Below are 55,562 nucleotides of genomic sequence, written 5' to 3'. Positions count from 1 at the left end.
GAGACGCTGACCGACCGTGAGCGCGAGGTGCTCCGGCACGGCGCGGAGCTGCTGTCGACCGAGGAGATCGCCGAGGCGATGTATCTGTCGGTCAACACGGTCAAGACGCATCTGCGGAGCATCTACCGCAAGCTCACGGTCTCCCGCCGCGCCGACGCCGTACGGCGTGCGCGTGAGCTCCGTCTGCTGTGACCCGACGACGGCCGGATGTCACCTGGTCCGGGTGATGCGGCCGCGCCCGGTGGCCGTCGAGCATCGAAGGGACCGACCGCACCGACGCCGGGGAGGCGCTCGCTCATGCGATACGAGTTCCGCGTGACCGGCCGCATCTCGACGGTGATGGCGGAGGCGTTTCCCGAGCTGGACGGAGCGCTCGCGCCGCAGCAGACGGTCCTCGTCGGCCAGATCACCGACGAGGCCCATCTCTACGGGCTCCTCACCCGCTTCCAGGATCTGGGCCTGCGGGTCCTGGAGATGCGTCAACTGCCGGAACCATGACAGCCCCCGAACCGAACGTCCCCCCGACACCGCAGGAGCGGGCCGCCCTCGGCAAGGCGGCGCGCGCCCGTATGCCGCGCTCCGGCCACGCCGGGTTCGATCCCCCGCCGCGGCGGCCCGACCCGGTCGAGCAGCTGGAGCGCCAGGCCGCCGGGCGCGTGGCGGAACTCGTACCGCTTCGCTACGGCCGCATGCTGGAGTCGCCGTTCCGCTTCTACCGTGGTGCGGCCACGGTCATGGCGAGCGATCTGGGGACGTCCCCGGACACGGGGATCTCGGTGCAGCTGTGCGGGGACGCACACCCGTTGAACTTCGGGCTGTTCGCCTCCCCCGAGCGGCATCTGCTCTTCGACATCAACGACTTCGACGAGACGCTGCCGGGCCCGTGGGAGTGGGACGTCAAGCGCCTCGCCGCCGGATTCGCGGTCGCCGGCCGCAACAACGGCTTCACCGCCAAGGAGCGCGGCGCGGTGGTGCGCGAAACCGTCCGGGCCTACCGCGAGGCGATGCGCCGCTTCGCGCGGATGCGCAATCTCGACGTCTGGTACGCCCAGGCCGATGCGGACCGGCTCCGCGAGCTGATCTCCGGCCGGATGGACCGCGAAGCGCGGGAGAAGGTCGACCGCGCGCTGGCCAAGGCACGCGGCCGCGACAGTCTCCAGGCCTCCGCCAAGCTCACCCGGATCGTCGGCGGAGTCCGGCGGATCGCCGCCGACCCGCCGCTGCTCGTTCCGCTGGGCGACCTCCTTCCCCAGGCCGAGCGCGCCGCGCTCGAACGTCGGCTGCGCACCCTCGTCGAGGGCTACCGCCGCAGCCTGCAACCCGACCGCAGACATCTCCTCGACCAGTTCCGGCTGGCCGACATCGCGCGCAAGGTCGTCGGCGTCGGCAGCGTGGGCACCCGCTGCTGGATCCTGCTCATGCTCGGCAGGGACGACGAGGATCCTCTGCTGCTGCAGGCCAAAGAGGCCGGCGAGTCCGTGCTGGCCCCGTACGCCGGAGCGAGCGCGTACGACAACCAGGGAGAGCGGGTGGTGTGCGGCCAGCGGCTGATGCAGGCCGCCAGCGACATCTTCCTCGGCTGGGAGCGGGCCGTGGGCATCGACGGCAGACAGCGCGACTTCTACGTCCGCCAACTGCGCGACTGGAAGGGCGCCCCGCAGCCGGAATCCCTGGACCCGGACGGCATGGAGCTGCTGGGGGACCTGTGCGGTGCCGCGCTCGCCCGCGCCCATGCGCGCTCCGGCGACCGGATCGCCATCGCCTCCTATCTGGGCCAGGCCGACACCTTCGACCGGGCGCTGGTGGACTTCGCCGAGGCCTACGCCGACCAGAACGAGCGCGACCACCAGGCCCTGGCCGATGCCGTACGCACGGGGCGCGTCACGGCCCGGGCCGGATGACCGCGCAGGGCCGCCCGTCACGGGTGATGTGGTCCGGCCCGGGGCGGGTGACGGTGGTTCGAGGATCTGCGCGAAGGAGCACGCGATGGACTCGTCATCCGCGGCCGCCCCCACCCCCGAAGGCCCCCAGGGGCCCCTGAGCGCCGCCGAGCGGGTGGAGTACACGCGTCTGCGCCGCGCCGCCGACATGCGGCACCGCCGGCTGCGCTACGTCGTCACCTGTCTGCTGCTGGCGCTGTCCTTCGTCCTCGCCCCACTCGGCGTCGTGGCCGCCTGGGTGGACTCCCAGATGTCCGACACCGACCGGTACGTCCAGACCGTCGCGCCCCTCGCCAAGGACCCGGCGGTCCAGAGCGCGGTGACCAACCGGGTGACGAACAAGATCGTCAGCTATCTCAACACCGAGGAGCTCACCGCCGCGCTCACCCGTGCCCTGCAGAAGACCGGCGCCCCGCCGATCGTGGTCGACAAGGCGGATGTGCTGGCCGGCGCGCTGAAGTCCGGCGCCACCAGCGCGGTGCGCGCGGTGGTGAACAAGGTGGTGACCAGCGACCAGTTCGCGGACGTCTGGGACGCCGCCAACCGCAGGGCCCACATGGCCATGGTCAACGTCCTCACCGGGCAGGGCGGCAGCGCCGTGGAGGCCAAGGGGAACACCATCAGCCTCGACATCGGCACCGTGATCAGCCAGGTGCAGAAGAAGCTGGTCGACGAGGGATTCAAGAACGCCGACAAGATCCCCGACATCGACAAGTCCGTCGTGCTGGTGAAGACCGACCAGCTGAGCAAGGCCCAGAACGCCATGCGCCTGCTCAACATCGTCGGCGGCTGGCTCCCCGTGCTGGTCATCGTGCTGGCGGCACTGGCCGTGTGGTCGGGGCCCGCACACCGGGTGGCCATGATGAGCGCGTCCGTGGGCATCGGCGTGATGATGGTCGTCCTGCTCGTCGGGCTCGCCTTCGCCCGGGGGAAGTACCTGGACTCCGTGGAGCCCAAGGTCCAGTCGCCGCAGGCGGCTGCCGCCGTCTACGACGACCTGGTGCGGTTCCTTCAGCAGAGCACCCACACCGTGCTCGTCATCGCGGTGATCGTCCTGATCGCCGGCTATCTCTACGGCCCCGGACGCGGCGCCCGCTGGATACGCTCCGCCGCCGTCCGCGGCACCGACTCCGCCGGACGGGGCCTGGCCCGAGCAGGTCTGCGCACGGGCGGCGCGGGCCGCTGGCTCGACGGCCACCGCGGCTGGACGACCGGAATCGTCATCGGTGCCGGAGTGCTGACGCTGTTCCTCTGGAACTTCCCGACCCCGGGCGCGGTGGCCCTGGTCCTCGGGATCGTGGTGCTGGTCCTGGTGCTCCTCGGCATCCTCGCCGCCGCGCGAACGGCGCCCGCGTCACCGGGGCCCGGCACCGGACGCACCGGGGACGATGGCTGACCGCCCTGCGCACCGCGCCGACTCCGGGGATCCTGGAGCGGTGGGAGGTCACGAGCCCGAACGCGCCGAGCGGCGGGAGCCGGCCGCGGGCCGCAGGGTCGACTACGCCGGCGCCGTCTACGGATCGCTGCTCGCCGCTTCGGTGGTGGCCGGGGCGGGCACCCTCGGTTCCTTCCCGCGGCTCAAGCTGGTGCTGCTGCTCCTGTGCACCGGTGTGGTGTTCTGGGCCGCGCACGTCTACGCCCGTATCGTCGGGGACCGGCTGGTCCACGAGTCCCTGAGCCGGCAGGAGATCCGCCGGGTCTGTGTGGACGAGTGGCCGATCGTCCAGGCGGCCGTCCCGCCGGCCGCCGCCGTGGCGGTCAGTCCGCTGCTGGGGCTCGGTCCGGACGGTGCGGCATGGCTGGGGCTCGCCGTGGCCGCGGCCGAGCAGGTGGGGTGGGCGAGTGTCGCGGTCGTCCGGGCCGGTGCGCCGCGCCGCCTGGTGCTGTTCGCCGGGGCGGTCAATCTCCTCCTCGGGCTGACGATCGTGGCCCTGAAGGCCGCGCTGCACTGACCGCCGCCCATCGGCTCCGGCCGCCCGGCCAGTCGAGGGACATACCGCGTTATAGCCCAATAAACGCCGCCCAACCCTGCCTATGCTGGCCGCCGTGGCGGCCGATCACACCGTGCGGCGCGTCGGAACCTGTGGAGGTGCATGCGGTGGGGCGCTGGCGGCCGCTGGCCATCCTCGGCACGGCTCAGTTTCTGATGGTGCTGGACACCTCGGTGATGAACGTGTCGATCAGTCAGCTGGTCGAGGACTTCGACACCGAGGTCACCGCGATCCAGGCCGTCATCACCCTCTACACACTGGTCATGGCCGCGTTCATGATCACGGGAGGCAAGCTCGGCGACATGTTCGGCCGCCGGCGGATGTTCGCCGTCGGCCTGGCGGTGTACGGCGCGGGGTCCGCACTCACCTCCGTGGCGCCCACCCTGGGGGTGCTCGCACTCGGCTGGTCGGTGATCGAGGGACTCGGCGCGACACTGGTCCTCCCGGCCCTGGTCGCGCTCGTGGCCGGCGCCTACACCGGCCGGGACCGGGCCGTGGCCTACGGGGTCATCGGCGGGCTGGCAGGTGCGGGCATCGCGGTGGGCCCGCTGCTCGGCGGCTGGGTGACGACCTATCTGACCTGGCGGCTGGTCTTCGCCGGCGAAGTCGTCCTGGTGGTGGCCATGCTCTGCCTCATCCAGTGGGTCGAGGACCACCCAGTGCCCGAGCCGCGGCCCCGGCTCGACCTCACGGGCGCCGCGCTCTCCGCCATCGGCCTGGCCATCGTGGTCCTGGGCGTCCTGCAGAGCAGTTCCTGGGGCTGGCTGAAACCCCGGAACTCCCCCGTCACCGTCTTCGGCTTCTCCCTCACGCTCTTCTTCATCGCGGCGGGCGCCGTCGTCCTGTGGCTGTTCCGCGTATGGGAGCGACGGCAGGAGAGCCACGGGCGGGACCCGCTGGTGCGGTTCTCGCTGTTCACGCGACCGCCACTGCGGTCCGGCCTGAGCATGCTCCTCAGCCAGAACCTCATCCTGCTCGGCCTGTTCTTCGTCATCCCGCTCTACCTGCAGGTGGTGCAGGGCTTCAGCGCGTTCCAGACCGGTCTGCGGCTGCTGCCGGTGTCGATCACCATGCTGGTGTCCGCCATGAGCGGCCCCCTCCTGGGCCGGTTCGCCGGTCCGCGCGCGATCGTACGCACCGGCCTGCTGGTGCTGCTCATCGCCATCGTGTGGCTGCTGGCCACGATCCAACCCCGTATCGACGACCTGAACTTCGCCCTGTCGATGGCCCTGCTGGGACTCGGCATGGGACTGCTCGCCTCGCAACTGGGCAATGTCACGCAGTCCAGCGTCGGGGAGTCCGAACGCAGCGAGGTGGGCGGCCTGCAGTACACCGCCCAGAACCTGGGGTCCTCCCTCGGCACCGCCCTCATCGGCTCCATCCTGATCGGTGCCCTGGTCAGCGCCTTCACCACCCAGATCGCCGACAACCCGAAGGTCTCCGACGCGGTACGCGAGCAGGCCGGGATCGCGATCGAGGCCGGGGTCAGCTTTGTGAGCACCGACGAGATCCGGGCCGCGACCGAGCGCGCGGCGCTGCCGCCGGCCGAGGCCGACGCGGTCGTGGACGCCTACGCCCAGGCCCAGCTCAACAGCCTCAAGATCGCCGTCCTGACCGCCGCCGCCGTCACGCTCGCCGGCTTCGCGTTCACCCGCCACCTGCCCACGGACCGACTCACCGGGAAGGCCTCCTCCTGAGGCGGCCGGGAACGGCCGGACGGGAAGGGCCGGAGGACCGGGCGGGCACGCGCCGGGCCCCCGCCGTGTTCACCCGCGGAGGGTGATGCCCCCGCCCCCGGGCGGGGGCAGCCTGGAGGGGCGACTCCGAGCGACAGGAGGAAAGCCATGGGCAACGTGTTCCTGGCCTACGACTATCCGGTGCTGGGCGCCTTCTGGACCGTCATGTGGATCTTCCTGTGGATCCTGTGGCTGATGGTCCTCTTCCGCGTCATCGTCGACATCTTCCGTGACCACGCGCTCAACGGATGGGCCAAGGCCGGCTGGCTGATCTTCGTCATCATCCTCCCCTTCCTGGGCGTCCTGATCTACGTCATGGTGCGCGGCACGGACATGGGAAAGCGCGAGATGCAGCACGCCCGGCACCAGCAGGAGGCGGTCGACGCGTACATCCGCGAAACAGCGACCCGCGGCGGTACGAGCCATGCGGACGAACTGACCAAGCTGTCGGCCCTCAAGGCGAACGGCGACATCTCGGAGGAGGAGTTCCAGCGGGCGAAGGACAAGATCCTGCACTGACGGCCGGCCGGGAAACCCGGCGGACGCGTCCGGCGGCAGTTCACCGGACCGGCTGATGCGGCAGGTGCCTGTCGGCGACCGCAGCCGCAGCCGCCATGACGAAAAGAAGGTCCGAGACCATGTCAACAACCACGAATCGCGGCCCCGCGAAATCCGAGGCGCTGGCCGGCGGGCTGACCCTGTTCGCCGCCGTGATGCTCACCATCTCCGGCTTCCTCGCCCTCTTCCGCGGCATCATGGCGATCGCCAAAGACGCCATCTTCGTCACCACGCCGAACTACGTCTTCAAGTTCGACGTGACGGGTTGGGGCTGGATCCACCTCATCCTCGGGATCGTGGCCGCTCTTGCCGGGATCGCCCTGTTCAAGGCCGCGACTTGGGCCAGGATCACCGGGATCGTCATCGCGGCACTGTTGTTGATCAGCAGCTTCCTCTCGCTGCCGTACTACCCGCTCTGGTCGATCGTCCTGATCGCGCTGTACGCCTTCGTCATCTGGGCACTGTGCGTCGTGGAGCCGAAGAGCCTCCGCTAGGGCCTGTCCGATGGGTCAGGGTCGGAAAGGCCGCGGCGTCTGGTGCGGTGCATCGCAAGGCGCCGGAGCGTCTCGATAGCGGAGCTCTCGGGACGTTTCGGCAACGCCGCGAGGTGCCGTGCCAGACGCCGCGGACCCGGCCATGACCCATCGGACAGGCCCTAGGGCCTGTCCGACCCTGACCCAAGGCCCTAGCCATACGGGTAAATCGCCGGGCCGACGCGTTACCCGCCCGCCGCCCCGCCCCGCACCGCCCACACCCTCGTCACCGCCCCCCACTCCAGGGAGGGCGGTGACGCGCGCTTGCCTCGAAATGGCATGACGACTGCTCATGACGGCCGCTCACCAACGCCGCCCCACTTGGCCGTTCGGGTTGTCCGGGCCGCCCAGGATCTGCGCCGAGCACATGTGATCCAGATCATCCGCATACGACGGATGAATCGGTTCTTTGCTCCTGATGTCCATGACACGATCTTGCCGATCGTTACCTGTCGGTAGCGGCGACTGCCCGGGGCCCGCCTCTCGCGGACTCCCCCGGGTCTTCCCCCACTTCACCCCTTCAGGACCCCACCTTGCGCAGATCCAGCAGAATTGCTCCTCTCCTGGCCCTCACCACCGCGTCCCTGCTCGTCGCAGGGTGCTCGTCACCGGGATCCGACCCGTCCGCCGATGCGTCCGACAGCGGCAAGGAGCCGGCGGCCGCCGCCGCGCCGAAGCTGACCGTCAAGGGCACCGACGGCGGCGAGGCCGGCGGCGCCCCGAGCGCCGTGGCCCGGCCCGGCGGCAGCCACCCGGGGCGCCTCGCCCAGAAGTCCGCGCTCAAGGTCGCGTCCTTCGACCGCACCAGCGGACGGGCCGTCATCACGGCCCCGGCAGTGCGGCCTTCGCCGAGCAGGCCGGGCGTCCCGTCGGAGCCGCCGGCGTCCGGCACCCCGTCCGGATCGCCGAGCGCCACCCCCTCCGCACCGCACTCCACCGCGCCCTCCGCCGACCCGTCCGCCGCGCCCTCGAAGAGCGCGCCCGCGCCCAAGGCGGCCGTGGCCGTCGGCGATGTCATCGCCAGCGCACCGGCACCCGGCGCGCCCCAGGGCCTCCTCGCCAAGGTCACCCAGGTCGTCGGCAAGACCGACCGGGGCACCGAGGTCAAGACCGCCCCGGCCACCCTCGACGCGTTGCTCGGCGGCTCCACGGCGCACGGCACGGTGCCCGTCGACCCGGCCGCCATGAAGGTCGAGCCCATCGCCCCCAAGGTCAAGGTGTCCTGGGCCAAGACCGGCGGACTGCACTTCGGCCCCAAGGGCGCCACGCTGCCCCTCGGTCGCCTTCGCCTGGACGTGGGCGCCTCGCTGCCCACGCCCTCCGGCGGCCCCGTCTCCGCCGAGGCGTCGGCCACCGGCTACGTCCAGCTCGCCCCCAAGGTCGACTTCTCCTACGAGGGCGGCAAGGGCGGGGGCGTCGGCGGCGCCTCGCTGACCCTGTCCGGCGACTGGTCCTCCCAGTGGGAGCTCAAGGGCCGGGCGGCCGCCTCCACCGAGGCCAAGCCGCTGCGGTTGCCCTTCGCCAAGCTGCACGCCGACCCCGTCATCCAGGTCGGGCCGGTGCCGGTCGTGGTCAACCTCGACCTCACCTGCTACCTCCAGGTCGACGCCGACGGAAAGGCCAGTGTCGACGTCAAGCAGGACCTCAAGGGCGACTTCACCGTCGGCGGCAGCTACCAGCTCGCCAAGGGCTGGGCACCGGTCGCCAAGGCCGAGATGCACAGCACGCCTATACGGGCCACCGCGGCCGCGGCCGGCAAGGTCAAGGCCTCCCTCGGCGCAGAGGCCAGCGTCGGCCTCTACGGGGCGGTCGGTGTCACCGCGGACGTCGCCCCCTACCTGCGCGCCGAAGTCGCCGGCACCGCCTCCGCAGGTACGGACGGCTCCGCCTCGGCCACCGGCAGCTGGTCCGCCTACGGCGGCATCGACGTCTCGGGCGCACTCCGTGCACACCTCGACATCTTCGGCACGCCCCTCTTCGACCGCCGCATCCCGCTGGGCACGCTGAACCGAGAGTGGAAACTGGCGAGCGGCAAAGGGACCGTGAACCGGACCCCTGCGGGAAAGCGGCACTGAGGACACCCGCCCTCGGCTCTCCCCCCGACAGGCTGACGCCGTCCACGACGTGTTCTCGGCGTCACCGGGCGCTTCAGCCGGCGAAGAACGCCGGCTGAAGCGCCCGTCGTGGCCCATCTGCCGCCGGCCGGAGTCCCCGCACCCTGAGCGGGTGGTCCGGGGGCGCGAACAGTCGTCCGCCCGGTCGACGGCGGTACCGCTCACCGCCGCCCACTCGCCCCCGGCCACGCCCGGTCACGACGTCACACGACGGCGTTCACCGGATGTACTCCTCGACCAGGTCCGCGCTGCGGGTCGCTCCGCCGCTCTCCCGCACGACCTTCTGCATCCGGTCGAGACCGGCGCGTATCGCGCTGTCGGAGGCGACTCGGGTGACGGTGGCACGCAGCGACTCGGCGGTCACCGTGGCGGGGTCCAGCTGCTCCCCGAGCCCCAGTTCCTGTGCCCGTCCGGCGTTGGCGGCCTGCTCCGGCATCTGCGGGACGGTGATCAGTCCGACGCCGTAATACAGGGACTCCATCGTGGAGTTCATACCGGCGTGGGAGACGAAGGCCGCGGCGTGCCGCAGCACGGCCAGCTGCGGGAATCGCGGCCGGATGTCGAAGTTCGACGGTATGTCCCCCAGCAATTCGGTGTCCAAATCGCCGACGGACATGGCCACTTGATACGGCCCGTCGGCGAAGGCCTCGATGCAGGTGCGGTAGAACTCGGGCCGGTCGTTGAAGACCGTTCCCAGCGATATGAACAGTACGGGCGCATCGGGGTCCGCCGGCGTCCACGGTTCGGCTTGTTCGCGGCTGCCCAGCGAGGGGCCCACGAACTGGAAGCGTTCGTCGAAGGTGTCACCGGCGGGCTGGAACTCCCGCGGTATGAAGACGAGGTTGAGCTTCTCGATGACGTCCAGGCTCGCCGGATCGAGCGCGATGCCGTGGTCGGCGGAGAATGCCGCACAGCCGTCGGCGACCGCGGTCGCGACGGGATTGTCCTCGCCGAGCCCGTCCAGGAACTGGCCCATCAACGAATACGACTCGTTCGAGGCGAGGTTCGGAATGCAGCGCACCGCGGGCAGGCCCAGCTGCTCGGCGAGAACGCGGGGTGCCCAGCTCATCGCGTCATAGCAGATCGCGTCGGGCGACTCGGTGGCGCAGTACTCCTGGAGGACCGGGTAGGTCGCGCTCATCGCCGTGAAGAGATGGCGAATGAAGACACCGAACGTCTCGGGACCGAACTCGTGAGGCACCGGGATGTGTTCCGGTGTCGGCATCTCCACCCAGCGGGCACCGGCCCGGGTGACGATGTCGCCGTGTTCGGCTGTGGTGGCGTAGTCCACGCGGTGCCCGCGCCGTACCAGTTCCTCGACCAACGGCAAGGTGGGGTTGACGTGCCCGTGCCCCAAAAGGGCTACGAATAACAGGTGTTTCGGCATGCTCCGATGCTACCCAGTCCGGATTCATTGGCCTCGGACTCCCCCTACCACATGACGAGACCCGCACCACGCAACGATGCGCGAGTCGCGCCTGTCCGATCGAGGCTGTCCGACAGTCAGGTGACGAGGTGGCCCACAAGCCCGCCGAGCCGGGGCGCCGGCGGACCGGCACCGGACATCCGGTCGAATCCCCTGCGGCCATGTTGGCCGCAGGGGCATCCGTCGCACGGACCGGAACCGGTTCGCGGCGCCCATGGGATTCGGCGCGCCGCCGGCAGATTGCCGACTATTTCGTATTAGCCTTTCGTAACCTCACGAAGTCGATCAATCGCAGATCTCATACGCTCAATCCACCGGAGATGAAATGTGCAAGCTTCGCAAGGCTGCCGTGGGGATCGCCGTCCTCGGTAGCGTCGCCGTCCTTTGCGCCGGAACCGCCCATGCCGACGGCGGGCCGGGCGGCGGCCCCTCGTTTCAGATCCTGCAGGGCAGTTCGTGCCTGTCGCACGATCTGGGTGTGGATGTCCTCGGCGAGGTCGGAGTCGTCGGCGGTCTGCAGTCCACCGCTCTGGGGTCGTCCATCGGTTGCAACAACGCCTTCAGGAAGTAACCGAGCGGCGAATACCTTGCCCGGCCGATTCGTATGTTTTATGCCGGGTGATATTCACCCGGCTGGAATTCCTGCTCGTCGTTGACGAAGCCGGGGCGGGCGGCAGGGCGGATCGCCGGCCGCGGTCCCGCGGGGCGGGCCGCGGCGTTCTGCGGAGCGAAGTGCCTTGATCAGGCGGTCAGTTCAAGGACGAGCCGGACGGGACGACGACACCGTAGAGGTCGTCGATCGTCGCGAGCGCGCCGTGGTGGATCTGTTCGGCGGACAGGTCGGCCACCGCCGTCTTCAGCGGTCGCGTCGCGCAGGCATCGGCGACGACGGTGGGCCGGTTGCCGCGCAGGAACGCGCCCGCCGCCGTGAAGGCCACACACATGTGTGTCATGAACCCGGCGATGATGACGTCCTTCTTGCCGGCGGCGTCGAGGTGGTCGCCGAGGTCGGTGCCGACGAACGCGTCGGGCACGGTCTTGACGACGACGGGCTCACCCTCGGCGGGGGCCACACGGGGGTGGATCTTACCGATTTCCGCCTGAACGTCGTACGGGGTTCCCTCGCCGCCGTCGTTGATGACGTGGATGACCTTGGCACCCGCGCGTCTGGCTCGGGCCAGCAGCGCGGCGGCCGAGTCGAGGGCGGGCCGCCATCCCGCCAGCTCCATCACACCGCGGGTGTAGGTGTTCTGGTAGTCGATCAGAATCAGGGTCGCATCGGCCAGGGACGCCGGCGTCTGATCGAAGCCATTGAGTTCCCGCAGAGTCGTCGTAGGCATTGCCGCACCTTCTCGGGTTTTGTGTCGAAAGAATCGGCCACCACGCGGTGGCACATTCCACGCTACGATCCACCTCACATGGCGGCAATGTCATGCAACTTGCAGATACCGACACTCGGTGCGCCGCCACCTCGCTGGAGCCGAGCGGATGGAGAACCCTTGAGCGGCAGGGAACGGTTCATCGTCGTCCTCCTCTTCGACGGCGTCGACCTGCTGGACGTCACCGGCCCGCCGGAGGTGTTCTCCCTGCTGCGGCGGGAGGTGGACGACGCGACGGGATACCGCGTCGTGCTGGCCGCCGAGACCATGGACCCCGTGACCACCGCCGCCGGGGTGCGCGTCCTCCCCGACACCACGTTCCAGGAAGCGTCCACGAAGAGCATCGACACCCTCCTGGTGCCCGGCTCGGTCGAGGTCGACGAAGAACGGCGCGCCCACGCCCTCACCGACCCGACCGTGGTCCACTGGGTGAAGACGCTCGCCGGCAGGTCACGGCGCGTCGCGTCGGTCTGTGTGGGAGCGCACCTCCTCGCGGCCGCCGGGCTGCTGGACGGCAGACGCGCCACGACCCACTGGTCGACCGCGCAGCAACTCGCGGCCGACCACCCGTCGATCGAGGTCGACGCCGACCCGATCTTCATCCGTGACCGCGAGGTGTGGACCGGCGCGGGCATCACCGCCTGCCTCGACCTGTCTCTCGCCCTGGTCGCCGAGGACTTCGGCGAGGCCGTCGCGCTGCGCGTCGCCCGGCAGCTGGTGATGTACCTGAAACGACCGAGTGGGCAGAGCCAGTTCAGCGTCCCGATCGAACCGGTCTCGACGACACGGCGCATGGACGACCTCCGGCACTACATCACGCGGAACATCGCCGAGCAGCTGACCGTCGCCGATCTCGCCGCACACGCCCACGTAAGCGATCGGCAGCTCACCCGCATCTTCAAGACGGAACTCGGCACGACCCCGGCCGCCTATCTCGAATCGGCCCGCGTCGAAGTGGCGCGGAATCGGCTGGAATCCACGGACGACACCCTCGAACGCGTCGCGTCCGCCTGCGGATTCAACACGACCGCCACCCTCATCCGTGCGTTCCGCCGGAAACTCCATACGACACCGACGGAATACCGCAATCGCTTCCGGCATTCCGGCGGCCCCGGGGCCCCACTCCCCCACGCGGCGGAGCGGACTCCGACCTGACGGGGAGGTGACGTCCTCACCCCGCCCGTCGGCCCTGCCGTCCGGCGGCCACTACGTCGCGCATCGCCAGCAGAAAGCGCCGTACGGCGGCCAGTTCCGGCTCGTCGAAGGAGCCCATCGCCGCGACCATCTTGTCGATCAGCGGTCCGAAGAACGACCAGCCCATGGAGACGGCCTTGTCCTCCACGGCCAGCAGCACCCGGCGGCGATCGCGGGTGTCCCGCTCCCTGCGGACCAGCCCCAGCCGCTCCAGCCGGTCGATCAGTGCGGTGGTCGATGCCGAGTTCACCCCCAGTTGGGCGCCGAGCCATCCGGGGGTGGCGGTGCGACCGGCCCGGCCGGCGTCCAGCAGGTGGATCAGTGCGCGCACGTCCGTGGGGTGCAGTCCGTTGTCGTCGGCGAACTCGGCGCCGAAGAGGTCGAGTTCCACCGTCACGGCCCGCATCAGATGGACCAGTTGGAGTGCGGGGTCCTGGTCGTCCATGCGTCCCTCCGAGCTATTATCTCGATGATCGAGAGTTTCGGTTGTCGAGTAATGTCGGGTCATTCTGCCTGGGGGTAGTCATGGGTGACGAGGCGGTCTTCTTCGCGGCGTACGACGCCGCACTGCGCCGATGGCCGGTGGCGGTGCGCAGCGTTGACCTACCGTCAGCCTTCGGCACCACGCGCGTCCATGTCTGCGGCCCCGAGGGCGGAGCCCCGCTCGTCCTCCTGCCCGGCGGCGGAACCACGTCGATGGTGTGGTTCGCCACCATCGAGGACCTCGCCCGCACTCATCGGGTGTACGCCGTCGACCTGATGGGCGACATCGGCCGCAGCGTCCACGACGGGGCGCCGTTGCGCGGTGCCGGGGACCTGATGGCGTGGCTGGACGAGGTCTACGAGGCACTGGGGCTGGACGAGGCGCAGCTGTGCGGCCACTCCTACGGGGCCTGGATCGCGTTGCGCTACGCGCTCCACGCGCCCCGCCGGGTCGACCGGCTCGCCCTGCTCGAACCCACCGGCTGTTTTGCCCCGCTGAGCCCGCGCTACCTCCTGCACGCGGCGCCGCTGCTGCTGAGGCGCACCGCCGGGCGCGAGCGCGCCTTTCGCCGCTGGGAGACCGGCGGCGCCCCCGAGGACCCCGGGTGGGAGGAGTTCCTGGACAGCACCGTGAGCGCCCGGCGTTCGAAGGTCGTGGTGATGCGCCGCCCCGGGGCGGCGGAGCTGAGGGCCTGCACCGTCACCACCCTGGTGCTGTTGGCCGGTCGCAGCCGGGCGCATGATGTGCGGCGGGTGGCCGTCGCGGCTCGTCGGCTCCTGCCGAACGTGGCCGTCGCCACCGTGCCGGACGCCTCACACCACTCCGTCCCGACCGAGCGACCGGCCGGACTCAACCGGCTGCTGAGGGAGTTCCTGGGCTGATCGCGCCGCACAGCGGAGACCGTCCCACCCACCCCCTTTCCACTCCGCGACGCGCCCGCGGGGACCGTGGTGTTCCTACACCGGATCCTGAACGCGGCTCTTGTCCCGGGTGACCGCGAGCAGCGCCATGTCGTCGGTGATGCGGCCGTCGGTGTGCTCGCTCACCTCGGTGAGGAGGGTGTCGAGCAGCGCATCCGGGCCGGGAAACTCACGCCCGGTCAGCCCGCTGGTCGGGGCGTAGAAGTCCCCGGCGCGGTTGCGCGCCTCGGTCAGGCCGTCGGTGTACAGCAGGAGGGTCGCCCCCGGGGGGAAGGGCACCGTGTCGGCACGGTCCTGGTCGGCGCCCAGCTCGGCCAGCCCCCAGGGCAGGGTCGGCTCGGACGGATCCGCGCTGCGCACCTGGCCGGCATGCAGCAGCAGGGGTGCCGGGTGGCCGCGGTTGACCAGTCGCAGTTCCTCGCCGCCGTGCGGGATCTCGACGAGCACGCCGGTGACGAACCCCTCGGTCCGCTCGGGGCCCGACCGCCGGGCCCTCTCCCGCACCAGTGCCCGCTCCATTCTGGCGGCGATCCCGACGAGCGTGGCCTCCTCCTCGGCGGCCTCCCGGAACACCCCCATGGCCACGGTCACCACTTTGACGGCTTCCATGCCCTTGCCCCGTACGTCGCCGACCAGGCAGCGCACGCCGTACGGGGTGTCCTGTGCGCCGTACAGGTCGCCGCCGATCTGAGCGTCCTTCACGGCTGCCTGGTAGCGCACCGCGATCCGCAGCGGCCCGACCGACGCCGGCAGCTGCGGCAGCACGGCGCGCTGCACGGCGAGCGCGACTCTGCGGGCCGACTGCAGCCGCACGTTGCTGTAGTACATGAGGCGGTTGACGACGATGGCGAGGGCCGAGACGGTCGCGACCGCCGCCAGCTCGCTCCGCCCGCCGGAACCCCCTATGAAACCGAAGTGGCTGAGCAGCGCGAAGTCGGCGACACAGGCACCGACGGCCGCCAGGATCGTCGCGCGCAGCGACAGCAGTGCCGCGGCGGTCATCGGTGCGGCGGTGTAGAAGGCCTCTCCGCTGAAGTGCGGGGAGGTGTGGTAGTCGAGGAAGGCGCCTCCGACGAGCAGGATGACGGGCAGCAGCTGGAGGTGGCGCAGGCACCAGCGTCTGACGGTGGTGCGACCCGCGCTCGGTGCCCTCACGTACCCGCTCCCGCTCTGTCCGCCGTGCGACGTGTCCAGCATCCTCGTGCGGGGTTGCGGCTGCCAGTCGTGGCGCGGCCGTACGGGTCCGCGCCGGTCCTCGGCCGGCGGGGAAAGCGCAGGTGGGCGGCTTCGGGGCAGGGCCGACGGGGTGAGGGGGCGAGGGCGGCGAAGTGGCCTCGCCGAGTCGCGGATCGCGACGGGGATACCGGCGAGACGCACCCTCGTACCCCGTCTGGACGACGTCAGCGCGCGGTGCCCGACCGTCGGTGCAAGTATGAAGATAACTCCGGTGGCCCCGGGTCGCGTCCAGGAAGGCGCGGCCCGGGGCCGAATTGTGAGGGGCGGGAGGACATGGGAGAGAAGCAGGGCGGTGCAGGACACGCCAAGCTGCCGCGGTCGGTGTACGAACAGGAGCTGTACCGGCTGCAGACGGAGCTGGTGGCGCTGCAGGAGTGGGTACGGGCCGACGGCGCCCGGCTCGTGGTGGTCTTCGAGGGGCGCGACGCGGCCGGCAAGGGAAGCGCGATCCAACGCGTCACCCAGTACCTCAACCCCCGGGTGGCACGGATCGTGGCGCTGCCCCGGCCGACCGAGCGTGAGCGTACCCAGTGGTACTTCCAGCGCTATGCGGAGCATCTGCCGGCGGCGGGCGAGATCGTGCTGTTCGACCGGAGCTGGTACAACCGGGCCGGCGTCGAGCGGGTGATGGGCTTTTGCACCCCCGCCGAGCACCAGTTGTTCCTGCGGCAGTGCCCGGTCTTCGAGCGGATGCTGGTGGAGGACGGCATCCTGCTGCGCAAGTACTGGTTCTCGGTGAGCGACGAGGTGCAGGAGCAGCGCTTCCGGCGCCGCCTGGAGGACCCGACGCGGCGCTGGAAGCTCTCCGCCATGGATCTGGAGTCCGTGACCCGCTGGGAGGAGTACTCACGGGCCAAGGACGAGATGTTCGTCCACACGGATATCGCGGAGGCGCCGTGGTACGTCGTCGAGAGCGACGACAAGCGCCGGTCCCGGCTGAACATGATCGCCCACCTGCTGTCCACCGTGCCGTACCGCGACATCGCCCCGCCGGCACTCGAACTCCCGGCGCGGCCCCCGGCCACCGGCTACCGGCGACCGCCCCGGGACCTGCAGACCTATGTGCCCGACCACGCGGCCGGGCTGGAGTGACCGCGCCCCAGGAATCCCGCTGTTCGCCGGCTGCGGGCGGCCGCCTCGTCGGCTACCGCTCCGCGGCCCCGTCCTCGTAGGGGAACCGGGCGAGCGGGGCCGCCCCTTGGAAGAACGTCTTGGCCCGGATCACCGCTCGTTCGTCGTCCCGCACCTGACCGGGGCGGGAGCCGTTGCCGAGGAGCACCCCGCCGAATCGCATCCGCAGATACGCCGCCGTGTGGTGGAGGGTGGTCTGCAGGCCGTCGGCGACGACCTCGTCGTGGTCCGCCATGACGGTCACTCCCCACAGGGTCCGACCCGCCATCCGCTCCTTGAAGTCCAGGCCCGGGACCGACAGCCAGCCCGACCAGTAGTCGAGGTAGCGCTTGGTGTGCGCGGAGAGGGTGTACCAGTACAGGGGCGAGGCGAGGACGATGTCGGTGGCGTCCAGCGTGGCCTGCCGCAGTATCTGCTCGTTCTCCCCGGCCGGCCAGCCGTCGGTCTCGTGCCGCCCGTCCTGGAAGTCGGGCAGCGGCAGCCGGGTCAGGTCCACCCAGCGCTGCGGCACATCGGCGGGCAGTTGCTCGGCGGCGGCCCGGGCGAGGATCTCGGTGTTGCCCTCGGGGCGGGAGCTGCCGAGGACGAAGAGGAACGAACGGTCCGTGCCCTGGGGCGCGTCGGTGGTCATTGTCTGCTCCGGTCTCGGACCCTCGGGCGCGGCCGCCGCAGCGGCGTGACGCCGACCGCCGCCCGGGGAAAACGGTGAGTTCCTCGTCTCCAACCCGCCGTCCGCAGGGGATATTCCAACACTGAACAAGCCGTGGCCGAACGAGCCGGTGCGCCCGGCGACCCGTCAGATGCCCGACCGCGTCTCCGCGGGACCGTCGCCGGGCTCTTCGAGCAGACGGGTACGGAAGTGGTCGAGCACCTGGTCCAGCGCCGCGCGGGTCGGCTGGCCGGGTGCGTCGATGAGGTGCTCGGTGAGTACGGCGTGCGGCGGCATCGCGGCCTGCGGGTTCGCGGTGGAGTCGTCGAGTTCGACGGCGGTGAAGGCGTCACCGAGTTCGCGGCGCAGGAAGGCGAATCGGTCCCCCGGCACCAGCCGGTCCCCGCGGAAGCGCAGACCCATGACCCGTAGGCCGTCGCGTTCACAGCGGCTCCGTACGGCCGCGAGGTCCTCGTCGGAGATGTCGATACCGCCGGCCCGGCTCTTGGTAAGGGCCAGCGGCAGGGACGGCTGGGACAGAACGGGGGCGAGCAGGCGCTCATCGGCGGCCATGGCCAGGGCGAAGCCGCCGGTCAGACACATGCCGACGGCCCCGACTCCGGGGCCGCCGCAGCGCCGGTGCTCCTCTGCGGCCAGCGCCCGCAACCAGGTCACCACGGGGGAGGTCCTCCCGGTGGCCAGCACGGTGAACTCCCGGCTCACGCACACCCGCCACACCGACGAGGCCGTGTAGAGCCCGGACTTCAACCGGCCGTCGGTCTTGGGGTGAGCCGAGCGACCGGGCGTGCCGAAGAGCACCGGGAGCACCGCGGTGCAGCCGATCGCGGCCACCTGCTCCGCGAACTCCAGGACCTTGGGCGTGATCCCCGGGATCTCCGCGATGACGATCACCGCGGGCCCCGTACCGCGCCGCAGGATCCGGCGGGTACTGCCGTCGTGGGTGAAGGTGCCGCGTTCGAAGCCGCTCAGGTCATGATCTGCCATGGACATCGTGCGCATCATCGAGGCACTCCCGGGTCTAGGCTCCCGCCTGCGTCTTCGCAGGTCAAAGGCGGTTTCCCTACCCTACAGCGAGTCACATGTCCGGGCAGCGTTCCGCAGGATTCTCAGGACTCACGCTGACCACTTGCCGACTTCCCTGACACATCGCCAGGTCCAATCGGGAGGGCTGCGCCCACCCGTCCACTCCCCCACCGCGACGACATCGCCAGCCTACGCAACGCTCCTCGGAGGCTCGCCGTGATCGCTGTCACTCCAGCATTCAGTGGCGAGCCCGTCGGGCACTCACCGGCCTGCGCGGCGCCGGAAATATACGTACGTCACCAGCCCCAGCAACGGTCCCCAGGCGAGCAACGGCAGATAGCAGGCCGTCAGGACGACTCCTTCGGTCACCGTGTGGCCGGGAGGAAATCCACAGAAAAGGATGCTGAGGAAGAAGTAGTACACGACGCCCATGGACGCCAGGGCACCCAGCGCGGCCGGAATCACCGCAGCGAGCGGGCGCACAGGGCACCCGCCCAGCCGTGGGATCCATCGCGGCACCACCTCCCCCCAAGGCTGAACCAGCCCCAAGGTGAGCAACCCGAGCCCCTCGGAGACCACGAAGAGCACGATCAGATACAGGTCGAGCCCGGCACCATGCTCCCGCGCCCCGGCCGTGCCGAAGCCCGGGACGGCCAGCATCACGCCCATCCGCCACAGTCCCGACGGCAGAATGGCCAACGGAACAGCGTGCGCCGCCCTTCGCGTCCAGCGCGGTACGTCCAACGACGAGGATCCGATAGCGGGAGCTGGTGCGAAGTCCTCTTGCTCAGTCACCACTTCATGCTCTCCAACAGCTCCTGCCAGCACATCCTTCCAGCGGAGCAGCACAGCTCAGCCGAGTGGCGGAGACGTATGACCCCAGGGGGGATTCACCTGGCGGCACGACCTACCGGGCAACACACCGAGTAGTGGATCGCTTGGTGCTGCCAGCCCGCCCGAGCACGACTTGCGACGGACCATGGACGTCATCCTCTACGTCGACCGGACCGGGATCCCCTGGCGCCACCTCCCGCACGACTTCGCCGCCTGGCAGAAGGACGGCGTCTCCAACCAGCCCAACGGCCTGCTGCAGCGACTCGTGCGGGAACGGGAAGGAAGGGACACCGAGCCGAGCACCTGCATGCTGGACGCCCAAGCATCGAGACCTCCGCGAACGTGTATCCCGCCCGGCGCGCAGCGCCCCTATCGCGCACCACGTCGAAAGCCCACCAGTCCCTCGACTGCGCGCACTGGGTGCGCACAGAGACACCCGCTCAGCACACCTCGACCTCCGGCGTGCTCGCGGCCCGCCTTCTGACCCCTCACCTCGGCAGGTCCCTCACCAGCTGATCACAGGCAGCCGCCGTGCCCTGGCCGACCGCACCGCCCTGTGTACCCGCTGGTAGCGCGCCACCACCATCGTGGGCAGCAGCATCCACGCCATCCGCGCCCTGCTCAGCCTCCAAGGCACGCGATGCCCTGGAGGTCGAAAACCATGGTGCCGCTGCTTGGATTACCAGTGCGGCGCCTGGACGCTGCCGCCGCCCCAGAGCGGCCGGACGCCTCCGGAGACAAGAGCCGCAGGTCAGCGGCATCGTTGTCCGACACCCACACCCCTCGAGTGCGATGGCCGCCGGCCACGCCGCAGCGCCGTCCGGTGCACGCACCAGCAGGCGCCCGATCGCGCGAGCGCGGCATTAGCCGTAGACAGGAACTGTGAGTGAAAACCAGTAGGAACACGGCACCCACTAGTGCGCCTGCGGACGGGCACGTCCGGCAGACCAGTACCGAGGTCCACGGGCACCGTTTCCAGGCCCGCGAGGTGTGCCGACGAAGGGAGGCACCGTGACTGTGGTGCCGCAAGGCGGAGGACCCGTTTCCAGAGGCGGCGGGGGCTCCGGCAGCCTCTACGACATCCTCGACCTGATCTTGGACCGAGGTCTGGTCATCGACATCTTTGCCCGGGTGTCGCTGGTCGGCATCGAGATCCTCAAGATCGATGCCCGCATCGTCGTGGCCAGCGTAGACACCTACCTCCGGTTCGCGGAGGCCTGCAACCGGCTCGATCTGGAGGCCGGATCCAAGAAGCCCCAAGGCCTGCCTGACATGGTCGGTGAGATCACCGAGGGCGGCTCGCAGGGCCAAGCCAAGGGAGCCCTTAGCGGCGCCGTCGAAGCGGTGAGCGACGCCCTCAAGGGGAGCAGCGGCGAGGACGACGAGGAGCCCGAGGAGCCCGAGGACGAGGAAAGCCACAAGGAGCCCGTGCGAAAGCGGGAGCGACCGGCCCGCCGGCCGGTCCGGCGCCGAAAGGCATGAGCGATGGCCGACGGCACAGTCCTACCGCTGCAGTTCGGCTTCACGGCCAGGGATGACGACGCTGTCCGCACGGTGCTGGAGGAGGAGGCGGACGGTTTCACCGAGCGACTACGGTCGCTGGAAGGCTGCACCGAGTACCACCTCAAGGCCGCCCAGGACGAAGACGCGCTGCTCCGCCAGATCCTCGCCGCATCCGACGAGGCACGCAGCCTCAACGAGCAGATCAAAAGCGGTCACGGCGGTCCAGACCTACCGCTCACCCTCGGTGAAAGGGTCGCCCAGGAAGTGCAAGCCCGCCAGGACCGTCTCTCCACGTCGATCGTCCAGGCGCTGCGGAGTCTGACCCGGGACGAACGCATGGCACAGCCCACGGGCGCCGACTTCCTGAGCGTGTCCTTCCTGGTGGACCGGGAGCACGAAGACCGCTGAGGATCCGGCTTCGGGCCCGCCGGGGTGTTGCGGTCTCACGTCGGCGACTCCTGCGACGCCGTGCCGATGGAGGCGAGGCGTTCCAGGCGCCGCGGTTGCAGCGCCTGGCCTTCAATCGCCTCGCCCGATCAGCACCCGCAGGGCTCCCTCGGGCGTGTCCGCCAGCAGCTCGGCGTAGTCCATGCCGCGATAGACCGAGCCATGGGGGGTCATGGCCAGATACTGGTTGCGGACGTTCGCCATGCCGAGGGGGTAGAGACGGGGCCCCCCGGTCTGCTCGCCGAGCACTTCGAAGATCTCCGCGTCCCACTTGGCCAGCAGGGGGTCGAACCGGAACTCCATCCAGGACGAAGCCCCGACCGGTTTCCCGGGGGCGAACGCCAGCCCGCCGAACTCGGCGAGAAAGCACCGCGCCGCGTCGTGGATCTCGAACCCATCGTGCTCGAGCAGGATGGCTTCCCATGTCCCGGTGGGCACAGACCGGCCCGGGTACCACCCGGCGGCACGCAGCACCCGGTGGGTCTGTGCGGTCCACCGCTGATCGCTGTTGCCGCCCTCCACCCGCTGGCCGCGTGGATCCCGCGCCGGGGTGGACCCAGCCGCGACCAAGGGCAGGGGGACGTTGAAGCAGCGGGTCTCGACAAGCTTGTTCAGCGCCTCGTCAGGAGCCTCCGCCAGCAGCTGGACGGTGTCCTCCCCGAGCGGCGCCAGGTAGACCGCACCGCTCGGGGCGATGGCCAGGTGGCTGGTGCGGCGGTTGGCCTGGCCGACGGGGTAGAGCGAGACCCCGGCTCGTTGACTGAGCCGGGCGAAGGTCTCTGCGTCCCACTCGGCCGTGAGGGGGTCCAGCCGGAAAGGCGACTGAGCCGTGACCGGACCCGGCGGCCAGCCGTCGTTCACCAGCGCGCCGAACTCTGCAAGGAAGCGCCGCGCGGCCTTGTGCATCTCGAAGCCGCCGTGCTCGCGCAGGATGGCTTCCCAGGTGTCGGTGGGGACCGAGCGGCCTGGGTACCACCCCGACTTCCGCAGCACAGAGTCGGTCGCTGCGGACCACCGCGGCTGGAATTCCACTGGCATCCTTGAAGTGAGGTCATGTGGCGCCACATGCACGTGAACTGGGGGACGTTGACGATCGCGGCTGGATCGCCTGGCGCTTCCCGCGCAATTATCTTCTGTCGGCACCGATCGTGGGCTATAAGAGACGGTCGGCGCCCAGTAGGGCCGGATCCTGTACTAGCGTCAAGTCAAGTGACCAGGTGCCAGGCGTGGGCGGAGACGGGATACACCAGGTTTTGGGGGACGGGCATGACGACGACCGCGTCATCGGACAGTACACCGGAGCCGGAGCCGGGCAGTGGCGGTGGCACCCCTGGTGAGCCCACCGGGCAGAGCGGGGACTCGCCGTCCGCTCCCGCTCCTGCGCAGGTGCCGCAGCAGAGCTCTGCCGGCTTGGGGGGCGGCCCCCGGGAGAGCATCTGGGCGATCGTCGCCGAGGCGCTCGGCCTGGCGCCCGGAGCCTCCCGGCGCAGGAAAGTGGTGTTGTTACTGGTGATGGTGGCGATCCCGCTCCTGGTCGTTTTCCGGGACACGCTGATTGACTACGTCATGATCAAGCCGAACGTGGCCAGAGAGAACGATTCCAACAAGGAGTACGACGCCTCCCAGTTGCCCTTCACGGTGTCCGTACAGCCCGAGAACGGCGAACCCCGTCAATGGGCCATGCTTCTCGACCGGGAACTGACCACCGACGAGGCGCGGAAACTGACGGCCAGCAAGGACAGTTCGACCGCCTTCTCGTATCTGAAGGCACTGGGCGGCCACCCGCTCTCGTACGCGGCCCTGCTGGAACACGCCCCCAAGCGGTACACGCAGCAGCACGCGTCAACCTGGCGCATGGAACTCTCCGACACGTTCAAGATGATCGTGCTGAGCACTCGGTCCTCCCCCGTGGTCATCAACGACTGGAAAGTCACCGACGTCACCTGCCGGAAGAGCACGGCGCAGACGGTCGTCGCCTATCCACCGCAGGGTGGAGCCACCTACCAGGGGGTCCGGCTCCACATTCCGCCCCGCGCTGACGAACCCGTGCTGACCGACGACGCCGAGGGACAGGGCGAGCCCTACTTCGGCACCCACTACATCGAGGTCGGAGGCGGCCAGCCCTCGGGCGGGATCAGGGCGGAGGCGATCGCACCACCGGGGCAGTCGTGCGAGTGGGGCATCAGCGTCCACTACAACGACTCCTACCAGAAGGGGAGATGGGTCCAGCTGAAGGACGGGAAGGGGAAGCCGCTGCGCACCCGGACGGAGTCCGTACCCGTAAACCCCAAGCAGAAGTGGGTCTTCGGCTCCGTGCCCTGGACGCCGTGCCATGAGAAGCCCAAGGAGCCGATGTGCGGCCTTCTGTAGCCGGCAAGGTCGTGGCTCTCGTTCTCCTGGCCTTACTGTGCGTCCAGGCATGCAGCCCACAGCCGAGCAAGGAGAAACGGGACTCCACGCCGTCAGCGCCCTACCTGGGCAATCGCGGATACGCCCTTGCGGACAGCCCGTTCACCCGCAAGGGCACGGTCGTCACCGCCACGTGCAGCATGGGCGCACGCTATGCCGGCATTTCGGTTCAGGCCTGGGATCCCGAGACGTGGCAACCGCGCGCGGAGCGGCAGTTCCCCATTCCGAGCGACGCCGCGTTCACCAACTATCCGGGCGCCAAGGTGGTCAACAGCCCTCTCGTGGACCTCTGCGGGGTAAGCCCGGACGCACCGTCCCCCTACCCCGTGAGCAGTTTGGAGTACACGGCTCCCCGGGTACGAGCCCTCTTCGACCTGGCGTTTACTCGCATGGCGGTAGTCCTCCGGGACCCCGCCGGCAAGACCACCAGCCACGTCGGCTTCGTGACGGGTGGCGCCGACCAGAACCAGGTCGTGCGCCTGGGCGGTGCGGCGCGTGACGACGAGCAGAACGCGGTGATGTCGCCCGACGGGCGCAGTGTGTGGTTCACGTACACGGCTCATGACGGCAGGAAGAGGATCGGTTCTCGGTCCGTGACGGGGGACCACCGCCTGTCGGACCAGGGCCCGGCCGTCGGACACGGCGTCCCCCTCACCGTCTCGGGCAAACCACCGCGTGCTGTCCAGGCGAACATGGTGCGCTTCGCGCCGAACGGGCGCCGGCTCACGGCGAACGCGCCGAAGGTCTTCGGGAACGTCTTCGACACCTGGAACTCCTCGGGCCCGCTCACGGGGGCATCGGCGCACGGCGCCACTCTGCTGAGCGGATGTGTCGGCGTCGTGGGCTGGACCGGTGACGACCGGGTGCTGTGCCGCACATCGTCCGGCTCCTTCCAGGCTGTGGACGCCCGTACCGGCCGTGCCGCAGACGCCCCGATCAGCGTGGTCGGCCCGCATGACGGGACCGTCGCGGAGGGAATGCTGGTCTCGGCGGACGGGAAGAAGTTCATCGTCTCCGTCCATCAGCCCAATGACCGGAAGAGGGAGGGAGCGGAGTACGAGGGCCCCGATTTCGGGGTGGTGCCGACCACTCCCGGAGGATCGAGGAGCCGTATCTCCAGCAATCTCCTGAGCATGGAGACGATGTTTCTGGAGTGGTGGTGAATTCGGTGTGGCTTCGGCTCGGCGGCGGTGGCTGCGGTCGGGGGTGTTCAGCGGCTAATAGCTAGATGAGCGGATTCCAGGGGCGCATGACGCCCGGGAGCGTCCGTCCCGAGGCCATCCCCACCATGGCTGGGCTGCTCGTCGCCGCCGGTACCGCGGGCGTAGCCGGTCAGCTGGAGGCGGCTACGGGCCACACATCAGGTTGCCGACGGTGCGGATCCACTGCGCACGGTCGACCTGCCGCTGCATGTGGTCTGGTCGAGCCGCCGCTCCGACAGCCCAGTACCACCGTCCTGGTCGTGCTGCTCACCGGCTGGGCGCCTCGTCCACGGCCGGCGTGGTGCAGCGCGAGACTACCCAGTGGCTGACCTTGGCGGCTGCGGCGGCGCGCTGTATGACGGCAGGTCAGCCCAGGCGTCCGAGGGCGAGCAGATCGAGCGGTGTGGGGCAGGCCCGGGAGGATCGCCGGCTGGGGCGGCGGCACCGGGGGGGGGGGGGGGGGGGGGGGGGGGGGGGGGGGGGGTGGGGGGGGGGGGGGGGGGGGGGGCCCGCCCCCCCCCCCCCCCCCCCCCCCCTCTGGCCCGTCCGGTCAGTCCTTGCCGAGCAGCTTGTTCATCCGGGCGATCTCGGCGCTCTGGGAGGAGATGATGTCGCCGGCCATGTCCTTGGCGGGCTGGTAGCCGCCGTCGGCCTGCTCGCTCCTGGCCATCTCGACCGCGCCTTCATGGTGCTTGATCATCATCTTGAGGAACGCGGTGTCGAACGCCTTGCCGGAGGACTTCTCCAGTGCGTCCATCTCCTCGGCCGCCATCATCCCGGACATGGAGCCCATGGAGTGCCCGGCGTGGTCGCCGCCGCCGTGCTCCGCGGGCACCTGCTCGCCCCAGGAGGTCAGCCATCCGGACAGCGTCTTGATCTCCGGGTCCTGGGCCTTCTTGATCTCCCCGGCGAGCTTCTCGACCTCGGCGGAGCGGGTACGGCTCGCGACGAGTTCGGCCATCTGCACCGCCTGGCGGTGGTGCGGGATCATCCCCGTCGCGAAGGTGACGTCGGCGGCGTTGTGCCCGCCCTTCTTGGCGGAGGCCGACGCGGTGGGCGCAGCCTTGTCGTGGCCACCGTGGCCGGCCGAGCTGTCGTCGGTTCCGCCGCAGGCGGCGAGTACGACGGCGGCGGTGGCCGCGGCCGCCACGGCGACGGCGCGGCGGATCAGGGAACGGCGTGCGGTCATGGTGAAGCAACTCCTGTGCGTATGTGCGTGATTCGGGCTCAACAGGCGAGGACACCGGCCGAGGGGCCGGGTCGCCGGAGCGGCCCTATATGCGCAGGAGTTGCAGTTCGCTCAGTGAGGGTGGGGCGCGCCCGCCCAGGGACGCCGCCGGCACCGCTAGCGGCGCGGCCGCGCTGACGCAGGTGGCCGTGCCGGCCGGGGCCAGGGCGGGCAGTACGGGGGCCGCGCTCGTGCCGCCGGCCGCGCAGGTTCCGTCCGCGTGCTGGGCGTGCCCGCCGGCGCCGTCATGATGCGCGTGGGGACAGTCGCCGCAGCCCGTCGCTTCCATGGGCGCCAGGAACGCGGCGGGGGCCGCATGGTGGGCCGCCGGCGCGGCGTGCGCCGGTGCCGGAGCGACGGCAGGTGCCAGGCCGTGCATGGCCAGCACGCCCGCGAGCACGGCCAGCACCAGCAGCACACGGGCCCGCGCCCCATGGGGCCGGGCTGTGCGCCGCGAGTGCTGTCTCATGCCTGCATCGTAGACGGCGGGCGTCGGCAGCCGTCATCCGGCCGTCGCTGTGGCACGGGCCGGTCGGTGTGGGTCCGTCAACCGTGGATCACTCGGCCGGGACGGCAGCGCGACGCGTGGCCACGGCGTCGAAGAGGGCCCAGCCGTCCAGCTCTTCGGTCGCCGGATCGTCGGGACGCCACCCCTTGGCCAGCGCTTCGTCGAGCAGGGCCCTGACGGTGCCCGGTTCGTGGAGGTTCAGGAACCGCCCGCCGGCCGTGCCGACCGCCCCGGCGTGCAGGTACCCGTCCGGGACGAGCCTGCCGGGACCCTCGCGGAAGTGGACGTGAAGCCGCCCCCTGGCCTCGAACAGGCGGATGTCGAGGGTTTCGCAGCAGTCCTCGTACCGGCGGCCGTTGCCCGGCACGCGGTGGGTGTGGCGCAGCGACCACAGGAAGGTCTGCCCGTCGACCACGAGACGCCGTGCCTTCTTTTCGCTGCGAGCCATCCGCCGATGGTAAGCCGGCGGCACCTTGCCGCAGTCGTGCGCGGCGACCGATGCCTCAACCGGCCGCCGCCTTCGTGGCGTTGCGGAGCGGACGCTCGCTCAGCCCATGCCGCCGGCGCCGAAGCCGGGCGTGGCGCTTCCGTTGGCGTTGCTCCAGTCGCGCCCGTTGCCGCTGCTCATGTCGCGGCCGGCTCCGCCGCTCATGTCGCGGCCACTGCCGTTGCTCATGTCGCGCCCGCCGGCGTTGCTCATGTCGCCTGCGCCGCTCCAGTCGCGCCCCTCCGAACCCGCGTCATTCCCGCCGGGGTTCGCGTCGCGTGCCTCGGGGCGCGAGTCGGCGGTCTGGGTGATGGTGCCGACGGCTTCGTCGCCACCGACGTCGGCGGCAGCTGTCCCCGCGGCGGTCAGGACGGTGACGGCAGCCAGAGCGGCCGCGGCCAGAGTGGCACGCACTCGCATTGCACTCTCCTATCAGTAGGTGTGGAATCACCCTTTTCCGACTACTTCGATATCCATACCGTCAGTGACGACATGCACACGGATGGACCACTGCGGATGCCCGATGTGCGTCATTGAGGTAGAGGGAATCCCGATGCGGGCGCGGGCATGAGGGCGGGACCTCCGGATCGAGGCCCCGCCCTCATGTCCTCGCGGCCTTACGGCCTTACGGGCCGCAACCGCGCGCTCAGCCGGCGGCGGCGCCGAACCACCGCGGCAGCCGCTCGACCAGATCCCGCTGGTCCTCACCGACCCACGCCACATGGCCGTCCGGCCGCAGCAGCACCGCGGGCACGTCCAGTTCCTCGCTGACGTCGACGACGTGGTCGACCCGATCCGCCCAGCCCGCCACCGAGAGCCGGCCGGTCTGGTCCAGGAGCAGTCCGCGGCCGCCGTGCATCAGCTCGTAGAGGCGCCCCTCCTTCAGCTTCACGTCCCGCAGTCGCCGGCCGAGGAGTTCATGGCCCTCGCCGAAGTCGTAGTGGACCCCGACCGCGGTGACCATCCCTGTGACGTACCGGTTCACCTCCTCGAAGTCCATCAGCTTCGAGAACAGCTCCCGCAGCGCGGTCGCCCCCGGATCGGTCCCCAGCAGCGTCATCTGCGCGCGGGTGTTGTCCAGCACGCGGGCGCCCACCGGGTGCCGTTCGGCGTGGTAGCTGTCCAGCAGCCCCTCGGGAGCCCAGCCGTTGACCGCGGCGGCCAGCTTCCAGCCGAGGTTGAACGCGTCCTGCACGCCGAGGTTGAGCCCCTGCCCGCCGGTCGGCGGGTGGATGTGCGCAGCGTCACCGGCCAGCAGCACCCGGCCGACCCGGTAGCGCTCGGCCTGCCGGGTGGCGTCGCCGAACCGGGACAGCCAGCGCGGCGAGTGCACACCGAAGTCGGTGCCCGCGTAGGCCCGCAGCTGCTGCTTGAACTCTTCGAGGGTCGGCTCGGCCGCACGGTCCTCGGCCACCCCGTCGGCGGGCACGACGATGCGGCACACCCCGTCCTCGTCGGGGTCGGTGACACCGAAGCGCAGTTGGGTCCTGTTGACCTCCTTGACGGCGGCGGCGATCGTCGCCTGATCCTCCGTCACCTCCATTTGCCCCAGCAGCGTCTCGACCGTGGCCGGCTCGCCGGGGAAATCGACGCCGATCAGCTTGCGCACCGCACTGCGGCCGCCGTCACATCCGACCAGGTAGCGCGAGCGCAACCGCGTGCCCGCCCCGGCCTCCACGCCCTCATCGCCGGAGGTGCCCCTACTCGCCAGCTCGACGGTCACCCCGTCCTCGTCCTGGCTCACCCCGACCACTTCGCAGCCGCGCCGGACCTCGGCGCCGAGTTCGAGGGCGCGCTCGTTGAGCAGCCGCTCGGTGACCGGCTGCGGGGTGGCGACACCGTAGGGGTGCGCCGTGTCCAACCGGTCCGGCCACGGCTTCGCGATGCCGCCGAAGAGACCACCGACCTGGTACTTCTCGCTGGTCGCGAGGAACCGGTCGAGCAGGCCGCGCTGGTCCATCATCTCGACGCTGCGTGCGTGCAGGCCCTGTCCCCGGGACTGCTTGGTCGGCTCGGTCAGCTTCTCCAGCACGACCACGCGCACTCCGGCCAGGCGCAACTCGCAGGCCAGCATCAAGCCGGTCGGCCCACCGCCGGCAATGATCACGTCGATCAACGCAACCCCTCACTCAGTGACAACAATTTCCCTGCAGCCGGATCCGCGGATTCTGGCTGAGGAGGGTGATTCTGCGCCATGACCGGGGCCTTGCCACAAGCCCCCCGGTGCGCTATATGTTGAGAGTGGCAAGGAGTGGATATCCCTCCTTGCCTTTGTTTTTTTGTCGTCCGCTGCGCACGGACGGCACAGCCGTGATGGGGCCCCGTTTCCATGTCGTTATGCGGGACCAATGGGGCAAGTGACGTGGTCTGCGACATAAGTGGTTTGGGGTGTCTTGACGAACTCCCGAGGCCGCAGGAAGCTGAGCCGCCCCCCACGGCAACCTTCCTCTTTCACCGTTGGAATGCCCATGCGCCCGCTCGTTTTCGCAGGTTCGCTCACGGCCGCCGTGGCCGCGCCCCTGCTGCTCGCCTCTTCCGCTTACGCCACCCCCGGCGACAACGGCACCGTGAAGATCCACGATGCCCGCACCGGGGCGGAGCTTCGTAAGAACGAGCCCCACGTGTGCACCTTCTACCTCGACGCCTTCGGCTTCGACACCGGACAGCGGGTCGACTGGCATATCGAGGCCTGGGCCCCGACCGCCGGCGTCAAGGGCGAGACCGTGAAGTCCGGTGCCCTGACGCTCGACGGCGAGGGACACGGCCGTACGCAGGACCTGTCCCTGCCCGACGGCCACTACAAACTCTTCTGGAACTTCGACGGCGAGCACGGCCGGGCCAAGCACAAGGTCTTCTGGACCGACTGCGAGGACGACACCCAGACGGGCGGCGGCAAGCCCTCGACGCCCGCCACCCCGTCCACCTCCGAAGAGGCGACCGCCACGCCCACCCCCACCTCGTCCGCCCCCGCGGACACCGCCCCGACCCCCGCGGCCTCGCCGTCACCGTCCGCGCCGAGCGGCGGCGACCTCGCCGAGACCGGCAACGGCGCCCCCGTCGGCCTGCTGGCCACGACGGCCGCCGGGCTCGTCGCGGCCGGCGGCTATCTGGTCCTGCGCCGTCGCAAGGCGCAGCAGCAGCACTGATTCGGCGGGGCCCCCGTGCCGGGTGCGGGCACGGGGGCCTTTCCGCTGCCTTCCCGACTCCGTTTCAGCCGGCTCTCTCCCGCGTCAGCATCGCGGCCACTGCCGCCCGGTCGATCTTGCCGTTCGGATTGAGCGGCAGCGCCTGAAGCGCCGTCAGGGTCTCGGGCACCATGTACCCGGGAAGCCGCTCGCGCAGCGCGGCGCCCACCCGGTCCGCGTCCGGCACCTCGTGGCCGGTCCCGCTGTAGGCGGCCACCAGGTGGGTGCCGTGTGCCGTCGGCCGGGCCAGCACCACCGCGTCGGCCACCCCCGGATGCTGCCGCAACGCCGCCTCCACCTCGCCCAGCTCCACGCGGTAGCCGTGCAGTTGCACCTGCTGGTCGAGCCGTCCCAGGTGCACCAGCTCACCGGAGGTGTGCCGGGTGACCCGGTCTCCCGTGCGGTACCAGTGCGCCTCGGTGAGGGCGGCACCAGGGGCGCAGAGCGCGGCGTCCGGCGTCAGGAAGCGGCCCTCGTCGTCCTTCGCGTCGAGGTAGCCGTGGAAGCGCTGGGGGCCCCGTACGCACAACTCGCCCTCGTGGAGCAGGATGTCGGCGCCGGGGTGGGGGGTGCCGATCGGCACCGTCCCGTTGGCCGTCCGCGGCCAGTCGTCCTCGGACTCCGGCAGCCGGTAGGTGGCGCAGGTGACGGTCAGTTCGGTCGGCCCGTAGCCGTTGTCCACGCTGCTGCCGGGCGCGGCGCGGCGCCAGGCCCGCGCCTGCTGATAGGTCAGCGGTTCGCCGCAGAACATGCTGTGCCGCAGGGTCGGCATGCTGTCCGGCTTCAGCGCGCGCAGCCGGCCCGCGAGGGTGATGACGGAAGGCACCGAGTTCCAGTGGGTGATGCCGCGCTGCCGGATGAAGCGGACCGGTGCGAGCACCTCGTCACGGGTCGGCACCACCAGCGCCGCCCCCGACCCCCAGGCGACGAACATGTCGAAGACCGAGGGGTCGAAGGTCAGGTCGAAGGTCTGCGAGAGCCGGGCGCCGGGCCCGGCCGCCGCACGCGGTACGACGTGCTCCAGATAGGCGGCCACATTGCGGTGCCGCACCGGCACCCCCTTGGGCCTGCCGGTGGACCCGGAGGTGAACAGGATGTACGCGATGCCGTCCGGGTCCGCCGCCTCCGGGGGCAGTCCGGAGCCGTCCCGGGCCGGCGTCCCGCGCCGTGCGGACGCCGCGTCCGCGCTCCGGTCCTCGGGCTGCCACACCGGCGCCGCGATCCCGGTCGGGTCGCCGTTGCCGTCGGTGATCACGGCGTCGAGTGCCGCCGCCTCGGCGACGGCGGCATTGCGGTGCGCCGGGAAGGCCGTGCCCAGGGGCACGATCGTGGCACCCAGGCGCTGTACCGCCAGATATCCGGCGTAGGCGACGACGGTGCGGGAGGCCAGCAGCCCGACCCTGTAGGGCACTTGGCCGTTCAGGTGCCGCAGCAGGCCGGCCGCGATCCGCTCGGCCTCGGCGGCCAGCCCGGCGTAGTCGAGCGCTCGGCCGTCCACTTCCAGGGCGGTGGCGCCGGGACGGGCGGCGGCCGCCGTCGCGAACCAGTCGTACAGGGTGCGGCGGGCGCTCATGCGGCGTCCGCCCGCAACGGGCCGTGGCAGGCGGTCCGTATCTCCGAGGGGGCCTGCGGGTCGAGCTCCAGCTCGTGCAGCCAGGCCGCGTCCGGCGAGTAGCGCGCCCTGAACGGGCGTCCCACCAGGGCCGGGTCACGGGCCTGCAGCATCCTCAGCTGGAACCAGCGGCCCTGCCGCGTCTCCTCGACCCCGTCCACGGCGACCTTGCCCGGCGTCGCGGACATCACCGGGCCGCGTACCGTGCGGGCCAGGCCCGGCAGCGTGCGGTAGGCGTCCTGGAAGATCCGTGCAGCCCGGGCCAGCGGCACCTTGAAGTACTCCTGGGGGCCGGTGTCGCGCTCCACGAACATGTAGTACGGCACGACTCCCGCGGCCAGTTCGGCGCGCCACAGCCCGTTCCACACCTCGGCGTCGTCATTGACGTGCGCGATCAGCGGGGCCTGGCCGTAGACGACGGCTCCCGTGGCGCGGATCCGGCGCAGGGCCCGCTGGGCGAGGTCCGTCGCCAGCTCCCGCGGATGGCTGAAGTGCGCCATCACCGCGAGCTGCCGCCCGGAGGCCACCACCTTCTCGAACAGCCGCAGTACCTCGTCGGCGTCCTGGTCGGTGACGAAGCGCTGCGGCCAGTAGGCGACCGATTTGGTGCCGATCCGGATCGTCCGGACCGTCTCCACGTCCAGTAGCGGCTCCAGGTGCGTCCGCAGGCGTTCCGTCGTCATCACCATCGGGTCGCCGCCGGTGACCAGTACGTCGTGCACATCGGGGTGCTCGGCGAGGTAGCGGATCAGGCCCGAGGGGTCGGGGGCGGCGAAGCGCAGGTCCGCGTCGCCGATGAACTGCGCCCACCTGAAGCAGTAGGTGCAGTAGGCGTGGCAGGTCTGCCCCTGCGTGGGGAAGTACAGGACGGTTTCGCGGTACTTGTGCTGCAGGCCGGGCAGCGACACCCCCTCCTGTACGGGCACGTTGAGCTGCTGCTGACCCGACGGGTGGGGGTTGAGCCGGTCCCGGATGGCGGTGACGGCCTCCCGCAGCAGCGGTTTGTCGGCCGGGTCCGCGGAGAGCTTGGCGAGCTGCCGTTCGTCCTCGGCCGTCAGCATGCCGCGCTGCGGGAAGGTCAGTTGGAACAGCGGGTCCGCCGTGCCGCGGTCCCAGTCGATCAGGTGCTCCAGGACGTAGCCGTTGACCCGGAAGGGCAGCACCAGCGAGATCCGCCGCACGGTTTCGCGTACCTCGGGTGCCAGTCCGTAGCGGTCGGCGATCTCGTCGATGTGCCGCGGTCCGAAGGCCCGGAAGCGTTCGCCGCGCGGCGGCGGGCCGGGGACCGGCCGGCTCGTGGGCGTCATCGTGTCCCCTCGGCGTCGTTCTTCTTGCGGAACAGCTCGTCGCCCAGGACGAGGAAGTCCAGGTCCATGGCCCGGAAGGCGGCCAGGGCGTCGGCGCGGGTGTTGACGATGGGCTCGCCCTTGCCGTTGAAGGAGGTGTTGAGCAGCACCGGCGGCACCCCGGCGCGCTCCAGTGCGTCGAGGACGGCGCCCACCGCGGGGGCCTCGTCACCGTGCAGTACCTGCGGCCTGGTGGTGCCGTCGACGTGGACCACCCCGGGAGCGACCCGCCGCCCCAGTTCGGTGGCCTTGGCCGCGCCCAGCATGTAGCGGCTGAGGTGCTCCTGCGGCTCCCACAGGCGGGCGCCGTAACCGGGGCGGGTCACCCCTGCGAACGGGCGCCACTGCTCCCGGTCCTTGATGACGTTCACCCGGGTGTTGACCTCGGCGGTGTCGGGCACGGCGATGATGGACCGCCGGCACAGCGCGCGCGGCCCCACTTCGGCCCGCCCCTGGGCGACGGCGCCGACGTGCCCGTCCAGCAGCAGCGCGGTGACCTGGTCGATGTCCAGGTCCGAGCGCACCAGGTCGGCGGTGTCGGGCGCGGCGGACCGCGGGCCGGCGGGCCCGTCGATGTCGGTGCCGAGGTACGGGGTGAGGGGCCGTCCGGTGCGGTGCTTGGGCGGGTTGACGAACCAGGCGGCGCCCAGGGCCACTCCGGCGTCGTGCGGCACCGGCGGCACGTACAGCGGCCCGGGCAGGGTGCCGTTGGTGCTGCAGTTCAGTGCCACTCCGCCGGCCAGGCAGAGTTCGTCGACGCCGGAGAGTTTGCGCGTCGTGGCGGCCAGCGCGGTGACGGTCTCCTCCACGATGCGCTGGGCGGTGTAGGCGACCAGGACAGCCTTGGGGTCTTCGGCCAGGCGCCTCTCCGGCAGGGTGGGGCCGGTCGCCCCGGCGAGCTTCGTGTAGCGCTCCCGCCAGGCCGCGACGGTGGTGTCGTACTGCTCCTTGATCTCGTCGGCGGTGGCGTGGCCGGTGCTCTCCTCCAGCGGGCCGACGGCGAGACGGAAGTCGTCGGCGGAGAGGTCGACCAGGGACGCGACGGCGGTGCCCCGGGCCCGGCCGTAGGCGGCCAGCCCCATGGTCTTGCCCGCGTTGAGGAACGAGAAGCCGAGCCAGGTGGACGCCGCGTCGTAGGCGTAACCGAGCGAGGAGGTGCGTGGCCAGGTGCGCTCCAGGCGGGGTTCGGCGCCGTCCTCGAAGGTCCAGACGGTCGACGACTCGTTCTCGCCGTGTCCGTCGACGACCAGGACGCCGGCCTTGCTGAACGGGGAGGCGTAGAAGGAGGAGGCGGCGTGTGCGGCGTGGTGCGGCACCCGCACCACGGACGGCGGCCGCCCGCCGAAGTCGAGCCCCACGGCGAAGGCGAGGAAGTCGGCGTCGTCGGTGAAGCGTCCGGGGTAGAGCTGCCGGGTGTTCCAGCCCACGGCCACCACGTCGATGTCGGCGGCCGTGATGCCGGCCTGTTGAAGGCAGAATCGGGCGGCGTTGAGGGGTTTGCGGTACAAGGAGTGGCGCACCCGGTTGCAGCGCTCCTCCTCGGAGAAGGCGATGACCTCCCCCTCGCCGTTGACGAGGCAGGCGGCCGTGTCGTGCCACCCGGTGGGGGGCGCGTTGACACCGAGAATCCACATGGACGGCTCTCCGTAGGGGTCGTGGGATGGGGTGGGGTCGCAGGCGGGCTCGTCGCATGCGGCGGTGCCGGAGTGTGTCGGAGGCCGGTCAGGCGAAGGACACTTCGCGGTCCAGCAGCGCCAGCCGCCCGTCGGCCAGGTGCAGCCGGTCGTTGTTGTAGTTGAGGGCGGCCGAGCGCAGATCGCGCAGGTTCTGCTCCAGCCGTGTCGGGGAGCCCTTGAGGTAGCCGTGCTGCAGGCCCACCGCGTCGATCAGGTCGTCGACGGCGGCCAGGCACTGCTCCGAGGCGGAGATCTTCAGGCCGTTGAGCAGCAGTTGGCAGGCGGGCGCGGTGATGTCCGCGGTGGTCTCCACCATCGCCAGCGTGTGCCGCAGCTGGGCGTGGACGGCGTCGAGCCGCTGGCGTGCGGTGGACAGCCGGGTGAGCAGCAGCTCGGAGCCGACGTCGAAGCGTTTGCGGCCCGCCGGGCTGCGGATCAGGCCCAGGACCCGGGAGAGCGCTCCCGCTGCGGTGCCCAGCCACGCGGCCGACCAGCCGAGGTGGGCGTAGGGCCCCAGGATGTGGTTGGCGATGTCGCGGAAGGGGACGTCGGCGCCGATGACGTGGTGGCCGGGTACGGTGCCGGTCAGCTTCAGCGGCGGGCTGTGGGTGGCGCGCATGCCCATCGGCTGCCAGTCGCCGGCCGGTTCCACGACGAGCTGGTCGCGCGCCGCGTACACCAGGGCGACGTCGCTGTGGGCGGTGGCGTCGGCGCTCTTCATCGTGATCAGGAAGCCGTCGGCGTGGGCACCACCGGTCACCACAGGTGCGAAGCGGTCGATCAGCAGCTCGCCGCCGCTCTCGTGCAGCGCGGAGTGCGCGCTGTAGAGGTGGCCGCCCTTACCGCTCTCGGTGCTGACGGAGGCCAGATAGCTGCGCCCGGCGCCGAGCGTCGGCAGCAGCTTCTCGCGCAGCGGCGACCCGGCGAACTCGACGGCCGCGGCCACCTGCTGGCAGTGCATGGTGAAGATCAGGGCCACCGACATGTCGCAGCGGCCCAGGGCCACTCCGGCGTCGACGACATCGCGCAGGGTGCCGCCGAGGCCGCCGTAGCGGGTGGGGACGACCAGGCCGAGCAGTCCGGTGTCGCGCAGTGCGTCCAGCGCCTGTACGGGGAAGGCGGCTTCCCGGTCGGCGGCGGCCAGATGCCGCTCGGCGACGGCGGTCACCCGGGCGATCCGTGCGCTCAGCTCCGGCCGGTCACCGGTGGGGCCGCCGCAGGGGGCGGCGGGGCCGTCGGCCGCGCTCACGGCGCCACCCGCCCGCCGGTCGCCCGGTCGGCATCGAGCCGCCGGTACAGAAGGTCGATGCATCCGCTCTCCACGGCGGTGTCCTCTCTCGGGGTTCAGCGGGCGCCGGTGGCACCGCGGACGATGCGGCACAGCCCGTCCATGCTCCGCAGGTTCTCCGGAACGAGGTCGTCGGCGTCGAGTTCGATGTCGAGCCGCGCTTCGAGGCGGTCGATGATCTCGACCATCCGGAACGAGGTGAAGCCGGGCAGCGCGGCCAGGTCGACGTCGCCGGTACGCAGCAGCGCCTGGTCGACGTCGAGGACCGCGCCGACGACAAGGGCGATGCGGTCGCGCAGACCGCCCGGGTCCGGTGCCGTGACGGCGGCCGGGGCGGGGAAGATCCGCCGGTCGGCCTCGAGGAGTTCGGCGAGGCGGGTGACGGTGCCGGCGGGTTCGGGGCGGCCGCGGACGACGCGGCGGTAGGTCACATACGCCTGGGTGACCAGCTTGTCCCAGTCCGCCAGGTGCTGTGCCGTCGCCTCGTCGAGGGGGCCGCCGTCGGCGGCGAACAGGGCGTGCAGCCGTCGCGACCGGGCCAGCAGCCAGGTGTCCCCGGTCAGCCGGTGCCAAGCCCGCTCGCGGTCCGCTGCCTGGTCGAGCGCGGCGAGGTAGTCGGCCATGGGGGCGTGGTCGATGCGCGGTTCGGGGCGGGCCGGCGGGTCGGGCTCGGCGGTGACGTCGTGGAGGTCGATCCGCCTGAGCGCGGCCAGCTCGTCCCGGGGCACGGTCCAGGTGCCGGGCTTGGCCGCTCCCCACTGGGTGTCGTTGTCGTAGGCGTCGACGACCGTCCAGGGGCCGTCGGCGCCGGCGGGCGCGAGCAGCAGGAAGCTGTGCTCCATGTGCTGCTGCCCGAAGTACGGCAGCCAGGGCATCTCGTGGGCGTCGGCGAGGGCGTAGCGCAGCTCTCCGGGTGCGAGGGCCAGTCGGTCGAGTCGGGCGCCGGTGACGGTGGTCCGTTCGCCGACGGTCAGGCCCAACGACCGCTCCGCCTCGGCGAGTTGCTCCTCGACCGGCGGGTCGACGGTGGGCAGCCCGTCCGCGCCGGGCCACCATCGGGAGCTCAGTTTCGAGCCGAGCCGCAGATGTGTGCCCGCGCCGTGGAAGTGATCGGCGAGCACGGCCAGATTGGACTGCACACAGTCCAGGACTTCGGCCCGCACGCCGGCCAGGGCCGGAATCGGGTGCTCTGTCGCGTCCTGCACTCATCCCCCGTTGTCGAGCCGCGGCGGCGCCCGCCAGCGCGCCACCCACCCCTGTGAATTCCGCAATACGAAATATGAAATCCGCTTTGCGGGATTAAGCTAGCCCGACCGGTCGGCTTCAGCAACGCCCAGTGACCTAGATCACTGCACCCGTCAACGCATGGGCGAATGCGTCGCATTGGGGGATCGACGCTCCCCGGAGGCCGGTTGACGCCCCGAAAGAGAGCGCCCTAGAGTCCCCACCATTGCCGCCATGCGGATTTCGCATTCCACTGAGGGCGCGTCCGAGGCGGGAAACTCATCCGACGGGCACGTGAGGGCTGAGATGCAGAGGACCGAGGCCTTGGGCCCGATCACCGCGTCCACGGAGCGGTTCGTACAGAGCGTCAAGGCGCTCACCGACGCGGAGGTCGGTGCCGGGACACTGGTGCCGCCATGGACCCGCGGCCATGTCATCACCCATGTGGCACGCGCCGCCGACAGCCTGTGCCGACTGCTCACCTGGGCCCGTACCGGCGTGGAGACCCCGCAGTACACCGACATGGACACCCGGGCCGCCGAGATCGAGGCCGGAGCGCGGCGCCCGGTCGACGAGCTGGTGGCCGATGTCCTGGCGAGCGCCGAGCGCTTCGACGACGCCGTACGCACCCTGCCGGAGGCGGCATGGAGCCACGAGGTGCGGATGCGCACCGGTGAACTGCGCACACCGGGCGCCCTGGTGCCCACCCGACTGCGCGAACTGGAGGTGCACCACGTCGACTTGGCGACCGGATACACCTTCGCCGAGGTGCCGCCGCAGGTCGCCCGCTGGGTCATCGACGACCTCATCGCGGCGCAGCGCCGGCGCGAAGACGTCCCGCCGCTGCGCATCGAGGCGACGGACACCGGCCTGACCCACGAACTGGGCACCGGCGGACCGACCGTCCGGGGCGCCCAGGCCGACCTCCTCGGCTGGCTCACCGGACGCACCGACGGAACCCGTCTGTCGACCTCCGCTCCGGGTCCGGTCCCCGGCGCGCCGTACTGGATCTGACCGGGGCGGGTCAGGGCGAGGGGTCCGCCACGGGATACGGCACGAAGGTGCTGCTGTGCTCGTTGATGGCCAGCGGCTGGCCCAGGGGAGGTACGGCCCGCTGGGGGCAGTCGAGGCGCTCGCAGATGCGGCATCCCATGCCGATGGGGGTGGCGGCGGCCGTGTTGTCGAGGTCGAGGCCGTCGGAGTACACGAGCCGGGAGGCATGCCGGATCTCGCAGCCGAGGCCGATGGCGAAGGTCTTGCCGGGCTCGCCCCAGCCGCCGCGGTGGCGGGTGACGGCGCGGGCGGTCCACAGATAGCGCTGCCCGTCCGGCATGGCGGCGATCTGGACGTGGATGCGGCCGGGCGCGGCGAACGCCTCGTAGACGTTCCACAGCGGGCAGGTGCCGCCGGCGCGCGAGAAGTGGAAGCCGGTGGCGGACTGGCGCTTGGACATGTTGCCGGCGCGGTCGACGCGTACGAAGGAGAACGGCACCCCGCGCAGCCGGGGGCGCTGGAGCGTGCTGAGGCGGTGGCAGACGGTCTCGTAGCCGAGGCCGAACAGGTCCGTGAGGCGCTCGATGTCATAGCGGACCTCCTCCGCGGCGGCGTGGAAGGAGGGGTAGGGCAGGATCAGCGCGGCGGCGAAGTAGTTCGCCACGCCGATCCGGGCGAGCGACCAGGTGTCGGAGCCCTGCGCGAAGTCCTCCGCCGCGAGCGCGGACAGCTCGGCGCCGCATTCGAGCAGCGCGAGCTGGGTGGCCATCCGGAACGCCTGCTGGCCGGGGCGCAGTCGGTTGGACAGATGCAGCACCCGGGCGGCGGGGTCGTAGTGGTGGAGTTGGTCGGAGTCCGCCGTGATGCGCACCCCGTGATGGTCGGTGAGCCGTGCCGACAGGGCGCGGAGGACCTCGCCGGGGCGGATGCCGATGTCACGGGCGAGGCCCTCCGCGGCCAGGTCGGCGTCGTGGAGGTAGTTCTGCCGCCGGTAGAAGAACTCCCGGATCTCCTCGTGCGGCGAGCGCGGCAGGGCCAGTTCGGCGCTGTCGCGGTCTTCGGCCGCCACGGCCAGCTGCTGGGTCAGTGCGGTGTTGCGCCGGCCGAGCTCCAGCAGCACCCCCGCCACCGCCGGCATGCGGGTGGCCAGTTGCGCGAGGTCGGACGGTGAGACCCGGGCCTGGGCCACCTCGTTCGCGAGGGTTTCGCGCAGGTCGGCGACGAGCCGGCTGGTGTCCCGCGCCGAGAAGAAGCTCGCGTCGAGGCCGAACGCCTCGGTCAGCCGCAGCAGCACCGGGACGGTCAGCGGCCGGGAGTCGTGCTCCATCTGGTTGAGGTAGCTGGGCGAGATCTCCAGCCGGCGGGCCAGCTCCGCCTGGCTGAGCGCGCGCTCCTCACGCAGCCGCCTCAGCCGCGCCCCCGCATAGATCTTGCTCACCGGAACTCCCCGCTGTCCCGCAGGACGTGCTCCCGCCCCCACCGGCCAAGGGGCTCCAAAGCGGTCCCGAGGGCGACGCCGCGCCCGGTCAGCGCGTACTCGACACGCGGGGGGACCTCGTCGTACACCTCGCGGGCAATGATGCCGTGCGCCTCGAGCTCGCGCAGCTGGGAGGTGAGGACCTTCTCCGTCACACCGGGGAGCATCCGGCGCAGCTCACCGAAGCGGCGGGGACCCGCTTCGAGCGCCCACAGGATCAGGACCTTCCACTTCCCGCCGATCACGTCCATGGCCGCGTCGATCCCGCAGTGATACGCATCGGGCGCGCCCGGCCTGCCCACCGTCGCCATCGCTGACCGCCACCCCTCTTCGACCTGGTCACATACCTCGGGGGAAGCACCCACTCCGAAGTGCGTACTTGTTGCCCGCCGAGCTGTTGACCAGCCTAATCGTCATGACTGACAACACCTCTGACGATGTTTCCCGCACTCCTTCCCTGACCCTCGTCGGCCTCGGTGACATGGGTACGGCCCTGGCCCGTGCCTGGCTCGCCGCCGGATACTCCGTGACCGTCTGGAACCGTACGCCCGGCCGGGCCCGGGCCCTGGTGGCCGCGGGCGCCAGGCCCGCCGCGAGCGCCGCCGCGGCGGTGGCCGCGAACACTCTGGTCGTGACCTGCCTGCTGGACGACGCCTCGGTCGGCGCGGCGCTGGAGGGCGTCGATCTGACCGGCAAGGACCTGGTGGACGTCACCACCGGGACGCCCGCCGAGGCCCGGGAGCGCGGGGCGTGGGCCGCGGCCCGAGGGGCCCGGTTCCTCAGCGGCGGGATCATGGCCGTACCGCCGATGGCCGGGATCCCGGAGGCGGGCGGCCAGGTGCTCTACAGCGGCTCACCCGAGCTGTTCGAGACCCACCGGGCGGCTCTCGCGGTCCCGTTCGCCGCGCGGTTCGTCGGTACCGACGCCGGGCACGCCGCGCTCCAGGACGTGGCGCTGCTCAGCGCGATGTACGGCATGTTCGCGGGCGTCACGCATGCCTTCGCGCTGGTGCGCGGGGAGCGGGAGATCCCGCTGAAGGAGTTCGCGCCGCTGCTGTCGGGCTGGCTGACGGCGATGTCCGCGTCGATCGAGCAGACCGCGGAGCACCTGCAGAGCGGTGACTACGGCTCCGGCGTCGTCTCCACCATGGCCATGCAGGTCGCCGGGATCAAGACCTTCGTGGGAACCGCGCACGAGCAGGGGGTCAGCCCCGAGCTGCTGACGCCGTACTTCGACCTGATGAAGCGCCTGGTCGACGACGGGCGGGGGGCCGAGAGCGCCGCGGGAATGGTCGAGCTGCTGGCGGCGGGAGAGGGGAGGTAGGGGGCCCGGGTCGCGGCCTGCGTCTCCCCCGCCCGCGCGGTGGCCGGGCCCGCACCGCCGTGTTGCGGGCCCGGCGCCCCTCCTACGGCACCAGGTCCGACTGCTCACGCTGGTGCGGGATCGCGATGCCGTCGGGCTGCTGCAGTGCCACGGTCCGTGTCGGGGCGGGAATCCTGATGCCCTCGGCCCGGTACCGCTGGTGCAGGCGCTTGATGAACTCGTGCTTGATCCGGTACTGGTCGCTGAACTCGCCGACTCCCAGGATCACCGTGAAGCCGATCCTGGAGTCGCCGAACGTGTGGAAGCGGACGGCCGGTTCATGGTCGGGAACGGCACCGGTGATGTCGGTCATCACGCTCTGGACGACCTCGGTGGTGACCCGCTCGACGTGTTCGAGGTCGCTGTCGTAGCCGACTCCCACCTGCACCAGGATCGACAACTGCTGTTCCGGGCGGGTGAAGTTGGTCATGTTGGTGCCGGCCAGCTGGGCGTTGGGGATGATCACCAGGTTGTTGGAGAGCTGGCGCACCACGGTGTTGCGCCAGTTGATGTCGACCACATAGCCCTCCTCGCCGCTGCTGAGCCGGATGTAGTCACCGGGCTGCACCGTCTTGGAGGCGAGGACGTGCACCCCCGCGAAGAGGTTGGCGAGGGTGTCCTGCAGCGCCAGTGCCACCGCGAGTCCGCCCACACCCAGCGCGGTGAGCAGCGGGGCCACGGAGATGCCCAGGGTCTGCAGCACGACGAGGAATCCCATCGCCAGCACCAGGATGCGGGTGATGTTGGCGAATATGGTGGCCGATCCCGCCACCCCGGATCGGGACTGGGCAAGCGACTTCACCAGCCCGGTGATCACCCGGGCCGCGGTGAGCGTGACGACCAGGATGAACAGCACGGTCAGGGCCCGGTTGACGTTGCGTGCGACCGTCGCCGTCAGCGGCAGTGCCGCGGTGCCCGCCGCCAGGCCGGCGCAGATCGCCGCCCAGGGCACCACCGACCGCAAGGCGTCCACCATGACGTCGTCCCCGCTCCACCGCGTCCTGCGTGCGTGCTTGGCCAGCCAGCGCAGGACCGCCCGCAACAGCAGGCCGGCCACGACGCCGGCGGCCAGCGCGGCCCCGGCGACGATCAAGTCATGCAGCGTGAGCGCGCGGTTCACCGGCCGGCTCCCCCTGCCCGGAGAAACAGCTCCGCTGAGCACGGGATGTAATGTCTCGTCACCTTGTACCTGCTCGTCTCTACGACTGTGGATGCGCCGGGACGTCGACGGACGCCCTCGGCACGATCTGCCATCCTGCCGCACCGGTTGGCGGGGTGATCGTCGAGGTTGCGGGTTGCGGGTGGCCCGGTCGCCGCGGGCAGGCATCCGGCCCGGGCCGGACACATGAGGCCCGGTCAGCACTCCGACCGGGTCACGGGACGGCGGCCGCCTCCCGAGCAGCCGCCGATCGTCGTCCGCCCTCGTCGTCAGTCCTCGTCGTCCTCCGCCCGGCGCTCGCCCTCGGCCTGGGACGGCTGGGTGCGCATGGTCGCGGGGTGCCGCTCCTCGGACGGGTCCATGTCCTCTTCCAGCCGCTCACCCTCGGCCTGCGACGGAGTCGTGTACTCGTAGTTCTGGCCCATGGCTGCCTCCGCAACATTCAGAGCGCATGCATACAAAACCACCGTAACGCCACAAAGCCAGCGTATCGCCTCGGCGGATGCCGCCCGGCAGGGCAATACTGGCCGTATCCGGAACGCATGCCCTGAAAGAAACGCACTCCTCGGAAAAGGGGTCGAGGGAGCGCTGACGAGCAGATGACCGGCAATCCCAGCGGCGCACCGGCACCCCCGCCGGACCGCGGCGGCAACGGGCCCGCCGTCTCCCGCGCGGAGTTCGACGTGCTGTTCGATTCGGTCCGCACGTGGGGCCGTTGGACCCCCGCCGACCGCGGCGCCTGGAACCGGGTGACCGCGGAGCACGTACGGCGGGCTGCCGCGCTGGTCCGGTCCGGAACGGTCGTCCCCATGGCGCACCCGTGGAACTCCGCGCCCGGTCCGGACAACCCCCTGCCCGCCCTGCACTACATGTCCGACCTCGGCGATGTGGAGGCCCCCGAGCCCTCCGCGCACAAGGACTTCATCGGCATCGACTACCACGGCAAGGCCGTGAGCCATCTGGACGCGCTGTCCCACATCGCCTACCGCGGGCGTCTCTACGACGGCCGGGCGGCGCGCGAGGTCGTCGACGCCGGGGGTGCCCGCTTCGGTGCCGTGTCGGCGCTGGGCCCCCTCGTGACCAGAGGCGTGCTCCTCGACCTGCCCGCCGTTTGGGACAGCTCATGGCTGGAACCGGGACGGGCGGTGCACGCCGAGGACATCGTCGCCGCGGAGCGGGCACTCGATGTCACGATCGGCGAGGGGGACGCGGTGCTGCTCAGGTCCGGCAGCCCGCGCCGGCGCCGGGAGCTGGGGGCCTGGGACGCCTCCGCGGCGAGCGCGGGCTTCCATGTGGACGCCATGCCCCTGCTGGCCGAGCGCGGGATCGCCCTGCTCGGCGGCGACGGCGACAGCGACGTACGGCCCTCGCCGGTCGACGGCCTGCACTCCCCGGTCCATGCCCTCGCCATCGCCGCGATGGGGGTGCCGCTCCTGGACAACCTCGACCTCGAAGCGCTCTCCGCGGCGAGCGCCGGAACGGGCCGTTACGCGTTCCTACTCCTGGTAGCCCCCCTGAACGTCCCCGGGGGCACGGGCTCACCCGTCACGCCGGTCGCGGTGCTGTGAGGGCCGCGCCGACCTCGGGGAGAAGGCCGGGTCACCCACGTGATCGCCGCTGCGATGCCGCCGCCCCTTCGGCTGCGGAGGGCGGCAGAGGCCCCCGTCCGCCCGCCCGTGGGCTTCTCGCCACCACCGACGATCAGTACCGTTATATGTGCAAAGTTCTACAATTGGATCAAACGGTACAGTTACTCCGACACACGGGTGGTCGTAAGGCACGGACGGATGTGGGATGTGATCCGGATGGGGCTCATGGGAGACGGCATCGGCCCCGCCCACGCACGTGAGCAGTTTCTTCGCGGCGGATCGCCCGAGGGGACCGTGCGCAGCGCGATCCTGAGTTCGTGGCAGCGTTCGGTGTCGCTCGGGCTCTCACCGGAAGGATGTGAGCTTCCCTATCTCCAGGATCTCGACCTGAACAACCGCCTGGTCCGCGCCGCGACGCCGGTACTCGACCGGCTGGAGGCCAGGTTCGCGGGCCGGAACATGAACGTGTCCCTGGCCGATGCGCGCGGGGCGGTGCTGCAACGCCGTTTCGGCGAGGCCTCTCTGGTCAGGCGTCTGGCCGCGATCCAAAGCGTCCCGGGCTTCGTCTTCGCCGAGCAGTTCGGTGGGACCAACGGCATCGGTCTGGCGCTCGCGGAGCGGCAGCTGATCAACGTCTACGGCGCCGAGCACTTCGCCGAACGCTCCCAGTCCAGTGCGTGTTCGGCCATTCCCGTCCGCGATCTGCTCAGTGGGCGCATCGAGGGCATCCTCTGCTTCGGCTTTCCGCTGGCCGACGCCGATGTGGCGCTGAACGCGGTGATCCGCAGCGCCGCCGGCGCCATCGAACGGCGGCTGCTGGAGCAGAGTTCGACGCGGGAGCGCGCCCTGCTGCAGGCGTACCTCGACGCCAGGCGGCGCTCGCCGGCCCGCGAGGCGACGGACAACGGCGAGCTGGCCGAGAGCGGCCTGGACTGGCGCGATCAGATGATCCTGAAGGAGAAGGCCGCCGATCTGATGGCCTCGGCCCAGCGCGCCGCCGTGGAGGTGGCCCTGCCCGGTGGCCGGCGGGTCACCTTGCTGAGCCGCCCGATGACGAGCCCCTCCGGGGTGGAAGGCGTCGTCATCGAAGCGGTCCTCCCCTCCCGGCAGCACCTCGCCGTCCCCGCGGAAGGTGCCGTCGCCCCCACGCCGATGGCGCAGGCCGTCGCCCCCTCCGGCCGGCTGCGCGGGCGCGTGCCCGCGGCCGTGAGCGACCGCGCGGCGGCCACGGCCCGCAAGCCCTCCGCACCCGGCACCGCCGGGAGTACGGTCGGCCGGGCCACCAGCGGGCTGGTGCTGGTCGGCGAGCCGGGGGTGGGGATGTACGCCGTGGCCGCCCGGCGCCGCCTGGAGCTGCTGTCCGAGGCCAGCGCCCGCATCGGCACCACCCTGGACGTGAGCCACACCGCCCGGGAGCTCGCCGAGATGGCCGTTCCGCGCCTGGCCGACTTCGTCACCATCGACGTTCCCGAGGCGGTACTGCGCGGCGAGGAGCCCACCGAACCGCACAGCGAGCTCTTCCGCACGGTGGTCCACGGCTACCGCGAGGACTGCCCCTTCTACCCCGCCGGCCGGCAGGTCCGCCTTCGCCCCACCACACCCCAGCTCCGCTGCATGGCAAGCGGGCAGCCCGTCCTCGAACCCGACCTGCGTACCGCCGCGGGCTGGATCGCCCAGGATCCCTGGCACGCCCAGCGGCTCCTCGACCACAACGTCCACTCCCTCATCGCGGTCCCCCTCGTGGCCCGCGGCATCGCGCTGGGCGTGGCGAGCTTCTACCGCTCACGGGACCCCGCCCCCTTCGGGGACGACGACCGTTCGCTGGCCCAGGAACTCGCCATCCGTGCGGCCATCTGCATCGACAACGCCCGCCGGTACACCCGCGAACACACCATGGTCCTGGCCCTGCAGCGCAGTCTGCTCCCGCGCAGCTTCCCCGAGCAGAGCGCCGTGGAGATCGCCCACCGCTATCTTCCCGCCGAGTCGGGCGTCGGCGGAGACTGGTTCGACGTCATTCCCCTCTCCAGCACCCGGGTGGCCCTGGTCGTCGGGGACGTCGTCGGCCATGGGATGCACGCGGCCGCGACGATGGGCCGGCTGCGCACCGCCGCGCGCAACTTCGCCGAACTGGACCTCGCCCCCGATGAAGTCCTCACCCACCTCGACAACCTCGTCGGGCGCCTCGACCGGGACGAGAGCAGCGAGGAGCCGTCCTCCGACAGCAGCGGCATGATCGGCGCGACCTGCCTGTACGCCATCTACGACCCCACCTCGCAGCTGTGCGTGATGGCCCGCGCCGGCCACCCGCCACCCGCAGTGGTCACTCCCGACGGCACCGTCACCTTCGCCGACCTGCCCGCCGGCCCCCCTCTGGGCCTGGGCGGCCTGCCCTTCGAAACCGCCGAGTTCCACCTCCCCGAAGGCAGCCAGCTCGTCCTCTACACGGACGGACTGGTCGGCGGCCGCCGGCGCGATGTGGACGCCGTCCTCGAGCAGCTGGGCGGAGCCCTGGCCCACGCCAACCGCCCGCCCGAGGACACCTGCGAGGCGGTTCTGCGGGCCGTGATGCCCGACCACCCCGCCGACGACGTGGCTCTGCTCGTCGCCCGCACCCACGCCCTGGACCCCCACCGGATCGCCACCTGGGGCCTGACCTCCGATCCGGCGCTGGTCTCCGGCATCCGCGCCGCCGTCGCCCGGCAACTGACCGAATGGGGGCTGGAGGAAGTCGCCTTCCCCACCGAACTGCTGCTCAGCGAGCTGGTCACCAACGCCATCCGCTACGGGACCGATCCCATCCAGGTGCGGCTGCTCTACGACCGCACGCTGATCTGCGAGGTCTCCGACACCAGCAGCACCGCTCCGCATCTGCGCCACGCGGCCACCACCGACGAGGGCGGCCGCGGCCTGTTCCTCGTCGCCCAGCTCGCCCAGGCCTGGGGCACCCGCTACACCGCCGACGGCAAGGTCATCTGGGCCGAGTTCGCGCTGGAGGTGCCCGGCGCGACGTCCGGCGCGGCAGAGAGCTTCTTCGACGACATTCCCGCTCTCTGACGGCCCGTCCGGCAAAGAACCCAAAAGGGGTCGTAGCATGCGGAAATGCACCCGCCCGCCGCCTTTGGAAGCGCCCCTCCCCCGCGTCGTGGCGCCGCGCCTCTGGTCCGCGTACGCGGCCTGCGCAAGCGGTTCGGCGGCACCCTCGCGCTGGACGCGGTCGACCTCGACGTGTACTCCGGCAGCATCCTCGCCCTGCTCGGTCCCAACGGCGCGGGAAAGTCCACCCTCATCAAGGTGCTCGCGGGCGTCCACCACGCGGACGAGGGCGAGGTGACGGTCGCCGGGCACCCGCTGGGCACCGAAGCGGCCTTGCGCACCATGTCGTTCATCCACCAGGACCTGGGGCTGGTCGAGTGGATGACGGTCGCCGAGAACATCGCCCTGGGCACCGGCTATCCACGCCGTGCCGGACTGCTGTCCTGGCGGACGACCCGCAGACGGTGCGCCGAGGCCCTGGGCATCGTCGCCGCGCACCTCGACCCCCGCGCGCCCGTCGCCGGCCTCCCGAGGGCCGAACGCTCCCTGGTGGCCATCGCCCGCGCACTGGCCACGCGGGCCGAACTCATCGTCCTCGACGAGCCGACCGCCAGCCTCCCGGCCGCGGACTGCGCCCGGCTCTTCGCCGTACTGCACACCCTGCGCGATCAGGGCCGTGCCATCGTCTACGTCACCCACCGGCTGGACGAGGTGTACAAGGTCGCCGACGCCTTCGCCGTGCTCCGCGACGGACGCCTCGTCAGCCACGGCCCGCTCGCCGGTCACCGCCCCGCGCGGCTGGTGCGCGACATCGTGGGCAGCGAGCCGGGTGGCTACCGCCTCGCCCCGGTCACGGGTCCGGCCGTCCTCGGCCTCGACCGCGTACGGACCGCGCACACGGCACCGGTCAGCCTGGAACTGCGCGCCGGTGAGATCCTCGGCATGGTCGGCCTCACCGGCGCCGGACACATGGAACTGGGCCGGGCCCTCGCCGGGTCCCGGCCGATTCTCGACGGACGGGCCGTGCTCGACGGGCGGCCGTACGCACCGCGTTCGGTGGCGGCCGCGGTCGGCTCCGGCGTGGGCCTGGTCACCAGCAACCGTCAGGAGGAGGGCTGCGCCGCCGAACTGACAGTACGGGAGAACTTCCTGGCGAACCCTCGGGCCGACGGCCTGCCGGCCCTGCGCTGGATCAGCCCCCGGCGCGAGCGGGCCAAGGCCGCGGCCCTGGTCGACCGGTTCTCGGTGCACCCCCGGGACACCGAGGCACCGATCTCCACGCTGTCCGGGGGGAATCAGCAGAAGGTCATGGTCGGCCGGTGGCTGAGGCTGAGCCGAAGGCTGCTGATCCTGGAGGAGCCGACCGCCGGCGTGGACATCGGCGCCAAGGCGGAGATCTACCGCCTGCTCCAGGACGCGCTGGCCGAGGGCCTCGCCGTCCTGCTCATCTCCACCGATTTCGAGGAGGTCGCCCAGGTGTGCCACCGGGCCCTGGTATTCGTCCGCGGAGCGGTGACGGCGGAGCTGAGCGGCACCGCCCTCACGGTCACCGGACTCGCCCGCGCCTCCTCGGCCATGCCCCCGCTGACCGGGACGGCGTGACCATGGCCGCCTCCCCCCGCCCCCCGCTGGGCCGCCGGTTCGGACACCTCCTCGGCGCCTACGGCCTCCTGGCCCTGACCGCCCTGCTGTTCCTGGCCTTCTCCCTCGCCCTGCCGGACACCTTCCCCACCCTGGACAACATCTCCGCGGTGCTGTCCAACCAGTCGATCCCCGCCATCCTGGCGCTCGGCGCGATGATCCCCATCGTCACCGCCAAGTTCGACCTGTCCATCGGCTACGGCCTCGGCCTCACCCACGTCATGACGATGCAGCTCATCGTCGACGAAGCGTGGTCCTGGCCGGTCGTCTGCCTCGTGGTGGTCCTCGGCGGGGCGGTGGTCGGCGTCTTCAACGGGGTCGTCGTCGAATTCGCGAGGATCAACTCCTTCATCGCCACCCTGGGCACCGGCAGCATCCTGTACGCCTTCACCGGCTGGATCACCAACGGCGCCCGGATCGTCCCCGGCCCGCACGGCCTGCCGGCCGCCTTCACCGACCTGTACGACTCCCGGTTCCTCGGCCTGCCGGTGCCCGCCTTCTACGTCCTGGCCCTGACCGCCGTGCTGTGGGTGCTGCTGGAACGGCTGCCGCTCGGCCGGTACCTGTACGTCATCGGCTCCAACCCGCGCGCCGCCGATCTGGTGGGCATCCCCTCCCGTCGCTATGTCATCTACGCCTTCGCCGGATCCGGCCTGGTCGTCGGCGTCGCCGGCGTTCTGCTCGCCGCGCAGCAGCGCATCGGCAATCCCAGCGTCGGCCTGGACTATCTGCTGCCCGCCTTCGTCGGTGCGCTGCTCGGCTCCACCGCGATCACCCCCGGCCGTCCGAACGCCCTGGGCACGCTGGTCGCCGTCACGATCCTCGCCATCGGCCTCGCCGGCATCGGCCAGCTCGGCGCCCAGTTCTGGGTCACCCCGCTGTTCAACGGCGCCACCCTGCTCCTCGCCGTCGGCATGGCCGGCTACGCCGCCCGGCGGCAGCTGCGGCAACGGCGGACCGAACCACCCCGAACCCGCCACGACGTGCCCGAGGTCACCTCGTGACCTCCGGCGGTCACCCCCGTTCCGCCCCCTCCGCGAGGAGCGCCGGGCACGCGACCCGCAGGACCGCCGGGCGGCGCGGCACCGTCGCCCTGGCAGTCGCGGCCACCGTCCTCCTCGGCTGCGAACGCGGGGCGTCGAGCGGCGGCGGCCCGGTCTCGGCACGGCCGGCCACGCCGGGCTGTCCCAGCGCCCTGGCCAGGGCCGAGGCGGCCGTTGCGCGGGCCGAGAAGACCAGCCGCGCGGGGAACGGCCCCACCGGTGGCCCCAAGGCCGTATCCGGCAAGAAGATCATCTATGTCGCGCAGACCATGAACAACCCGGGCGTCGCGGGCGCCGCCGAGGGCGTACAGGAAGCCTCGAAAGCCATCGGCTGGGACGTCCGGGTGATCGACGGCCAGGGCACCCCCGCCGGGATCCAGGCGGCGTTCAGCCAGGCCATCGCCCTGAAGCCCGCGGGCATCGTCATCGGCGGCTTCGACCCCCACCTGACGTCGCAGCAGGTCGCGAAGGCCAACGCGGAGCACATCCCGCTCATCGGCTGGCACGCGGTCGACTCCCCCGGCCCGAGCAAGGACCCCGAACTCTTCAGCAACGTCACCACCAAGGTCGGCGATGTCGCGAGCATCAGCGCCGACTGGATCATCGCGCACTCCCACGGCAACGCCGGAGTCGTGGTGTTCACCGACGCCTCGATCCCGTTCGCCAGGAACAAGTCCGAACTGATCAAGAAGGAACTCGCCACCTGTCCGGGCCTGCGGATCCTGGCCGAGGAGAACATCCCGATCTCCGACACCAGCAGCCGGACCCCCCAGGAGGTCTCCTCACTCCTCTCCCGCTTCCCGGACACCTGGACACACTCCGTAGCCATCAACGACGTCTACTTCGCCGACGCCGCCCCGGCCCTGCGCGCAGCACGCAAGAAGGGCGGCGGACCTCCCTACAACATCGGCGCCGGCGACGGCGACCCCTCCGCCTTCCAGCGCATCAACAGCCGACAGTTCCAAACGGCCACCGTCCCCGAGCCCTTCGCCCAACAGGGCTGGCAGATCCTCGACGAATTCAACCGAGCCTTCTCCGGCACACCCGCCAGCGGCTATGTCGCCCCCGTACACATCGCCACCGCCGCCAACAGCCGCGGCGCGACGACCTGGGACCCACCCGGCTACCGCGCGACGTACCGGAAGATCTGGGGCAGGTGAAGATCTCGGACGGGGACGCAGGCAGGGATATCGTCGGCGATCTCGATGCATGCACCACCGTCCAGTTGGTGCCCGGCTTCTCGTTCGCGCGCTGGATCACCTGACCTCGACTGCGCGGCTGTGCCACTGAGCGCGGTCTTCCGGGGCGAGGAAGAAGAACCAGCCTGGCGTGACATGGTAGGCACTTTCGCAGGTGGCGATGTTTGCGCTGCTCCGCACCGCCGCGCGGTAGGCGATGCGGCTTCCGAGGTAGTCCATGCTGTCCGCTCCCACAAGGAGAATGAGCGCCACGGCCAGGTGCAGCATCGGCCGCAGGGGACGGCGGGAGGGTGCTCTGATGGCCCGGACCGTTCCGATGACGGACACGGCCGCGGCGGTGACGATGGACAACACCGCCGCCAAGGAGAGCGCCTTCAGAGATCCTGGGGTTTCACACAGGATGTAGAACTGGGGCGACGGAACCGCAGCGGGCGAGCGCTCGTAGAGCGCGAGCCAGACAGCTGCCATCCCTGATGCGGGGATGACAAGCCACGACCGGTAGATCATCGAGCGCCGGCCGGCTATTGGTTCACCCTGCATGCATCTTCCTCATTCGGTACCCGGACCAGTCGGCGCAGACCTTCGTCCAGTGCTCGGCGGCCCTGTGATCACGTCAGCTCAGGACCGACTCGCAATCGCGTCAGTATGTCGCCCGGCAGGTAGCACGGCCAGCCCACTGCCCGGCGCCTCCAAGCGGCCTTCGGCCCCCTTCCGCCGAAGGGGGCCCGCGGGTTCAAGGAGGGGTTCTGACCTCATCTGGCTGCGGTCAGCCGGCGGATCGAGCCCGCGTTGTCGACCGGCCGCAGCCGTGCTGACGGTGTGGTTCCTGGGGCGTCGGGCATCAGCGCCTTGGGCCCCTGTGGCACGGAGTCCTTCTAGACAAGCGCCAGTTTGAACTGCTGGTTGTTCCCGTGCCAGCAGCCGGACTGGACCAACGGTGCGCCGTCTCCTTGGTCGGCCCAGGCGACGTCCATGCACTTGCCGCTGTGCTTGGCGATGAGCAGGACGTAGCCGTCGTTGGTGGGCTGCTGGTACCAGCGCTGGTTGTCTCCGTAGTGGCAGTTGGCCTGGACGATGCGGGCCCTGCTGTCGTGACTGGCCCATTCGACGTCCAGGCATTTGCCGCTGTGCCGGGCCTTGATCGCGTACTCGCCATGGTCGAGGTGGTCGACCCCGAACTGCTGGTCGGCCTCGCCGCGGCAGGTCCACTGCTCCACGGGAACGTCGTGCCCCATGTTGCCATTGGGCACCGTGACGCACTTTCCGCTGTGCCGCGCCACAAGCTGGTAGTAGGTTGCCGCATGGGCCACCGGTGCCGACGACAGCCCCAGCGCCAGCGAACTCGCCGCTACCGCTGCGACCACAGAAATCCGCTGTGCAGATCGCATCTGTTCTCCCCACTCTGTTGACCGGCCTTGGTCTGTGTCGTGCTGGGCACCGGCCTGAGCCGTGGAGGCTTTCAGGTGACTGCCGAAGCACACATCTGAGGATCGCCTCGCGCGGGGTTCCCGGAAATTCCAAACTTTTGGGGGTTGACACGGACGTATACCGTCTGACGGATCCACATGAGCCCACACTTGGGCATATGAGGGCTGACGGGGATCGGATGTACCGGGATCTGCGCGCGGCACTGGTACCGGGAGCCGACCTCAAGGAGACGGGGGCGGCGCTGTCCCGGGTGCTCGCGTCGGTGGTGGCGCATGACGCGCTGCGGTGTGGCGTGATGAACCCGGCGTCGGGTGTGGGCGTCACGTCACTGGCGTTCTGGCACGGGTACGCCCCCGATGTCGGCCGCGCGCTACTGAACCCTGACCGCATGGCAGCGGCCGTGCGGGAGCTGGATCACCTGGCGCGGCAGACGGTTCCGGTGATGGTGGCCGGTCGGAGACATCGCCCAGGTGTGAGTGACCGGCTCCTCGCCGAGTACGGGGTCGGTGAGGAGTTGTGCCTCGTGTTGCGGGACACGCGCGGCGTGTGGGGAGTGCTCTACCTGCTGAGGGAGGCGGGCGGGCGGCCGTTCGACAGTGCTGACGCACGGCGGATCGCCGAGGTCGGGCCTTCGTTGATCACCGCGCTGCGCAGCTACGTGACGGCTGGGCCCGTCGCCCCGTCAGTACACGCGCCGCCGCCGAGCGTGCTCGTCGTCGCCGCGGACGGACGGATCGGGGCCATGACACCTCAAGCGCGACCGTGGCTGGAAGCGATGACGGCTCGACAGAACGTTCCGGACTGGCTGACCGAGTCGTCGTTCGCCGCGCTGGCAGCCGCGGCGCGGGAGCACGCGCGCAACCTGCGCGGGCAATACCCGCGGCTGTGCGTACCCTCGGCGGGAACCGGCTGGTGGACCGCGATCGAGGCACAACCCCTCGGTGACGACGGCGACGTTGCGGTCATGATCCAGCGGGCAACCGGCACGCTGCTGCTCCCCTCGTTCTGCGACTGGTACGGAATCACCGCCCGCGAACGCCAGATCGTGCACCACCTGCAGGACGGATCCGCGCCCAAGCAGATCGCCCGGCTCCTCGACTTGTCCGTACACACGGTCAACGAACACCTCAGGGCGATCTTCCGCAAGACCGGCACCTACGGGCGGAACGAACTGGTAGCGGCCATCACCGCGTGACGCCCCTCAGCCGGCAAGCACGCGAGGCCAGGCCCGCGGGGGAACCGGGCCGCCCGGGCCGGCTGTACGTCGGCCCGGGCGGCCCGGTGGGTTCTCGGGTTCAGGGGTTCAGGGGTTCACCACGCTCCAGCGCTGGGCCAGGATGTCGTTGCACGGGGCGAGGCGGACGCCGCCGCGGTCGGCGTCGGGGGCCAGCAGACAGAGGTGGTTGGCTTCGTTGCGGTAGCGGACGGTGCCGTCCGCGTAGGTCTCGGCCAGCCAGCGCTGGCCGGCCGCGTCGACGCCGCGCGCGTCGTCACACGTCCGCAGCATGGCGTCGGTCTGCGAGGTGGCGTGCTCGTCGCGGACGCCCAGGCAGTAGTTGTCGCCGAACGCGCTCTGGAAGCGGACCAGGTTGTCGTCCGGGCTGATGCGCTGGATGTTCCAGCCGAAGTCCTGGCGCTCGTAGCGCAGCCAGTAGATCCACCACCACTTGGGCGGTGCGGGCTGGGTGTTGATGCGGGTCCCGGGAAAGGATCCGTTCAGCATGCGGCCGCCCATGAAGGCGGATTCCAGGCGTACGTTGCCGGCGGTCGTCGGCCAGTCCTTGGGCAGCGAGGCGGGGTTCTCCCACCACCGCTGGGCGGCGTCCTCCGTGCACGGTGCCACGGTCACCTGCTTGTCGGACGGGGTCAGGCACATCCCGGGGAAGGCCACGTTCTGCCAGCGCTGCGGCCCCCCGCCGTCGTTGTTCCACGCGGGGTCGTCCTCGAGGTGGCTGATCGTCCACTGCGCCCGCGGATCAGCGCAGCCGCCGACGACGACCTGGGAGGACGCATCCCGGCGGGCACCCGTCGGGGCGGCGATGCAGTCTCCCGTGCCGGGGTTTCGCAGGTAGTGGGTGAGGGCGTCGCCGTTGGTGTACATGCGCCAGGTCTGGCTGCTGTCATTGCTGGGGGTGCCGATCCCGATCGAGCGGTCCGGGTTCTCCTGCAGCAGATTGCCGTTGGGCGCGGCCAGCCTGGTGGCGTAGACGTGTGACGGGCCGGTGGGCGCGACAGGCGGTGGGGTCCGCGCGAAATTCACGGGCACGTGGTCGGATCCGCCACCGTCCGCGCGGGTCGCGGTGAAGCCGCCGGGCAGGCCGCTGGTGACCGCGTAGTCCAGCTCGCTCGGGTGGTCGCCGTTGATGAACGTCGGCTGACCCGTGCGCAGCAGGCTCTCGCCGGCTTGCAGATGCAGCGACTGGCGGGCCTGGTCGTTGTTGCGGTTGAGGATGTTCACGTTGTAGTCGCCGGCCAGGACCCAGTTCCGGCCGCGCTGTTCGCTCCCGGCCATGAAGTTGCGGACCTGGTCGAGCAGTCCGGGCCTGTCCTCGTCACCGGTCACGTCCTCGCCGCGGGCGTGCGTGTTCCAGTACCAGGTGTTCCCGAAGCGCAGACCGAGCAACGGGCGGGCCCGGTAACGGTTGTTCGGGGCGTTCGGGTCCGGGTCGTAGTAGTTGTTCTCCAGGACGCGGACCTCAGTGGGCCGGGTGTCGGTGACCGTCGCCAGGTTCATCTGGCCGCCGTCCCACGTGTCCTCATTCGTCTGGCTGATCCTGCGGGGGTCGGTCTGCAGGAAGTACACATAGCGGTTGGTGCCGTTCGGGCCGCCCGCCCAGGTCGAGACCGTGTAGGAACTGGGCTGGGGGTCGCGGTTCGGAGTGAGCCGCATCTGCCGGAAATTGGTCCGGTGATCGTCCGGCGGCTCGGGTGGCCCGCTGCCGGCCTCCTGCAGCATCACCACCGGGTAGCTCGCGACCAGCCGGTTGATCTCCGAAGTCCACCTCGCACCGTTGTCCGAGCCGTGCATGTTGTACGTGACGAATGACGAGCTGCCGTCACCGTTGACCGCGTGCGCAGGCGCAGCGGTCAACGGAACGGTCAGCAGGGCCGCCACCGCGCTCAGGACGGCGAGCACGGCGGTGATCCACCGCCGCGACCGTAATCGCGTCCTCGTGGTCCGCAGGGTCCCCAGGGTCTGCGGACGGTTGCCTCTACTCAACGATCAAGCCCCTCCCGTCGGCCCCCGCACCCGGCGGCGCGTGGGACTGCCGAAGCCACCAACTCCCCGTGGCGGCACCGTGCTGCCGTACCGGCAGCGGAGCGGGACCGAGCTCGCCCGCGATCCGCTGCCC

General features: G+C 70.9%; 52 protein-coding genes and 1 pseudogene (1 of these 53 only partly in view). 27 read left to right on the top strand and 26 right to left on the bottom strand.

Going from position 1 to position 55,562, the window contains the following annotated elements; genetic code table 11:
• The 8 genes from ACZ5XZ_RS01505 to ACZ5XZ_RS01470 form a co-directional block, all read left to right on the top strand.
• Positions 1-192, top strand: partial view of a winged helix-turn-helix domain-containing protein gene (locus ACZ5XZ_RS01505; RefSeq protein ID WP_468973424.1) — the 3' portion only. 2,568 nt of this gene lie to the left of the window's left edge; 192 of the gene's 2,760 nt are visible here — the last part of the coding sequence; its start codon lies off the left edge, out of view; the stop codon is at positions 190-192.
• Between the two features lie 105 nt (positions 193-297).
• Complete coding sequence (locus ACZ5XZ_RS01500; RefSeq protein WP_468973422.1) at positions 298-498, top strand: hypothetical protein; 201 nt, start codon at positions 298-300, stop codon at positions 496-498.
• Positions 495-1,901 (top strand): DUF2252 domain-containing protein, encoded by a 1,407-nt coding sequence (locus tag ACZ5XZ_RS01495; RefSeq protein ID WP_468973420.1) that lies wholly within the window; start codon positions 495-497, stop codon positions 1,899-1,901. The genes ACZ5XZ_RS01500 and ACZ5XZ_RS01495 overlap by 4 nt, the downstream gene beginning before the upstream one ends.
• Positions 1,902-1,986: 85 nt before the next feature.
• Entirely contained in the window at positions 1,987-3,336 is a 1,350-nt protein-coding gene (locus ACZ5XZ_RS01490; RefSeq protein WP_468973418.1) for a hypothetical protein, read from the top strand.
• A gap of 40 nt (positions 3,337-3,376) precedes the next feature.
• Positions 3,377-3,892 (top strand): hypothetical protein, encoded by a 516-nt coding sequence (locus ACZ5XZ_RS01485; protein WP_468973416.1) that lies wholly within the window; start codon positions 3,377-3,379, stop codon positions 3,890-3,892.
• Positions 3,893-4,038: 146 nt separating this feature from the next.
• Entirely contained in the window at positions 4,039-5,628 is a 1,590-nt protein-coding gene (locus ACZ5XZ_RS01480) for an MFS transporter (protein ID WP_468973414.1), read from the top strand.
• A gap of 147 nt (positions 5,629-5,775) precedes the next feature.
• Complete coding sequence (locus ACZ5XZ_RS01475; protein ID WP_468973412.1) at positions 5,776-6,186, top strand: SHOCT domain-containing protein; 411 nt, start codon at positions 5,776-5,778, stop codon at positions 6,184-6,186.
• Positions 6,187-6,305: 119 nt separating this feature from the next.
• Positions 6,306-6,719, top strand: coding sequence for a DUF7144 family membrane protein (locus tag ACZ5XZ_RS01470; RefSeq protein ID WP_468973409.1), 414 nt, complete (start codon positions 6,306-6,308; stop codon positions 6,717-6,719).
• 342 nt (positions 6,720-7,061) lie between these two features.
• Here ACZ5XZ_RS01470 and ACZ5XZ_RS01465 read toward each other — a convergent pair whose 3' ends face one another.
• Complete coding sequence (locus ACZ5XZ_RS01465; RefSeq protein ID WP_468973407.1) at positions 7,062-7,184, bottom strand: hypothetical protein; 123 nt, start codon at positions 7,182-7,184, stop codon at positions 7,062-7,064.
• Between the two features lie 107 nt (positions 7,185-7,291).
• Here ACZ5XZ_RS01465 and ACZ5XZ_RS01460 point away from each other — a divergent pair, with 107 nt between their 5' ends.
• Positions 7,292-8,833, top strand: a complete 1,542-nt coding sequence (locus tag ACZ5XZ_RS01460; protein WP_468973405.1) for a hypothetical protein — start codon at positions 7,292-7,294, stop codon at positions 8,831-8,833.
• A gap of 256 nt (positions 8,834-9,089) precedes the next feature.
• Here the strand turns inward: ACZ5XZ_RS01460 and ACZ5XZ_RS01455 are convergent, their stop codons facing one another.
• Positions 9,090-10,259, bottom strand: a complete 1,170-nt coding sequence (locus tag ACZ5XZ_RS01455) for a macrolide family glycosyltransferase (RefSeq protein WP_468973403.1) — start codon at positions 10,257-10,259, stop codon at positions 9,090-9,092.
• A 364-nt stretch (positions 10,260-10,623) separates the two neighbouring features.
• Between ACZ5XZ_RS01455 and ACZ5XZ_RS01450 the strand changes: the two genes are divergently transcribed.
• Positions 10,624-10,869: a hypothetical protein gene (locus tag ACZ5XZ_RS01450; RefSeq protein ID WP_468973401.1), complete on the top strand. Its 246-nt coding sequence runs from the start codon at positions 10,624-10,626 to the stop codon at positions 10,867-10,869.
• A gap of 178 nt (positions 10,870-11,047) precedes the next feature.
• On the opposite strand, the gene ACZ5XZ_RS01445 is transcribed toward ACZ5XZ_RS01450, so the two are convergent.
• Positions 11,048-11,638: a cysteine hydrolase family protein gene (locus tag ACZ5XZ_RS01445; RefSeq protein WP_468973399.1), complete on the bottom strand. Its 591-nt coding sequence runs from the start codon at positions 11,636-11,638 to the stop codon at positions 11,048-11,050.
• Between the two features lie 159 nt (positions 11,639-11,797).
• Here ACZ5XZ_RS01445 and ACZ5XZ_RS01440 point away from each other — a divergent pair, with 159 nt between their 5' ends.
• Positions 11,798-12,832, top strand: coding sequence for a GlxA family transcriptional regulator (locus tag ACZ5XZ_RS01440; protein ID WP_468973397.1), 1,035 nt, complete (start codon positions 11,798-11,800; stop codon positions 12,830-12,832).
• 16 nt (positions 12,833-12,848) lie between these two features.
• On the opposite strand, the gene ACZ5XZ_RS01435 is transcribed toward ACZ5XZ_RS01440, so the two are convergent.
• Positions 12,849-13,316 carry a MarR family winged helix-turn-helix transcriptional regulator gene (locus tag ACZ5XZ_RS01435; RefSeq protein ID WP_468973395.1) on the bottom strand — a complete coding sequence of 156 codons (468 nt, stop codon included), beginning with the start codon at positions 13,314-13,316 and terminating at the stop codon, positions 12,849-12,851.
• Positions 13,317-13,396: 80 nt separating this feature from the next.
• On the opposite strand from ACZ5XZ_RS01435, the gene ACZ5XZ_RS01430 reads away from it, so the two are divergent.
• Positions 13,397-14,236 carry an alpha/beta fold hydrolase gene (locus tag ACZ5XZ_RS01430; RefSeq protein WP_468973392.1) on the top strand — a complete coding sequence of 280 codons (840 nt, stop codon included), beginning with the start codon at positions 13,397-13,399 and terminating at the stop codon, positions 14,234-14,236.
• A gap of 75 nt (positions 14,237-14,311) precedes the next feature.
• Here ACZ5XZ_RS01430 and ACZ5XZ_RS01425 read toward each other — a convergent pair whose 3' ends face one another.
• On the bottom strand, positions 14,312-15,430 hold the full coding sequence (locus ACZ5XZ_RS01425) for a PP2C family protein-serine/threonine phosphatase (RefSeq protein ID WP_468973391.1): 1,119 nt from the start codon (positions 15,428-15,430) through the stop codon (positions 14,312-14,314).
• Between the two features lie 354 nt (positions 15,431-15,784).
• Between ACZ5XZ_RS01425 and ppk2 the strand changes: the two genes are divergently transcribed.
• Positions 15,785-16,603, top strand: coding sequence for a polyphosphate kinase 2 (gene ppk2 / locus ACZ5XZ_RS01420; protein WP_468973389.1), 819 nt, complete (start codon positions 15,785-15,787; stop codon positions 16,601-16,603).
• 52 nt (positions 16,604-16,655) lie between these two features.
• Here the strand turns inward: ppk2 and ACZ5XZ_RS01415 are convergent, their stop codons facing one another.
• The 3 genes from ACZ5XZ_RS01415 to ACZ5XZ_RS01405 form a co-directional block, all read right to left on the bottom strand.
• The gene (locus tag ACZ5XZ_RS01415; RefSeq protein WP_468973387.1) at positions 16,656-17,273 is read right to left on the bottom strand and encodes a flavodoxin family protein; all 618 of its coding nucleotides are present in this window, start codon (positions 17,271-17,273) and stop codon (positions 16,656-16,658) included.
• A 165-nt stretch (positions 17,274-17,438) separates the two neighbouring features.
• Positions 17,439-18,296 (bottom strand): dienelactone hydrolase family protein, encoded by an 858-nt coding sequence (locus tag ACZ5XZ_RS01410; RefSeq protein ID WP_468973385.1) that lies wholly within the window; start codon positions 18,294-18,296, stop codon positions 17,439-17,441.
• A 300-nt stretch (positions 18,297-18,596) separates the two neighbouring features.
• Positions 18,597-19,034 (bottom strand): hypothetical protein, encoded by a 438-nt coding sequence (locus ACZ5XZ_RS01405; protein WP_468973383.1) that lies wholly within the window; start codon positions 19,032-19,034, stop codon positions 18,597-18,599.
• 196 nt (positions 19,035-19,230) lie between these two features.
• On the opposite strand from ACZ5XZ_RS01405, the pseudogene ACZ5XZ_RS01400 reads away from it, so the two are divergent.
• From ACZ5XZ_RS01400 to ACZ5XZ_RS01390, 3 genes and pseudogenes are all read left to right on the top strand, one after another.
• Positions 19,231-19,514, top strand: a pseudogene (locus ACZ5XZ_RS01400) (transposase); the annotation flags it as partial.
• Positions 19,515-20,180: 666 nt separating this feature from the next.
• Positions 20,181-20,651 carry a gas vesicle structural protein GvpA gene (locus ACZ5XZ_RS01395; RefSeq protein ID WP_468973381.1) on the top strand — a complete coding sequence of 157 codons (471 nt, stop codon included), beginning with the start codon at positions 20,181-20,183 and terminating at the stop codon, positions 20,649-20,651.
• A 3-nt stretch (positions 20,652-20,654) separates the two neighbouring features.
• A complete protein-coding gene (locus tag ACZ5XZ_RS01390; RefSeq protein ID WP_468973379.1) occupies positions 20,655-21,080 on the top strand; it encodes a GvpL/GvpF family gas vesicle protein in 426 nt (141 codons plus the stop codon).
• A 111-nt stretch (positions 21,081-21,191) separates the two neighbouring features.
• On the opposite strand, the gene ACZ5XZ_RS01385 is transcribed toward ACZ5XZ_RS01390, so the two are convergent.
• Positions 21,192-22,157 carry an SUKH-3 domain-containing protein gene (locus tag ACZ5XZ_RS01385; RefSeq protein WP_468973377.1) on the bottom strand — a complete coding sequence of 322 codons (966 nt, stop codon included), beginning with the start codon at positions 22,155-22,157 and terminating at the stop codon, positions 21,192-21,194.
• A gap of 228 nt (positions 22,158-22,385) precedes the next feature.
• Here ACZ5XZ_RS01385 and ACZ5XZ_RS01380 point away from each other — a divergent pair, with 228 nt between their 5' ends.
• Entirely contained in the window at positions 22,386-23,489 is a 1,104-nt protein-coding gene (locus tag ACZ5XZ_RS01380; protein WP_468973375.1) for a hypothetical protein, read from the top strand.
• On the top strand, positions 23,474-24,691 hold the full coding sequence (locus ACZ5XZ_RS01375) for a hypothetical protein (protein WP_468973373.1): 1,218 nt from the start codon (positions 23,474-23,476) through the stop codon (positions 24,689-24,691). Before ACZ5XZ_RS01380 ends, ACZ5XZ_RS01375 begins: the two co-directional genes overlap by 16 nt.
• 589 nt (positions 24,692-25,280) lie before the next feature.
• On the opposite strand, the gene ACZ5XZ_RS01370 is transcribed toward ACZ5XZ_RS01375, so the two are convergent.
• The 5 genes from ACZ5XZ_RS01370 to rox all read right to left on the bottom strand — a co-directional run bounded on the left by ACZ5XZ_RS01370 (position 25,281) and on the right by rox (position 29,069).
• A complete protein-coding gene (locus tag ACZ5XZ_RS01370) occupies positions 25,281-25,919 on the bottom strand; it encodes a DUF305 domain-containing protein (RefSeq protein ID WP_468973372.1) in 639 nt (212 codons plus the stop codon).
• An 85-nt stretch (positions 25,920-26,004) separates the two neighbouring features.
• Entirely contained in the window at positions 26,005-26,427 is a 423-nt protein-coding gene (locus ACZ5XZ_RS01365) for a DUF6153 family protein (RefSeq protein ID WP_468973370.1), read from the bottom strand.
• A gap of 88 nt (positions 26,428-26,515) precedes the next feature.
• Complete coding sequence (locus ACZ5XZ_RS01360) at positions 26,516-26,914, bottom strand: hypothetical protein (protein ID WP_468973368.1); 399 nt, start codon at positions 26,912-26,914, stop codon at positions 26,516-26,518.
• 99 nt (positions 26,915-27,013) lie between these two features.
• Positions 27,014-27,373, bottom strand: a complete 360-nt coding sequence (locus ACZ5XZ_RS01355) for a hypothetical protein (RefSeq protein WP_468973367.1) — start codon at positions 27,371-27,373, stop codon at positions 27,014-27,016.
• Positions 27,374-27,599: 226 nt separating this feature from the next.
• The gene (rox, locus tag ACZ5XZ_RS01350) at positions 27,600-29,069 is read right to left on the bottom strand and encodes a rifampin monooxygenase (RefSeq protein WP_468973365.1); all 1,470 of its coding nucleotides are present in this window, start codon (positions 29,067-29,069) and stop codon (positions 27,600-27,602) included.
• A gap of 352 nt (positions 29,070-29,421) precedes the next feature.
• On the opposite strand from rox, the gene ACZ5XZ_RS01345 reads away from it, so the two are divergent.
• Positions 29,422-30,099 (top strand): hypothetical protein, encoded by a 678-nt coding sequence (locus ACZ5XZ_RS01345; protein ID WP_468973363.1) that lies wholly within the window; start codon positions 29,422-29,424, stop codon positions 30,097-30,099.
• A gap of 64 nt (positions 30,100-30,163) precedes the next feature.
• Here the strand turns inward: ACZ5XZ_RS01345 and ACZ5XZ_RS01340 are convergent, their stop codons facing one another.
• From ACZ5XZ_RS01340 to ACZ5XZ_RS01320, 5 genes are all read right to left on the bottom strand, one after another.
• A complete protein-coding gene (locus ACZ5XZ_RS01340) occupies positions 30,164-31,711 on the bottom strand; it encodes an AMP-binding protein (RefSeq protein ID WP_468973361.1) in 1,548 nt (515 codons plus the stop codon).
• Positions 31,708-33,057 carry a KamA family radical SAM protein gene (locus tag ACZ5XZ_RS01335; protein WP_468973359.1) on the bottom strand — a complete coding sequence of 450 codons (1,350 nt, stop codon included), beginning with the start codon at positions 33,055-33,057 and terminating at the stop codon, positions 31,708-31,710. The genes ACZ5XZ_RS01340 and ACZ5XZ_RS01335 overlap by 4 nt, the downstream gene beginning before the upstream one ends.
• Entirely contained in the window at positions 33,054-34,730 is a 1,677-nt protein-coding gene (locus tag ACZ5XZ_RS01330) for a carbamoyltransferase C-terminal domain-containing protein (RefSeq protein WP_468973357.1), read from the bottom strand. Before ACZ5XZ_RS01330 ends, ACZ5XZ_RS01335 begins: the two co-directional genes overlap by 4 nt.
• Before the next feature lie 88 nt (positions 34,731-34,818).
• Complete coding sequence (locus ACZ5XZ_RS01325; protein ID WP_468973355.1) at positions 34,819-36,021, bottom strand: acyl-CoA dehydrogenase family protein; 1,203 nt, start codon at positions 36,019-36,021, stop codon at positions 34,819-34,821.
• A 95-nt stretch (positions 36,022-36,116) separates the two neighbouring features.
• Positions 36,117-37,265: an acyl carrier protein gene (locus tag ACZ5XZ_RS01320; RefSeq protein ID WP_468973353.1), complete on the bottom strand. Its 1,149-nt coding sequence runs from the start codon at positions 37,263-37,265 to the stop codon at positions 36,117-36,119.
• Positions 37,266-37,590: 325 nt separating this feature from the next.
• Here ACZ5XZ_RS01320 and ACZ5XZ_RS01315 point away from each other — a divergent pair, with 325 nt between their 5' ends.
• Positions 37,591-38,298: a maleylpyruvate isomerase family mycothiol-dependent enzyme gene (locus tag ACZ5XZ_RS01315; protein WP_468973351.1), complete on the top strand. Its 708-nt coding sequence runs from the start codon at positions 37,591-37,593 to the stop codon at positions 38,296-38,298.
• Between the two features lie 10 nt (positions 38,299-38,308).
• Here ACZ5XZ_RS01315 and ACZ5XZ_RS01310 read toward each other — a convergent pair whose 3' ends face one another.
• Both ACZ5XZ_RS01310 and ACZ5XZ_RS01305 read right to left on the bottom strand, forming a co-directional pair.
• The gene (locus ACZ5XZ_RS01310) at positions 38,309-39,715 is read right to left on the bottom strand and encodes a short-chain fatty acyl-CoA regulator family protein (RefSeq protein ID WP_468973349.1); all 1,407 of its coding nucleotides are present in this window, start codon (positions 39,713-39,715) and stop codon (positions 38,309-38,311) included.
• A complete protein-coding gene (locus ACZ5XZ_RS01305) occupies positions 39,712-40,065 on the bottom strand; it encodes a winged helix-turn-helix transcriptional regulator (protein ID WP_468973346.1) in 354 nt (117 codons plus the stop codon). The genes ACZ5XZ_RS01310 and ACZ5XZ_RS01305 overlap by 4 nt, the downstream gene beginning before the upstream one ends.
• A 104-nt stretch (positions 40,066-40,169) precedes the next feature.
• Here ACZ5XZ_RS01305 and ACZ5XZ_RS01300 point away from each other — a divergent pair, with 104 nt between their 5' ends.
• Positions 40,170-41,078, top strand: coding sequence for an NAD(P)-dependent oxidoreductase (locus tag ACZ5XZ_RS01300; RefSeq protein WP_468973343.1), 909 nt, complete (start codon positions 40,170-40,172; stop codon positions 41,076-41,078).
• Between the two features lie 82 nt (positions 41,079-41,160).
• Here ACZ5XZ_RS01300 and ACZ5XZ_RS01295 read toward each other — a convergent pair whose 3' ends face one another.
• Both ACZ5XZ_RS01295 and ACZ5XZ_RS01290 read right to left on the bottom strand, forming a co-directional pair.
• On the bottom strand, positions 41,161-42,237 hold the full coding sequence (locus tag ACZ5XZ_RS01295; protein ID WP_468973340.1) for a mechanosensitive ion channel family protein: 1,077 nt from the start codon (positions 42,235-42,237) through the stop codon (positions 41,161-41,163).
• 308 nt (positions 42,238-42,545) lie between these two features.
• Entirely contained in the window at positions 42,546-42,701 is a 156-nt protein-coding gene (locus ACZ5XZ_RS01290) for a hypothetical protein (protein WP_399144670.1), read from the bottom strand.
• Between the two features lie 174 nt (positions 42,702-42,875).
• Between ACZ5XZ_RS01290 and ACZ5XZ_RS01285 the strand changes: the two genes are divergently transcribed.
• From ACZ5XZ_RS01285 to ACZ5XZ_RS01265, 5 genes are all read left to right on the top strand, one after another.
• A complete protein-coding gene (locus ACZ5XZ_RS01285; protein WP_468973336.1) occupies positions 42,876-43,844 on the top strand; it encodes a cyclase family protein in 969 nt (322 codons plus the stop codon).
• Positions 43,845-44,081: 237 nt separating this feature from the next.
• The gene (locus ACZ5XZ_RS01280; protein ID WP_468974145.1) at positions 44,082-46,919 is read left to right on the top strand and encodes a SpoIIE family protein phosphatase; all 2,838 of its coding nucleotides are present in this window, start codon (positions 44,082-44,084) and stop codon (positions 46,917-46,919) included.
• Between the two features lie 45 nt (positions 46,920-46,964).
• A complete protein-coding gene (locus ACZ5XZ_RS01275; protein ID WP_468973333.1) occupies positions 46,965-48,500 on the top strand; it encodes a sugar ABC transporter ATP-binding protein in 1,536 nt (511 codons plus the stop codon).
• Positions 48,501-48,502: 2 nt separating this feature from the next.
• On the top strand, positions 48,503-49,543 hold the full coding sequence (locus ACZ5XZ_RS01270; RefSeq protein WP_468973330.1) for an ABC transporter permease: 1,041 nt from the start codon (positions 48,503-48,505) through the stop codon (positions 49,541-49,543).
• On the top strand, positions 49,540-50,742 hold the full coding sequence (locus ACZ5XZ_RS01265; protein ID WP_468973328.1) for a substrate-binding domain-containing protein: 1,203 nt from the start codon (positions 49,540-49,542) through the stop codon (positions 50,740-50,742). The genes ACZ5XZ_RS01270 and ACZ5XZ_RS01265 overlap by 4 nt, the downstream gene beginning before the upstream one ends.
• 96 nt (positions 50,743-50,838) lie before the next feature.
• Here the strand turns inward: ACZ5XZ_RS01265 and ACZ5XZ_RS01260 are convergent, their stop codons facing one another.
• On the bottom strand, positions 50,839-51,321 hold the full coding sequence (locus tag ACZ5XZ_RS01260) for a hypothetical protein (RefSeq protein ID WP_468973325.1): 483 nt from the start codon (positions 51,319-51,321) through the stop codon (positions 50,839-50,841).
• Positions 51,322-51,656: 335 nt separating this feature from the next.
• Complete coding sequence (locus tag ACZ5XZ_RS01255; protein WP_468973322.1) at positions 51,657-52,169, bottom strand: RICIN domain-containing protein; 513 nt, start codon at positions 52,167-52,169, stop codon at positions 51,657-51,659.
• A 218-nt stretch (positions 52,170-52,387) separates the two neighbouring features.
• On the opposite strand from ACZ5XZ_RS01255, the gene ACZ5XZ_RS01250 reads away from it, so the two are divergent.
• Entirely contained in the window at positions 52,388-53,404 is a 1,017-nt protein-coding gene (locus tag ACZ5XZ_RS01250) for a helix-turn-helix transcriptional regulator (RefSeq protein WP_468973320.1), read from the top strand.
• A gap of 108 nt (positions 53,405-53,512) precedes the next feature.
• Here the strand turns inward: ACZ5XZ_RS01250 and ACZ5XZ_RS01245 are convergent, their stop codons facing one another.
• Positions 53,513-55,345, bottom strand: coding sequence for a ricin-type beta-trefoil lectin domain protein (locus ACZ5XZ_RS01245; protein ID WP_468973318.1), 1,833 nt, complete (start codon positions 55,343-55,345; stop codon positions 53,513-53,515).
• Positions 55,346-55,562 lie beyond the last annotated feature (217 nt).

Source organism: Streptomyces sp. NPDC033270 (assembly GCF_055576575.1).
This window is presented reverse-complemented; position numbering and strand designations above follow the sequence as displayed.

What these genes read in the sequence shown, in the direction of transcription:
- ACZ5XZ_RS01255 (WP_468973322.1), bottom strand. Translation starts at nt 52,169, where the DNA reads ATGCGATCTGCACAGCGGATTTCTGTGGTCGCAGCGGTAGCGGCGAGT.
- ppk2 (WP_468973389.1), top strand. Translation starts at nt 15,785, where the DNA reads ATGGGAGAGAAGCAGGGCGGTGCAGGACACGCCAAGCTGCCGCGGTCG.
- ACZ5XZ_RS01335 (WP_468973359.1), bottom strand. Translation starts at nt 33,057, where the DNA reads ATGACGCCCACGAGCCGGCCGGTCCCCGGCCCGCCGCCGCGCGGCGAA.
- ACZ5XZ_RS01385 (WP_468973377.1), bottom strand. Translation starts at nt 22,157, where the DNA reads ATGCCAGTGGAATTCCAGCCGCGGTGGTCCGCAGCGACCGACTCTGTG.
- ACZ5XZ_RS01345 (WP_468973363.1), top strand. Translation starts at nt 29,422, where the DNA reads ATGCGCCCGCTCGTTTTCGCAGGTTCGCTCACGGCCGCCGTGGCCGCG.
- ACZ5XZ_RS01370 (WP_468973372.1), bottom strand. Translation starts at nt 25,919, where the DNA reads ATGACCGCACGCCGTTCCCTGATCCGCCGCGCCGTCGCCGTGGCGGCC.
- ACZ5XZ_RS01315 (WP_468973351.1), top strand. Translation starts at nt 37,591, where the DNA reads ATGCAGAGGACCGAGGCCTTGGGCCCGATCACCGCGTCCACGGAGCGG.
- ACZ5XZ_RS01355 (WP_468973367.1), bottom strand. Translation starts at nt 27,373, where the DNA reads ATGCGAGTGCGTGCCACTCTGGCCGCGGCCGCTCTGGCTGCCGTCACC.
- ACZ5XZ_RS01305 (WP_468973346.1), bottom strand. Translation starts at nt 40,065, where the DNA reads ATGGCGACGGTGGGCAGGCCGGGCGCGCCCGATGCGTATCACTGCGGG.
- ACZ5XZ_RS01365 (WP_468973370.1), bottom strand. Translation starts at nt 26,427, where the DNA reads ATGAGACAGCACTCGCGGCGCACAGCCCGGCCCCATGGGGCGCGGGCC.
- ACZ5XZ_RS01415 (WP_468973387.1), bottom strand. Translation starts at nt 17,273, where the DNA reads ATGACCACCGACGCGCCCCAGGGCACGGACCGTTCGTTCCTCTTCGTC.
- ACZ5XZ_RS01390 (WP_468973379.1), top strand. Translation starts at nt 20,655, where the DNA reads ATGGCCGACGGCACAGTCCTACCGCTGCAGTTCGGCTTCACGGCCAGG.
- ACZ5XZ_RS01340 (WP_468973361.1), bottom strand. Translation starts at nt 31,711, where the DNA reads ATGAGCGCCCGCCGCACCCTGTACGACTGGTTCGCGACGGCGGCCGCC.
- ACZ5XZ_RS01300 (WP_468973343.1), top strand. Translation starts at nt 40,170, where the DNA reads ATGACTGACAACACCTCTGACGATGTTTCCCGCACTCCTTCCCTGACC.
- ACZ5XZ_RS01445 (WP_468973399.1), bottom strand. Translation starts at nt 11,638, where the DNA reads ATGCCTACGACGACTCTGCGGGAACTCAATGGCTTCGATCAGACGCCG.
- ACZ5XZ_RS01410 (WP_468973385.1), bottom strand. Translation starts at nt 18,296, where the DNA reads ATGGCAGATCATGACCTGAGCGGCTTCGAACGCGGCACCTTCACCCAC.
- ACZ5XZ_RS01280 (WP_468974145.1), top strand. Translation starts at nt 44,082, where the DNA reads ATGGGGCTCATGGGAGACGGCATCGGCCCCGCCCACGCACGTGAGCAG.
- ACZ5XZ_RS01260 (WP_468973325.1), bottom strand. Translation starts at nt 51,321, where the DNA reads ATGCAGGGTGAACCAATAGCCGGCCGGCGCTCGATGATCTACCGGTCG.
- ACZ5XZ_RS01430 (WP_468973392.1), top strand. Translation starts at nt 13,397, where the DNA reads ATGGGTGACGAGGCGGTCTTCTTCGCGGCGTACGACGCCGCACTGCGC.
- ACZ5XZ_RS01330 (WP_468973357.1), bottom strand. Translation starts at nt 34,730, where the DNA reads ATGTGGATTCTCGGTGTCAACGCGCCCCCCACCGGGTGGCACGACACG.
- ACZ5XZ_RS01495 (WP_468973420.1), top strand. Translation starts at nt 495, where the DNA reads ATGACAGCCCCCGAACCGAACGTCCCCCCGACACCGCAGGAGCGGGCC.
- ACZ5XZ_RS01470 (WP_468973409.1), top strand. Translation starts at nt 6,306, where the DNA reads ATGTCAACAACCACGAATCGCGGCCCCGCGAAATCCGAGGCGCTGGCC.
- ACZ5XZ_RS01250 (WP_468973320.1), top strand. Translation starts at nt 52,388, where the DNA reads ATGTACCGGGATCTGCGCGCGGCACTGGTACCGGGAGCCGACCTCAAG.
- ACZ5XZ_RS01270 (WP_468973330.1), top strand. Translation starts at nt 48,503, where the DNA reads ATGGCCGCCTCCCCCCGCCCCCCGCTGGGCCGCCGGTTCGGACACCTC.
- ACZ5XZ_RS01435 (WP_468973395.1), bottom strand. Translation starts at nt 13,316, where the DNA reads ATGGACGACCAGGACCCCGCACTCCAACTGGTCCATCTGATGCGGGCC.
- ACZ5XZ_RS01450 (WP_468973401.1), top strand. Translation starts at nt 10,624, where the DNA reads ATGTGCAAGCTTCGCAAGGCTGCCGTGGGGATCGCCGTCCTCGGTAGC.
- ACZ5XZ_RS01380 (WP_468973375.1), top strand. Translation starts at nt 22,386, where the DNA reads ATGACGACGACCGCGTCATCGGACAGTACACCGGAGCCGGAGCCGGGC.
- ACZ5XZ_RS01285 (WP_468973336.1), top strand. Translation starts at nt 42,876, where the DNA reads ATGACCGGCAATCCCAGCGGCGCACCGGCACCCCCGCCGGACCGCGGC.
- ACZ5XZ_RS01290 (WP_399144670.1), bottom strand. Translation starts at nt 42,701, where the DNA reads ATGGGCCAGAACTACGAGTACACGACTCCGTCGCAGGCCGAGGGTGAG.
- ACZ5XZ_RS01490 (WP_468973418.1), top strand. Translation starts at nt 1,987, where the DNA reads ATGGACTCGTCATCCGCGGCCGCCCCCACCCCCGAAGGCCCCCAGGGG.
- ACZ5XZ_RS01500 (WP_468973422.1), top strand. Translation starts at nt 298, where the DNA reads ATGCGATACGAGTTCCGCGTGACCGGCCGCATCTCGACGGTGATGGCG.
- ACZ5XZ_RS01275 (WP_468973333.1), top strand. Translation starts at nt 46,965, where the DNA reads ATGCACCCGCCCGCCGCCTTTGGAAGCGCCCCTCCCCCGCGTCGTGGC.
- ACZ5XZ_RS01455 (WP_468973403.1), bottom strand. Translation starts at nt 10,259, where the DNA reads ATGCCGAAACACCTGTTATTCGTAGCCCTTTTGGGGCACGGGCACGTC.
- ACZ5XZ_RS01475 (WP_468973412.1), top strand. Translation starts at nt 5,776, where the DNA reads ATGGGCAACGTGTTCCTGGCCTACGACTATCCGGTGCTGGGCGCCTTC.
- ACZ5XZ_RS01360 (WP_468973368.1), bottom strand. Translation starts at nt 26,914, where the DNA reads ATGGCTCGCAGCGAAAAGAAGGCACGGCGTCTCGTGGTCGACGGGCAG.
- ACZ5XZ_RS01465 (WP_468973407.1), bottom strand. Translation starts at nt 7,184, where the DNA reads ATGGACATCAGGAGCAAAGAACCGATTCATCCGTCGTATGCGGATGAT.